General features: G+C 69.2%; 58 protein-coding genes, 1 tRNA gene and 2 pseudogenes (1 of these 61 only partly in view). 25 read left to right on the top strand and 36 right to left on the bottom strand.

Annotated elements, in window-relative coordinates; translation table 11 throughout:
* The 3 genes from BMZ83_RS10720 to BMZ83_RS10715 all read left to right on the top strand — a co-directional run.
* Positions 1-363, top strand: the end of a protein-coding gene (locus BMZ83_RS10720) for a segregation and condensation protein A (protein ID WP_079990161.1). It extends 699 nt beyond the left edge of the window; only the last 363 of its 1,062 coding nucleotides appear in the window; the start codon falls outside the window, past its left edge; its stop codon occupies positions 361-363.
* 44 nt (positions 364-407) lie between these two features.
* On the top strand, positions 408-578 hold the full coding sequence (locus BMZ83_RS16900; protein WP_166623262.1) for a DUF7859 family protein: 171 nt from the start codon (positions 408-410) through the stop codon (positions 576-578).
* 67 nt (positions 579-645) lie between these two features.
* Positions 646-1,770 carry an inorganic phosphate transporter gene (locus BMZ83_RS10715; protein WP_174955823.1) on the top strand — a complete coding sequence of 375 codons (1,125 nt, stop codon included), beginning with the start codon at positions 646-648 and terminating at the stop codon, positions 1,768-1,770.
* Here the strand turns inward: BMZ83_RS10715 and tgtA are convergent.
* From tgtA to BMZ83_RS10680, 7 genes are all read right to left on the bottom strand, one after another.
* Positions 1,767-3,251 carry a tRNA guanosine(15) transglycosylase TgtA gene (tgtA, locus tag BMZ83_RS10710; protein ID WP_074878497.1) on the bottom strand — a complete coding sequence of 495 codons (1,485 nt, stop codon included), beginning with the start codon at positions 3,249-3,251 and terminating at the stop codon, positions 1,767-1,769. The genes BMZ83_RS10715 and tgtA overlap by 4 nt on opposite strands.
* A gap of 40 nt (positions 3,252-3,291) precedes the next feature.
* The gene (locus BMZ83_RS10705; RefSeq protein ID WP_074878495.1) at positions 3,292-4,059 is read right to left on the bottom strand and encodes a CPBP family intramembrane glutamic endopeptidase; all 768 of its coding nucleotides are present in this window, start codon (positions 4,057-4,059) and stop codon (positions 3,292-3,294) included.
* Between the two features lie 40 nt (positions 4,060-4,099).
* Entirely contained in the window at positions 4,100-4,642 is a 543-nt protein-coding gene (locus BMZ83_RS10700; RefSeq protein WP_074878493.1) for an NUDIX hydrolase, read from the bottom strand.
* A 60-nt stretch (positions 4,643-4,702) separates the two neighbouring features.
* On the bottom strand, positions 4,703-6,010 hold the full coding sequence (locus tag BMZ83_RS10695; protein WP_074878490.1) for an aryl-sulfate sulfotransferase: 1,308 nt from the start codon (positions 6,008-6,010) through the stop codon (positions 4,703-4,705).
* Between the two features lie 79 nt (positions 6,011-6,089).
* The gene (locus tag BMZ83_RS10690) at positions 6,090-6,605 is read right to left on the bottom strand and encodes an AAA family ATPase (RefSeq protein WP_074878488.1); all 516 of its coding nucleotides are present in this window, start codon (positions 6,603-6,605) and stop codon (positions 6,090-6,092) included.
* Between the two features lie 307 nt (positions 6,606-6,912).
* Positions 6,913-6,985, bottom strand: a tRNA-Pro gene (locus BMZ83_RS10685).
* 74 nt (positions 6,986-7,059) lie between these two features.
* The gene (locus tag BMZ83_RS10680) at positions 7,060-7,842 is read right to left on the bottom strand and encodes a hypothetical protein (RefSeq protein ID WP_074878486.1); all 783 of its coding nucleotides are present in this window, start codon (positions 7,840-7,842) and stop codon (positions 7,060-7,062) included.
* Between the two features lie 140 nt (positions 7,843-7,982).
* Here BMZ83_RS10680 and BMZ83_RS10675 point away from each other — a divergent pair, with 140 nt between their 5' ends.
* From BMZ83_RS10675 to BMZ83_RS10660, 4 genes are read left to right on the top strand one after another with little or no spacing between them, the layout of a single operon-like run.
* The gene (locus tag BMZ83_RS10675) at positions 7,983-8,783 is read left to right on the top strand and encodes a hypothetical protein (RefSeq protein WP_074878485.1); all 801 of its coding nucleotides are present in this window, start codon (positions 7,983-7,985) and stop codon (positions 8,781-8,783) included.
* On the top strand, positions 8,776-9,360 hold the full coding sequence (locus BMZ83_RS16895; RefSeq protein WP_074878483.1) for a hypothetical protein: 585 nt from the start codon (positions 8,776-8,778) through the stop codon (positions 9,358-9,360). Before BMZ83_RS10675 ends, BMZ83_RS16895 begins: the two co-directional genes overlap by 8 nt.
* 34 nt (positions 9,361-9,394) lie before the next feature.
* Positions 9,395-9,718, top strand: a complete 324-nt coding sequence (locus tag BMZ83_RS10665) for a transcription factor S (protein WP_074878481.1) — start codon at positions 9,395-9,397, stop codon at positions 9,716-9,718.
* Between the two features lie 43 nt (positions 9,719-9,761).
* Complete coding sequence (locus tag BMZ83_RS10660) at positions 9,762-10,181, top strand: hypothetical protein (RefSeq protein ID WP_074878479.1); 420 nt, start codon at positions 9,762-9,764, stop codon at positions 10,179-10,181.
* Between the two features lies 1 nt (position 10,182).
* Here BMZ83_RS10660 and BMZ83_RS10655 read toward each other — a convergent pair whose 3' ends face one another.
* On the bottom strand, positions 10,183-10,842 hold the full coding sequence (locus tag BMZ83_RS10655; protein ID WP_074878478.1) for a dienelactone hydrolase family protein: 660 nt from the start codon (positions 10,840-10,842) through the stop codon (positions 10,183-10,185).
* A gap of 96 nt (positions 10,843-10,938) precedes the next feature.
* Between BMZ83_RS10655 and BMZ83_RS10650 the strand changes: the two genes are divergently transcribed.
* Positions 10,939-11,784, top strand: a complete 846-nt coding sequence (locus BMZ83_RS10650; protein WP_074878475.1) for a PspA/IM30 family protein — start codon at positions 10,939-10,941, stop codon at positions 11,782-11,784.
* A 31-nt stretch (positions 11,785-11,815) separates the two neighbouring features.
* Positions 11,816-12,850 carry a hypothetical protein gene (locus tag BMZ83_RS10645; protein WP_074878473.1) on the top strand — a complete coding sequence of 345 codons (1,035 nt, stop codon included), beginning with the start codon at positions 11,816-11,818 and terminating at the stop codon, positions 12,848-12,850.
* Between the two features lie 295 nt (positions 12,851-13,145).
* Here BMZ83_RS10645 and BMZ83_RS10640 read toward each other — a convergent pair whose 3' ends face one another.
* From BMZ83_RS10640 to BMZ83_RS10620, 6 genes are all read right to left on the bottom strand, one after another.
* Positions 13,146-14,186, bottom strand: a complete 1,041-nt coding sequence (locus BMZ83_RS10640; protein WP_074878471.1) for a dipeptide epimerase — start codon at positions 14,184-14,186, stop codon at positions 13,146-13,148.
* Positions 14,183-15,220: a DUF1611 domain-containing protein gene (locus BMZ83_RS10635; protein WP_074878469.1), complete on the bottom strand. Its 1,038-nt coding sequence runs from the start codon at positions 15,218-15,220 to the stop codon at positions 14,183-14,185. The genes BMZ83_RS10640 and BMZ83_RS10635 overlap by 4 nt, the downstream gene beginning before the upstream one ends.
* Positions 15,221-15,268: 48 nt before the next feature.
* Positions 15,269-16,171, bottom strand: a complete 903-nt coding sequence (locus BMZ83_RS10630; protein WP_074878466.1) for a Vms1/Ankzf1 family peptidyl-tRNA hydrolase — start codon at positions 16,169-16,171, stop codon at positions 15,269-15,271.
* A 68-nt stretch (positions 16,172-16,239) separates the two neighbouring features.
* Complete coding sequence (locus BMZ83_RS17365) at positions 16,240-16,371, bottom strand: hypothetical protein (RefSeq protein WP_255458112.1); 132 nt, start codon at positions 16,369-16,371, stop codon at positions 16,240-16,242.
* Between the two features lie 83 nt (positions 16,372-16,454).
* Positions 16,455-16,796: a DUF5802 family protein gene (locus BMZ83_RS10625; RefSeq protein WP_074878464.1), complete on the bottom strand. Its 342-nt coding sequence runs from the start codon at positions 16,794-16,796 to the stop codon at positions 16,455-16,457.
* 251 nt (positions 16,797-17,047) lie between these two features.
* Positions 17,048-17,626, bottom strand: coding sequence for a peptidylprolyl isomerase (locus BMZ83_RS10620; protein WP_074878462.1), 579 nt, complete (start codon positions 17,624-17,626; stop codon positions 17,048-17,050).
* Positions 17,627-17,734: 108 nt separating this feature from the next.
* Here BMZ83_RS10620 and BMZ83_RS10615 point away from each other — a divergent pair, with 108 nt between their 5' ends.
* From BMZ83_RS10615 to BMZ83_RS10570, 10 genes are all read left to right on the top strand, one after another.
* Entirely contained in the window at positions 17,735-17,929 is a 195-nt protein-coding gene (locus BMZ83_RS10615; RefSeq protein WP_074878460.1) for a XapX domain-containing protein, read from the top strand.
* A 111-nt stretch (positions 17,930-18,040) separates the two neighbouring features.
* Complete coding sequence (locus BMZ83_RS10610) at positions 18,041-19,345, top strand: 5'-deoxyadenosine deaminase (RefSeq protein WP_074878459.1); 1,305 nt, start codon at positions 18,041-18,043, stop codon at positions 19,343-19,345.
* A 143-nt stretch (positions 19,346-19,488) separates the two neighbouring features.
* A complete protein-coding gene (locus BMZ83_RS10605) occupies positions 19,489-21,144 on the top strand; it encodes a CTP synthase (RefSeq protein ID WP_074878457.1) in 1,656 nt (551 codons plus the stop codon).
* Positions 21,144-22,061, top strand: coding sequence for a glutamine-hydrolyzing GMP synthase (gene guaA, locus BMZ83_RS10600; RefSeq protein ID WP_074878455.1), 918 nt, complete (start codon positions 21,144-21,146; stop codon positions 22,059-22,061). Before BMZ83_RS10605 ends, guaA begins: the two co-directional genes overlap by 1 nt.
* Complete coding sequence (locus tag BMZ83_RS10595; RefSeq protein ID WP_074878454.1) at positions 22,061-22,390, top strand: DUF7126 family protein; 330 nt, start codon at positions 22,061-22,063, stop codon at positions 22,388-22,390. Before guaA ends, BMZ83_RS10595 begins: the two co-directional genes overlap by 1 nt.
* A 190-nt stretch (positions 22,391-22,580) precedes the next feature.
* Positions 22,581-23,897, top strand: coding sequence for a hypothetical protein (locus BMZ83_RS16890; protein ID WP_074878452.1), 1,317 nt, complete (start codon positions 22,581-22,583; stop codon positions 23,895-23,897).
* A 347-nt stretch (positions 23,898-24,244) separates the two neighbouring features.
* Positions 24,245-24,553 carry a cupin domain-containing protein gene (locus BMZ83_RS10585; RefSeq protein WP_074878451.1) on the top strand — a complete coding sequence of 103 codons (309 nt, stop codon included), beginning with the start codon at positions 24,245-24,247 and terminating at the stop codon, positions 24,551-24,553.
* Positions 24,553-25,329: a PHP domain-containing protein gene (locus BMZ83_RS10580; RefSeq protein WP_074878449.1), complete on the top strand. Its 777-nt coding sequence runs from the start codon at positions 24,553-24,555 to the stop codon at positions 25,327-25,329. The genes BMZ83_RS10585 and BMZ83_RS10580 overlap by 1 nt, the downstream gene beginning before the upstream one ends.
* 71 nt (positions 25,330-25,400) lie before the next feature.
* Positions 25,401-26,201 (top strand): aldo/keto reductase, encoded by an 801-nt coding sequence (locus tag BMZ83_RS10575; RefSeq protein ID WP_074878447.1) that lies wholly within the window; start codon positions 25,401-25,403, stop codon positions 26,199-26,201.
* Positions 26,202-26,322: 121 nt separating this feature from the next.
* Positions 26,323-26,754 carry a hypothetical protein gene (locus tag BMZ83_RS10570; RefSeq protein WP_079990160.1) on the top strand — a complete coding sequence of 144 codons (432 nt, stop codon included), beginning with the start codon at positions 26,323-26,325 and terminating at the stop codon, positions 26,752-26,754.
* Here BMZ83_RS10570 and BMZ83_RS10565 read toward each other — a convergent pair whose 3' ends face one another.
* Together BMZ83_RS10565 and BMZ83_RS10560 are read right to left on the bottom strand one after the other, a co-directional pair.
* Positions 26,755-28,587, bottom strand: a complete 1,833-nt coding sequence (locus BMZ83_RS10565) for a S9 family peptidase (RefSeq protein ID WP_074878444.1) — start codon at positions 28,585-28,587, stop codon at positions 26,755-26,757.
* 50 nt (positions 28,588-28,637) lie between these two features.
* Positions 28,638-29,036 (bottom strand): hypothetical protein, encoded by a 399-nt coding sequence (locus tag BMZ83_RS10560; protein ID WP_074878441.1) that lies wholly within the window; start codon positions 29,034-29,036, stop codon positions 28,638-28,640.
* Between the two features lie 77 nt (positions 29,037-29,113).
* Here BMZ83_RS10560 and BMZ83_RS10555 point away from each other — a divergent pair, with 77 nt between their 5' ends.
* Both BMZ83_RS10555 and BMZ83_RS10550 read left to right on the top strand, forming a co-directional pair.
* Positions 29,114-29,482: a VanZ family protein gene (locus BMZ83_RS10555; protein WP_074878438.1), complete on the top strand. Its 369-nt coding sequence runs from the start codon at positions 29,114-29,116 to the stop codon at positions 29,480-29,482.
* A 78-nt stretch (positions 29,483-29,560) separates the two neighbouring features.
* Positions 29,561-30,637: an archaeosine biosynthesis radical SAM protein RaSEA gene (locus BMZ83_RS10550; protein WP_074878434.1), complete on the top strand. Its 1,077-nt coding sequence runs from the start codon at positions 29,561-29,563 to the stop codon at positions 30,635-30,637.
* A 440-nt stretch (positions 30,638-31,077) separates the two neighbouring features.
* On the opposite strand, the gene BMZ83_RS10545 is transcribed toward BMZ83_RS10550, so the two are convergent.
* The 5 genes from BMZ83_RS10545 to purS form a co-directional block, all read right to left on the bottom strand.
* The gene (locus BMZ83_RS10545) at positions 31,078-31,788 is read right to left on the bottom strand and encodes a hypothetical protein (RefSeq protein WP_074878431.1); all 711 of its coding nucleotides are present in this window, start codon (positions 31,786-31,788) and stop codon (positions 31,078-31,080) included.
* The gene (locus BMZ83_RS10540) at positions 31,781-33,160 is read right to left on the bottom strand and encodes an APC family permease (RefSeq protein WP_074878429.1); all 1,380 of its coding nucleotides are present in this window, start codon (positions 33,158-33,160) and stop codon (positions 31,781-31,783) included. The genes BMZ83_RS10545 and BMZ83_RS10540 overlap by 8 nt, the downstream gene beginning before the upstream one ends.
* A gap of 132 nt (positions 33,161-33,292) precedes the next feature.
* A complete protein-coding gene (locus BMZ83_RS10535) occupies positions 33,293-34,195 on the bottom strand; it encodes an ABC transporter substrate-binding protein (RefSeq protein WP_074878427.1) in 903 nt (300 codons plus the stop codon).
* A gap of 111 nt (positions 34,196-34,306) precedes the next feature.
* Entirely contained in the window at positions 34,307-34,984 is a 678-nt protein-coding gene (gene purQ, locus BMZ83_RS10530) for a phosphoribosylformylglycinamidine synthase I (RefSeq protein ID WP_074878425.1), read from the bottom strand.
* On the bottom strand, positions 34,981-35,238 hold the full coding sequence (gene purS / locus BMZ83_RS10525) for a phosphoribosylformylglycinamidine synthase subunit PurS (RefSeq protein WP_074878423.1): 258 nt from the start codon (positions 35,236-35,238) through the stop codon (positions 34,981-34,983). Before purS ends, purQ begins: the two co-directional genes overlap by 4 nt.
* Positions 35,239-35,392: 154 nt before the next feature.
* On the opposite strand from purS, the gene BMZ83_RS10520 reads away from it, so the two are divergent.
* Positions 35,393-36,634: an MFS transporter gene (locus BMZ83_RS10520; RefSeq protein ID WP_074878421.1), complete on the top strand. Its 1,242-nt coding sequence runs from the start codon at positions 35,393-35,395 to the stop codon at positions 36,632-36,634.
* A gap of 10 nt (positions 36,635-36,644) precedes the next feature.
* Here the strand turns inward: BMZ83_RS10520 and BMZ83_RS10515 are convergent, their stop codons facing one another.
* The gene (locus BMZ83_RS10515; RefSeq protein ID WP_074878419.1) at positions 36,645-37,727 is read right to left on the bottom strand and encodes an aromatic ring-hydroxylating oxygenase subunit alpha; all 1,083 of its coding nucleotides are present in this window, start codon (positions 37,725-37,727) and stop codon (positions 36,645-36,647) included.
* A gap of 110 nt (positions 37,728-37,837) precedes the next feature.
* Here BMZ83_RS10515 and BMZ83_RS10510 point away from each other — a divergent pair, with 110 nt between their 5' ends.
* On the top strand, positions 37,838-38,092 hold the full coding sequence (locus tag BMZ83_RS10510) for a hypothetical protein (RefSeq protein ID WP_074878418.1): 255 nt from the start codon (positions 37,838-37,840) through the stop codon (positions 38,090-38,092).
* A gap of 75 nt (positions 38,093-38,167) precedes the next feature.
* On the opposite strand, the gene BMZ83_RS10505 is transcribed toward BMZ83_RS10510, so the two are convergent.
* From BMZ83_RS10505 to BMZ83_RS10490, 4 genes are all read right to left on the bottom strand, one after another.
* A complete protein-coding gene (locus BMZ83_RS10505) occupies positions 38,168-39,424 on the bottom strand; it encodes an RNA-guided endonuclease TnpB family protein (protein WP_074878415.1) in 1,257 nt (418 codons plus the stop codon).
* Between the two features lies 1 nt (position 39,425).
* Complete coding sequence (gene tnpA, locus BMZ83_RS10500; RefSeq protein WP_074878413.1) at positions 39,426-39,818, bottom strand: IS200/IS605-like element ISNph5 family transposase; 393 nt, start codon at positions 39,816-39,818, stop codon at positions 39,426-39,428.
* A gap of 101 nt (positions 39,819-39,919) precedes the next feature.
* Positions 39,920-40,687 carry an outer membrane protein assembly factor BamB family protein gene (locus tag BMZ83_RS10495; protein WP_074878411.1) on the bottom strand — a complete coding sequence of 256 codons (768 nt, stop codon included), beginning with the start codon at positions 40,685-40,687 and terminating at the stop codon, positions 39,920-39,922.
* 524 nt (positions 40,688-41,211) lie between these two features.
* A complete protein-coding gene (locus BMZ83_RS10490; RefSeq protein ID WP_074878409.1) occupies positions 41,212-42,252 on the bottom strand; it encodes a phosphoribosylaminoimidazolesuccinocarboxamide synthase in 1,041 nt (346 codons plus the stop codon).
* A 169-nt stretch (positions 42,253-42,421) separates the two neighbouring features.
* Here BMZ83_RS10490 and cofH point away from each other — a divergent pair, with 169 nt between their 5' ends.
* Positions 42,422-43,771: a 7,8-didemethyl-8-hydroxy-5-deazariboflavin synthase subunit CofH gene (gene cofH / locus BMZ83_RS10485; protein ID WP_074878407.1), complete on the top strand. Its 1,350-nt coding sequence runs from the start codon at positions 42,422-42,424 to the stop codon at positions 43,769-43,771.
* A gap of 75 nt (positions 43,772-43,846) precedes the next feature.
* Here cofH and BMZ83_RS10480 read toward each other — a convergent pair.
* Together BMZ83_RS10480 and BMZ83_RS16885 are read right to left on the bottom strand one after the other, a co-directional pair.
* Positions 43,847-44,329, bottom strand: a pseudogene (locus tag BMZ83_RS10480) (RNA-guided endonuclease InsQ/TnpB family protein); the annotation flags it as partial.
* Between the two features lie 74 nt (positions 44,330-44,403).
* A complete protein-coding gene (locus BMZ83_RS16885) occupies positions 44,404-44,541 on the bottom strand; it encodes a hypothetical protein (RefSeq protein WP_166623261.1) in 138 nt (45 codons plus the stop codon).
* 54 nt (positions 44,542-44,595) lie between these two features.
* Here BMZ83_RS16885 and BMZ83_RS10475 point away from each other — a divergent pair, with 54 nt between their 5' ends.
* A complete protein-coding gene (locus BMZ83_RS10475) occupies positions 44,596-45,831 on the top strand; it encodes an RNA-guided endonuclease TnpB family protein (protein ID WP_074878405.1) in 1,236 nt (411 codons plus the stop codon).
* A gap of 61 nt (positions 45,832-45,892) precedes the next feature.
* On the opposite strand, the pseudogene BMZ83_RS10470 reads toward BMZ83_RS10475, so the two are convergent.
* From BMZ83_RS10470 to BMZ83_RS10435, 8 genes and pseudogenes are all read right to left on the bottom strand, one after another.
* Positions 45,893-46,216, bottom strand: a pseudogene (locus BMZ83_RS10470) (RNA-guided endonuclease TnpB family protein); the annotation flags it as partial.
* Between the two features lie 157 nt (positions 46,217-46,373).
* Entirely contained in the window at positions 46,374-47,243 is an 870-nt protein-coding gene (locus BMZ83_RS10465; protein ID WP_074878403.1) for a mechanosensitive ion channel family protein, read from the bottom strand.
* A gap of 89 nt (positions 47,244-47,332) precedes the next feature.
* Positions 47,333-48,505 (bottom strand): 7,8-didemethyl-8-hydroxy-5-deazariboflavin synthase subunit CofG, encoded by a 1,173-nt coding sequence (cofG, locus tag BMZ83_RS10460; protein WP_074878401.1) that lies wholly within the window; start codon positions 48,503-48,505, stop codon positions 47,333-47,335.
* Between the two features lie 34 nt (positions 48,506-48,539).
* Complete coding sequence (locus BMZ83_RS10455; RefSeq protein ID WP_074878399.1) at positions 48,540-48,734, bottom strand: hypothetical protein; 195 nt, start codon at positions 48,732-48,734, stop codon at positions 48,540-48,542.
* Between the two features lie 70 nt (positions 48,735-48,804).
* On the bottom strand, positions 48,805-49,416 hold the full coding sequence (gene cofC, locus BMZ83_RS10450) for a 2-phospho-L-lactate guanylyltransferase (RefSeq protein ID WP_074878397.1): 612 nt from the start codon (positions 49,414-49,416) through the stop codon (positions 48,805-48,807).
* Between the two features lie 15 nt (positions 49,417-49,431).
* A complete protein-coding gene (locus BMZ83_RS10445) occupies positions 49,432-50,616 on the bottom strand; it encodes a tubulin/FtsZ family protein (RefSeq protein ID WP_174955793.1) in 1,185 nt (394 codons plus the stop codon).
* 142 nt (positions 50,617-50,758) lie between these two features.
* Positions 50,759-53,521 (bottom strand): AAA domain-containing protein, encoded by a 2,763-nt coding sequence (locus BMZ83_RS10440; protein WP_074878396.1) that lies wholly within the window; start codon positions 53,519-53,521, stop codon positions 50,759-50,761.
* 47 nt (positions 53,522-53,568) lie between these two features.
* Entirely contained in the window at positions 53,569-54,381 is an 813-nt protein-coding gene (locus BMZ83_RS10435) for an aminoglycoside N(3)-acetyltransferase (protein WP_074878395.1), read from the bottom strand.
* Between the last annotated feature and the right edge of the window lie 147 nt (positions 54,382-54,528).

Raw genomic sequence — 54,528 nt, 5'->3', positions numbered from 1 at the left:
GCCGCGCTCGACGAGCGGTACGGCCGCGGCCGCGACGAGGTGCTGTTCGCGGAGGTCCGCGGGGCGGGCGGGCGGCCGGTGATGACGTACCTCGCCCTCCTCTTCCTCTCGAACCGCGGCGACGTGCGGCTGAACCAGGACGACCTGTTCGGCGACCTCTGGGTGCAGGACCCCGACGCCGTCGACGCCGAGGAGCCGGGCGGGGCCGGCGTCGTCGAGTCCGAAGACGATGAGGCTGCTGCGGATCCCGATCCGGCGACTGACGGCGACGAGGCCGACGCGGACCCAGCGGAGTCCGCCGGCGAGGCCGTCGAGCCGGCGGAGTCCGTCGCGGGGAGCGACTCGGCGGCAGCGGAGGACTAGGCCCCCGCCGAAACGCCTAACCGACCGCCGGGAGAACCCCGCGTATGATCGCTCCAGCGAACGTCGTGGGCGAGGCGCTCGATTTCCTCGTCGCAAACCCACTGTTCACGGTGGTGCTCGTCGGGATGCTGGGGTTCGTCTTCTTCATGTACCTACTAGTACGCCGGACGCTGCTCGGACTGCGCGAAGGCTACGACAGCGGGAAAGGTCGATGACGGAGGGAACGTGGTAGATCCGCTCACGATCGGGACGGCGCTCGTCGCCGCGGTCGCCAGCCTGTTCATGGCGTGGGCCATCGGCGCCGGCTCGTCGGGGTCGACGCCCTTCGCGCCCGCCGTCGGCGCCAACGCCATCTCGGTGATGCGGGCCGGCCTGATCGTCGGCGTCCTCGGCTTCGCCGGCGCGGTGTTGCAGGGCCAGAGCGTCACCGAGGCGGTCGGCTCCGAACTCGTCGGCGGCGTCGCGCTGACCGCACTCGCCGCCACGGTCGCGCTGCTGATCGCGGCCGTGCTGGTCGCGCTGGGCGTGTTCAAGGGCTACCCCATTGCGACTGCCTTCACCGTGACCGGCGCCGTCGTCGGCGTCGGTCTCGCGATGGGCGGCGACCCGGCGTGGGCGAAGTACCGCGAGATCGTCGCGCTGTGGGTGCTCACCCCCTTCGTCGGCGGCGGGATCGCCTACGGGACCGCCCGCCTGCTGCGCTCGGAACACGTCCCCGAGCGGTTGCTGGTCCCCACGCTCGCGGGACTGGTCGGCGTCATCGTCGCCAACATCGGGTTCGCGCTGCTGGGGCCGGCCGACGGCACCGGCTCGATCGCCGGCGAGATCGCGGGCTCGCTGGGCGGCGACGGGGCGCTCGCCCGCGGCGCGGTCACGCTCGCGCTGGCGGTCGGGATCGGCCTCGCGCTCGCGGCCGACACGCGCCGCGACGCCGACGGCGCCCAGCGTCGCTTCCTGCTCGCGCTGGGCGGGCTGGTGGCGTTCTCCGCCGGCGGCTCGCAGGTCGGGCTGGCGATCGGCCCGCTGGTGCCGCTTCTGGACACGTTCCAGTCGATCCCCATCGTCGCCCTCCTCGTCGGCGGGGGGGTGGGGCTGCTCGCGGGCTCGTGGACCGGCGCGCCCCGGATGATCAAGGCGTTGGCACAGGACTACTCCAGTCTGGGCCCGCGGCGCTCGATCGCGGCGCTGATCCCGAGCTTCGCCATCGCCCAGACCGCCGTCGCCTTCGGCATCCCCGTCTCGTTCAACGAGATCATCGTCTCCGCCATCGTCGGCTCGGGCTACGCCGCCGGCGGCGCCGGGGTGAGCCGGAAGAAGATGCTGTTCACGGTGCTGGCGTGGATCGGCTCGCTGGCGCTGTCGCTGCTGCTGAGCTACGGCGTGATGAGCGCGGTCGAGTCGCTCTAACTCGCTCCCAGTTCCGAGAGGTCCTCCGTCACCACGCCCTCCGGCAGTTCCTCCAGCGCTTGTGCCGGCCAGTCGTCGTGGCCCAGCGTGAAGGTCGTCCCCGGGTTGGCCGCCGCGAGCGCGGCGACGCCGTCGGCGGCGGCGACGTACGCGGCGTCCTCCATCCTGTCGGGCGTTTCCGCGTGTAGTGGGTACGTCTCCGAGAGCGACGGCGGGAACGGCCCGAAGGGCGGTTCGACCCGCCAGACCGCGTCGTGGTCGTGGTCCGTGGGCTCGCCGAACTCCGTCAGCAGCACCCTCTCGGGCGTTTCGAGGCGCTGGAGGCGTTCGTGGTGGCGGAGCACTTCCGGCCGCCGAGCGCTCTCGGGAGAGGTGTAGAAGAACGTCCCCTTCGAGACGCGGTCGCTCCGTTCGAGTTGGTCGGCGTGATCGAGCAGCGCCTTGTAGCCGTCGGCGCTGGCGGGGTGGGCGCGGGCGCGCTCCTCGACCAGTTCCAGCAGGCTCCCCTCCCGGATCGCCTGCCGGACCCGGCGGATCTCCGCGAACGTGACGTGGAGGTTGTGCTCCGCGAGCGCGTTCTCCCGCTCGCGCTCGTCGAGGGCACGCAGCGAGTCGGGGTCGTGCTCGGTACAGACCGGGCACGGACAGGGGAGATAGGAGAGGTCCTCGAGCTGTTCGGTGCCCCGGACCGTCAGGTACCGGCCGTCGCGGGCGTACAGCGCGTACGCGGCGGAGTCGAACAGGTCACAGCCCATGGCCGCCGCGAGCGCGAACATCATGGGATGACCGGCGCCGAACAGGTGGACCGGGCAGTCCGCGCCCAGGCCGCGCTTGGCGGCGGCGGCCACGTCGATCATGTCGTCGTAGCGGTAGCTGTTGAGCAGGGGGACGACGGCGCCGACGGGGAACACGTCGAGGTCCGTGCCCGCGGCGTGGGCGCCCGCCTGCTCGCGCAGGTCGGTGTACGTCGAGCCCTGCACGGGCGCGTTGACCAGCATCTCGCCGGTGTCGACGGCCTCGGCGTCGGCGAGCGCCTCCTCGGTGGCGGCGAGTTCCTCCTCGGCCCGTTCGCGGGAGACGTCCGGCGGCGTCGGGACGTCGACGGGGGTCCCGACGTCGGAGCCGATCTCGTGCTGGAACCGCAGGATCTCGGTGGTGGTGGTGTCGATCTCGCCGTACTCCGCGAGCTGGAAGGAGCCGGAGTCGGTGACGATGGCGCCCGGGAAGTCGAGCATCTCGTGGAGGCCCTGCTCCTCGGCGCGCTCCCGGAGGTCGTCGGTGTTGCGGATGATGTAGGAGTTGGTGATCAGGATCTCGGCGCCGAACTCGTCGTGGAGTCGGCGCGGCGAGATCGTCTGGAGGTTGGGGTTGACCACCGGCATCAGCGCCGGCGTCTCGACGGTGACGCCCGCGCGGGGCACCGTCAGTCGGCCGACGCGGGCCAGCCCGTCGCTGGCCCGGATCTCGAAGGCGTCGCGCATGGGCCGAGGTGCGGCGTCCCGGCGTAAGGGGGTTCCGTTGTCAGGGCAGCGCGGCGACGACCGCCGCGACGGCGGTGCCGCTCTCCTCGACGGTGCCGGTCGCGACGAGGTACAGCGAGAGGAAGATGATCGCGTTGTACGTGCCGTGGACCAGGATGGGGACGACGAGGTTCCGGGTGTACTCGTAGATCCCGCCGAGGATCAGGCTCGGGCCCATCAGGACGCCGACGGTCACCAGTATCGCCGACGGGTCGGCGGCGACCAGCGAGCCGACGTGGATCGCGGCGAAGATGGCGCTGGCGATGATCACGCCCGGCACCGGCGAGAACGCCTCGCGGATGCGGTTCTGGACGACGCCCCGGAAGAGCAGTTCCTCGCCCGGGCCGATCAGGAGGTACGCGCCCGGCAGGAGGTACAGCACGATCTCGGGGTTCTGCATCGCCATGTCGGCGACCTGGTTCTCGGCGGCCTCGGTCCCGGTCGCGGAGAGCAGTTGGCTCACGGCGATCAGGTAGACGAACGAGAGCACGAGCGCGCCGATCACGATCCCGAACTCCGTGATCGAGGGGAGCCGGAGGCCGATCGACCGGACGGGGATCCCGCGGTTGCGGAGGTAGAGGTAGCCGACGCCGAGGAAGGCGACGCCCTGCGTGAGCAGCAGCGAGAGCACGATGCTGAGGACGGGCGTGATCGTCACGCCGAGGGCGCCGAGGAGGAAGGCACTCAGCAGCACGAGCACCAGCGCCGCGGCGATGCCGGCGATGCCGACGCCGACGCCGACGCCGACCGCACGGAGACGGGAGTTCATACGGCAACACCGACGCCCTCGCCCAAAGTCGTTGCCCTCGTCAGTCGAGTTCGTGGCGAGCAACCGCCAGCGCCGCCCGGCCGTCGCGGATCTCGCCGTCGCGAACTGCCGCCACGAGGTCGTCGTAGCCGACCGTCAGGGTGCGGATGCTCTCGTCGTCGTCGAGGTCCTGTTCGGCCGCCGGCTCACACCCGTGGGCGACGAACGTGTGGTGCGTCGAGTTCGCGATGCCGTTGACCGGTTCGGTCGTACAGAGGTGGGCCATCGAGTCGGCGACGTAGCCCGTCTCCTCCCGGAGTTCCCGACGGGCGGCGGCTTCGAGGTCGTCCTCGTCGGGTTCGACGCCGCCGGCGGGGAGGCCACGGTTGACCCGGCCGACCGCCTGCCGCCACTCCTCGATCAGTACCACCTCGTCGTCGCCCGGGAGGAACGGGAGGACGACCACGGTCTCGACCTCCTCGACGGAGTGGTAGTCGGTCACGCTGCCGTCGGGGAGCGCAACGTCGTCGCGGCGGACGGCGAAGCCGGGACAGCGGTAGTCGATCTCGGAGTCGAGCGTCTCCCACGCGAGGTCGTCGGTCATGGGCGGGAGGGCGTCCCGGCCGCGCAAAAACGGGTCGGTCCGATCGCGGCGTCGTCGACGCTACCGCGACCGCCAGAGGTCCCGGGCGCCGACGCCGGCGACGCCGACCGAGACGAGCGTCAGTCCGAGTTGGGCGCCGTTGAACCAGAACGGCAGCCACGGGAACACGCCGGGCAGCAGCGCCGCGGCGTCCGAGAGCAGCGGGATGCCGCCGCCTGCGCCTTGGTTCGGCGACTCGCCGACGTACCACTCGCCCTCGGGCGGTTCGCCGTAGGGCTCGCGGTCGGCCTCGTAGGGGATGCGCTCGGTCGAGATGGACCAGACGACCGTGCCGTTGGGCGTGATCTCGAAGACGCGCGTGTTGAGCGTGTCCGTCACCAGCGTGTTGCCGTTCGCGAGGCGGTCGGCGTCGCGGGGCCAGTCGAGTTCGATGCCGCCGGCGCGTTCGAGCGTCCACGCGACCTCCCACTCGCCGTCGTCGCGGTGGAGTTCGACGACGCGGTCGTTGTCGCTGTCGGCGACGAGGACGGCCGCCTCGCCGTCGCCGGTCGGATCGCCGCCCAGCCACTGCGGGTTGTGCTGGTGGTCGAGCACTTCGGGGTCGCCACAGCGCACGTCGCCGTCGCCGTCGGTGTCGGCGAGCTGGCCGTCGTGGGTGCAGGCGCCGTCGTCGCCGCCGCGGTCCGCGTTGATCGTCTCGACGACCCCGTCCTGGCGGTCGATCACGAGGATCTGGTTGGCGTTGCGGACCGAGACGAGGAACTGGTCGTCGCCGATCACGTCCACGTCGTTGATGTGGAGCCAGTCGATTCGGGTGGGATCCTCGGGGGCGTCGTAGTAGCTGCTGGCGTTCCACTCCCAGACCACGTCGTCGTTTTTCACCACCAACAGGCGCTCGCCGTCCATGTCGGTCATCAGGAACTCGCCGCCACCGAGTTGCTCGACGTCGTGGACCTCGCTGTTGCTGCTGCTCCGAACCGGGAAGGAGTACTCGTACTCGATCGACTCGGTCTCGGGATCGAGGATGCGGAAGCCGGTGTGGGTACAGGGCGACTCGTAGGGGCCACAGTCCTCGTAGCCGCCGTCCATGAACCCGGCCATCACGCTGCCGTTGTCGAGTTCGGTCACGTCGAAGTAGCTGTCCGTGTCGTCGAGGCGCCACGCCAGGTCGTTGCCCTCGTAGGCGGCGACGCTGCCGTACTGGTGCCAGCCCACGCCGCCGCCCTGGATCCCGACCAGGGTTCGGCGTTCGTCGTCGGTGCCGGCCACGGCGGTGTCGGGTGCGAGCGCCGCGCTCGCACCCATCGTCACGAGGAGGAGGGCGACGGCGCCGACCACGAGGACGGCGCCGCGTGTCTTCGTGTCCATTACCGTACTCTCGATAGGCGCCGGGGGATAACGTTTGCGAGGAAGCGGGACGTACGAGGGAGTCCCGCGTTCGCCGCGCTCAGGCGGTGGCGGCGGCGCGGAACGCCTCGTCGACGGCGTCCAGCGTCTCCGAGAGCGAGCCCGAGTTGTCGACGACGACGTGGTCGTCGCGTTCGATGGGTTCGAACTCCGCCTTGAGCTGGTTGTACACCGAGAAGTCGGCGTCGCTCTCGTCGTCCTCGTGGCGCTGGCGCTCGCGGATGCGCTCGCGGACGACCGACTCCGCACACGTGACGCGGACGAGTCGGTGTTCGGTGTCGGTCTCGGCGGCGACCGTGGCCGCGCGCTCGCGGCGCTCTCGTCGCCGGAACGTGGCGTCGAGGACGACGTGCTCGTCCTCGTCGAGTCGGTCACGCGCCCGCTCGAACAGTTCGTCGTACACCGCTTCGGACTCTGAGGCCGCGTACGTCGGCTCGGGGAACAGTTCCTTCCGCACCACGTCGGTCCGCAGCAGGCGCGCCGGGAGCAGCTCGGCGATGCGCTCGGCCACCGTCGATTTGCCGGTGCCGGGGAGCCCGCAGACCAGGACGAGCATTCGGTCCGAGAACCGTGGGGAGCGCACTAATAGTCAGCGCTTCGGGGGTGGTGGAGAACGCTGCGACGGTACTGCGAGCCGTGAGGTCGATGGAGACCACGCCGCCGACCGCTCGCTCACGCTGACGGGGTTACCGGAACGCCGGGGGCTCGTCGATGCAGAATGCGGGAAGTGGGCCGGCGCGAACGTCGAACGCCGCGGGACTCGCTACGCTCGTCCCGCGTGCCCGAATTCGCTTGGCGACACGACTTCCCGCACTCGGAACGCCTCGCTGTCGCTCGGCGTTCGGTGAGTGCGGGAAAGGTAGTGGGCCGGCGCGAATTCGAATCGCGGTTACGGCCACCCGAAGGCCGAAGGATACCAAGCTACCCCACCGGCCCGCAGGCGAAACGACGGACCCGTCGAGGTTAAGGGTTACCATTCAGTGCCCGGCGAGGGCGTCGACGCCGCCCGATCAGGCGTAATCGAAGCCCGAGTCGTCGTCGAGCCGCTCGACGCCGTCGTCCTCCGTCTCGGTCGTCGTCGCCGCCGACTCGCCCGAGAGCTGCTGGTAGGCCGCGACCAGCACCGCGATCGAGAAGATGCTCACGAACCCGGAGACGACGTAGTTCAGCACCGTCCCCACCATCGGACTCACGAACGCCACGACGGCGGTGGGGATGCTGGCCAGCAGGCTGATCACGAACAGCACCACGCCCAGGCCGAACAGCGGGAACCGGTTCCCCTTCGCCAGCGACCAACTCGAGGAGAGCGCCTCGAAGGGCCCCTCGCCCTCGACGGCGACGAACACCTGCGTGAAGATCAGGCTCACGAGGAGGAACAGGCCGGGGATGATCAGCAGGACGAAGCCGAGCCCGATCGCGATCCCCTGCACGATCAGCGCGATCACGAGGAACACCCACGTCTTCAGCATGTCGTCGGCGACCCCGGCGGGGATCGAGCCGAGCTCGGCGGCGTCGTGGGTGACCGCCCGCAGCACCACGACCGTCAGCGCGACGTTGAGGATCCCGCCCAGCGTCGCCAGCGCGGCGCCGCCGGCGACGCCGATCGGGAGCGCCAGCGTCGGCGTCGCCATCCCCGAGGTTCCCGCGGGGGTCTCGACGGTGGCGATCGCCGAGTTGGTCCCGAGTGCGGTCAGGAACTGGAGGGCGATGTAGACAACGGCCAACTGGATCCCGGCCGTCGTCGTCAACTTCTCCGCGCCGGTCGAGAGGGCGTCGCCGATGTTCAGGGACATGACAGTCTGTGGCGAGAGATAGTTAAAAACGGTTTTGATAGCGGTACGCTACCACCGCCGCCCCGGCTGGCGTCGACGCCCGGCCGCGCCGGTGACGCGAGCACGGAATTACTTATGTGACCGGCCAGTAGCCACTCCCGATGGAAGAGGAGCAGCCCCAATCACTCCCGACCGAACTGGATCGCTGGCTCGACGATCGGGCCGCTGAGACCGGCCGGGAACGGGGCGAGGTGCTCGCTCGCGCCGTCGCGACCCACCGAGTTCTCACCGACGCCGAGGACGCGACGGACGTGCCGCCGCTGGAGCAGCAGCTCGCGGAGCTCGCCGACCGGATCGACGAGCTGGAGGGGGAGACCGACGACCGGATCGAGGACGTGCGGGACCGGGTCGTTCAGGTGATGCAGGTCGCCCAGTCGCGGGCGAAAGCCGACCACGACCACCCCGACCTCGCCGACCGGATCGACGAGGTCGAGCGCGCCGAGGCCGACGAGATCGCCATCCTCCGCCGGGCGCTCGCGTCCCTCGACCGGCGGGTCGAGGGCGGGTTCGACAACTACGAGGCGGTGCTCGCCTCGCTGGCCGACCGCGCCGACGACGCCGAGGGGAAACTCGACCGGCTCGCGAGCGCGGTGGTCGACCTGCGAAAGCGGGTCACCGAACTCGAGGCCGCCGACGCCCGGCGCGAGGCCGTCGAGGAGTTACAGGCCGACGCCAACCGCCGAAACGTCGGGACGGCCGACTGCGAGAACTGCGGCAAGCGGGTCCACGTGGGCCTGCTGTCGGAGCCACGCTGCCCCCACTGCGGGGAGTCGTTCGTCGACGTGGAGCCCGGCAGCCGGTTCCTCGGCTCGGCGACGCTCGTGACCGGCGACCAGCCGGCGCTGACGGGCGAGTCGTTCGACCCCGCGCCAGCCGAGGAGGTGTTCTCCGACGATGGGTGAGGACCGCGAAGCGAACGGCGAGGGGGTCCCCGAGGAGTACGCCGGAGCCGACCGGGAGGCGCACGACACCGCCGAGGACAACGACACTAGCGAGTACGAGGGAGCCGACGACGCCGAGGGGGACGTCCCGCTCTCGGCGCTTCGCGAGCGCATCGAGGCCGAGCGCGAGGCGGCCGCCGACACGGACGCCGACCCGTTCGCGGGGGTCGACGAGGGCGAGCCCGTCAGCGAAGCCGAGGCCACGGAGCTGTTCGAGGAGGTCGAGGTCGGCGACATCGACGCCGAGGCGGTCTGGGACGCCGTCGTCGAGGGCGACGCCGAGGTTACGGACCTGCTGGGCGAGGAGCCGGGCGTCGAACCGACGGTCGAGCCGACCGGGACGCCCGACGAGCACGTCGTCGACAAGCGGGAGTACTGCCAGCGGTGTGAGTTCTTCGCTGAGCCGCCGGCCGCGACCTGCACCAACGAGGGCACCGAGATCGTCGAACTCGTCGACGACGGCCACTTCCGGGTGCGGGGCTGTCCGAAGGTCGCCGCCGACGACGAGGCGCTGCCGGGGTTCGTCAGCGAGGAGTGAACAGGCTTTCCCGCGCGGCCCCCCGTGCTCCGGTATGCAGTTCTGCGACGACTGCGGCTCGATGATGGTCGCGGAGGGCGACCGGATGGTCTGCACCGAGTGCGACGCCAGCCAGCCCCGCGACGAGGCGGCCGAGGAAGCGTTCGTCTCCACCGACGAACAGACCCACGGCGACCTGATCGAGGCCGACGACGAGGCCGAGTACGAGGGCAAACCAACGGCCTCGGACGTGACCTGCGAGGAGTGTGGCCACGGCGAGGCGTGGTACGAGATCCGCCAGACCGCCTCCGCCGACGAGCCCCCGACCCGGTTCCTGCGCTGCAAGGAGTGCGACAACACCTGGCGCGAGTACAACTGAACCGGCGGCACGCTTTTCTCCCGGCCGGTCGACTTTCGGCGTAATGCCCCTCCAGGATCGGTTCGAACGGTGGCACCTCCTCCTCTTCGCAGCGTTTCTGGTGGGGGCTGGCGGCTCGCTATCCGGTGCGACGGCGATCCACGTCCCGGCGCTGCTCGCCGCCGTCCTCAGCGGCCTGCTCTGGGCGTTCGCCGTCTACGTCTTCGTCGCCACGTTCCGGAACTACGTCGCGAGCTACGCCGAGACCGGCGGCTCGCTGTGGAGTCCCCGCTTTCTCGCGCCGTTCGCCGTCGGCGCCGTCGCCGCGGTCGGGATCTACGTCTGGGAACCGATCGAGCGGGCGTCGACCGGCGCGCTGGTCGCCGACGCGCTCACGGTCGGCTTCTGGGCGTTCGTGCTCACGATGGTCCTGAGCCTCACCGGGAGCTACGTCGTCGCGGGCTACCGCGAAGGGGCGCAGTAGCTCAGAGCGAGTCCAGCAGGAACTCGCCGAGAGCGTCGCCTGCCTCTTCGATCCGTCCGACGAAGAGGTGGCCCGCCGACAGCCCCGTCGTCGGCCAGCCGAGCTCCTCGGCGCGCTCCACGACCGGCTCCCAGTCCGCGATGTCGTCGCGCTCGCCGTAGACGACCGTCGCGGGGGCGTCGATGCGCGCCATCGCGGGGAGCGCGTGCAGGTCGTCGTTCAGCCGACTCGGCGGCGCGAGCGCGGCGACGGCGGCGAGATCCGGCGTCGCGGCCGCGGTGCCGTCGACGGCGGTCCCCGCCGCCGCGAGCAGGGTGAGACAGCCCCCGAAGCTGAACCCCGTCAGCCCGACCGTCTCGTAGCGTTCGCTCGCCCACTCGATCGCGGCGTAGGTGTCGCCGAGTTCGCCGTACCCCTCGTCCCAGTCGCCGTAGTCGAAGCGCAGGCAGTCGACGCCGGCCTCGGTCAGGCGGTCGCTGATGGCGACGAGTCGCCCGTCGCCGCGGTGGCCGCGATGCTGTGGGTGGGGCGGGCAGGCGACGACACAGGCGTCGGCTGGGGTGCCTTCGTCGGCGCCCGCCCGACCGTCGCCGGGCGCCGTGTCGAGGCTCGCCCGCACGTCCCGCGCGCTCGGGACGACGACCGGTTCGCTGTCGCTCATGGCTCCGGGTGGGAGAGCCACTCCAAAGCACCTTCCGCTCGCGGCTACTGGTCACTCGCGGGAGGTTTTAAGGCGCTGACGGCCCCATACACCGGTATGGGAATCCTCTCGCGTGCCTCCTACATCGTGCGGTCGAAGCTGAACTCGGTGCTCAACCGGGCCGAGGACCCGAACGAGACCCTCGACTACTCCTACGAGCAGATGCGCGACCAGCTCCAGGAGGTCAAGCAGGGCATCGCCGACCTCACGACCCAGAAGAAACGGCTGGAGATCCAGAAGCGCCGGCTGGAGGAGAACGTCGAGAAGCACAACGAGCAGGCCCGCGAGGCGGTCCGGCAGGACCGCGACGACCTCGCCCGCGAGGCCTTGGAGAAGAAGAAGTCGAAGATGAACGAGATCGAGGACCTGGAGGCCCAGATCGCCGACCTCCAGCAGTCCCAGGACCGACTCGTCGAGAAGAAGGACGAACTCCAGAGCCAGATCGAGGAGTTCCGCACCCGCAAGGAGACGCTGAAGGCGCGCCACGACGCCGCCGAGGCCGAGACCCGCGTCTCCGAGGCGATGACGGGCGCCGGCGACGAGATGAGCGACGTGACTCGGGCGATCGAACGCTCCGAGGAGCGCACCGAGGAGATGGAGGCCCGCGCGGAGGCGATGGACGAACTCGAGGAGACGGGCGCCTTCGAGAACGCCCTCTCCGACGAGGACCGCATCGACCGCGAACTCGAACAGGGCCGGACCGACGCCGAGGTCGAGTCCGAACTCGCGACGCTGAAGGGCGAACTCGGCGAGGAGGTGGCGGCCAACGGTGCCGACGAACCGAGCGAGGCCGAAACCGAACCCGCCGACGCCGAGACCGGCGCGGATGCCGAGGCCGGCGCGGATGCCGAGGCCGACCCCGAAATCGAGAGCGAACTCGAGGAGCTCCGGGACGAGGAGTGACCCTCCGACAGTTTTCCGGCGGTGAGCGGCCGTGAGCACGCCCGAATCGCCTGGCGAGACCCAGGACACGATCCGGGAGCGTGCGGAGGTAAGCACCGCCAAGCTCTGGTTGTACATGGGCGCGGACCGCCGACTGGTCGCGCTGGGCGTCGTCAGCGCGCTCTTTCTCGGCGTCGTCGCTGGCGGGATCGCCCGCCCGGACTCCGTCTATCCGCTACTCACCGACGGCGACCCGATGGAGACGCTGGCGCAGGCGCTCATCGGGTCGACGGTGACCGGCGTGACACTGGTGCTGACGCTCTCGCAGTTGGTGCTCTCCCAGGAGCAGGGCGCCGTCGGTGACCAGCGCGGCCGGATGGAGGAGGCGACGAGGTTCCGATCGGACGTGGGCGACCTGCTGGAGGACCCCATCAGCCCGACCGAGCCGTCGGCGTTTCTCCGGTCGCTCGTGGGCGCGACCGAGCAGCGCGCCGAGGACGTGGCGTCGGCCGTCGAGGACCTCGAGGACGACGAACTCCGCGGCCGGATCATCGAGTTCGTCGACGCCATCCGGGAGAACAGCGAGGGGGTGCGTTCGGACCTCGAGGGCGCCCGATTCGGCGAGTTCGAGGTCATCTCGGCGGCGCTGAACTTCAACTACTCCTGGAAGCTCTACACCGCGAACCGGCTCCAGGTCGAGTACGCAGATAGCTTGAGCGACCAGGCGAGCGACCGGCTGGCGGCGCTGGCGAGCGTGCTCGAACTGTTCGGCCCCGCCCGCGAGCACTTCAAGACGCTCTACTTCCAGTGGGAGTTGATCGACCTCTCGCGCAGCATCCTCTGGACGTCGCTGCCGTCGTTGTTGGTGTCGACGTGGGCGCTACTGTTCTTCGACCCGGCCCCGGGCGGCGTCGCCGGCGTCCCGTTCGCGCTGCTGCAGGCCGCGGCCGTCGTCGCCGTCGCGCTGCTGCCGTTCGCGGTGCTGCTCTCGTACATCCTCCGGATCGTCACCGTCACCAAGCGCACGCTCTCCATCGGCCCGTTCATCCTCCGGGAGACGGACCGGGACGTGGCGCTCGAGGAGTGATCGCGGCTCACTCCCCCGAGAGCGTCCGGACGCCGACGGACCGCGGGAGGCGAGCCCGAGGATACAGCCGTCGAAGACGGCGACGAGCCCCCAGTGGCGCACGGGTTTGGGGCGGTCCGTCCCGGCGGCCACAGCCGGATATCCGTCGCGAGCGTCGCCAGCAGGCTCGCGATGGTCACCGCTGCTGCCGTCGCGCCAACCCCGAACGGGACCGCCGGTGGCGCCGCCATCTCGGTACTGGTCGCGTTCGACACCGGAAATAGCTACAGGTCGGCGGGATGACCGCGCGAACCGACTACTCCGTTCGCGCGCCGGTGCCGGGCAGCCCCAGTTCCGCCAGCCGCATCTCTCCCGCGACGAGGTCGACGCCAGCGTAGGGATCGGAGTCGAGCAGCAGCGAGCCGTCGAGGTCGGCGTAGTCCAGCAGCGGGCCGAGGTGGACCCCCGCGGCGATGCTGGCGTTGCTCTCGATCATGCAGCCGAGCATCACTTCCAGCCCCTCGGCGCGGGCGGCGTGGACCATCCGTTTCGCCTCCAGCAGGCCGCCACACTTCATCAGCTTCAGGTTCGCGATATCGCACTTGTCAGCGATCTCGGGGACGTCCTCGAGCGTGATGCAGGACTCGTCGGCGGCGATGGGGAGCTCGCTCCGCTCGTAGGCGAACTTGAGCCCCTCGGGGTCCTCGGCGGGCACGGGCTGTTCGATGAACTCCACGTCGTGCTCGGCGAGCCAGCGGGAGTTCTGGACGGTCTCGCGGGGCGTCCACGCCTCGTTGGCGTCGACGCGCAGCGTCGCCTCGGGCGCCTCCTCGCGGATCGCCTCGATGATCTCCCGGTCGCGGTCGGTGCCGAGTTTGACCTTCAGCGTCGAGTAGCCGGCGTCGACGGCGTCGGCGGTCTTCTCGCGGATGCGCCCGGTCGTGTCGAGGCCGATCGTGAACGAACTCGTCGGCGTCTCGCTGGGGTCGAGCCCCCACATCCGGTAGAGCGGCAGCCCGGTGCGCTTGGCCGCGAGGTCGTGCAGCGCGATCGAGACCGCACACCGCGCCGCGGGGTTGCGTTCGACGGTGTGGCGCATGCGCTCCTCGATGGTCGTCAGCGCGTGGGGGTCGCCCACCTCCTCGACCACGTCGAGCAGGTCCGGCAGGACCGCCTCGACCGTATCCGCCGTCTCGCCGTAGTGCGACGAGGGCGCGGCGCCGCCGACGCCCGTCATCCCGCCCTCGTCGGTGATCTTGACGATCACGTTCTCGGCGGTCTCCTGGGTGCCCCGCGAGATGGTGAACGCGTTCGCCAGCGGGAGCGAGACGCGCTCGAACTCGGTGTCGAGGCTCATCGCTCCCCCACGATCTCGTCGACGATCTCCGCGGGATCGAACCGGACGGGGTCGGTGGCGGCGCCGCCGAGCTCGTCGCCGAACGCCTCGACGGCCTCCCGGGCCGCGTCGTCGTCGTCGATCTCCTTCGTGTTGAGCGCGCCGGCGACGACCTCGGCCTCGTGGACCGGCGCCGCGAGCGACTCGTAGAGGTCGACGTACTCCGGGATCGGCGGCAGCTCGGTGTCCTCGTAGCCGTGGACGACCTCGCGGCCGGCCTCGTGACAGAGCACCAGTTTGTCGGCCATCGAGCCGTGCAGGATGCCGCAGGTGACCGCGGAGTAGGCGGGGTGGACGATGCTCCCCTGCCCCTCGACGAACAGCACGTCGTGCTCGTCGCCCTTCTCGAGCAGCATCTCCTCGACGGCGCCGGCGGTGAAGTCCGAGACCACACGGTCCACGGGGTTTCCCCAGCCGGCGATCATGATCCCGGTCTGCCCGGTGGGGACGAAACCGGCGTCGATGCCGGCCTCCCGGGCGGCGTCGACCAGTTCGCAGGTGGCGGTCATCTTCCCGACCGAGCAGTCGGTCCCGACCGTGAGGACGACTTCGGCGTCGATCTCGTCTGACTTCCCCTCCGCGACGCCGATCCCGGGGTGGGGTTCGCGCACGTCGTGGATCTCCGCGCCGTGTTCGGCCGCGAGCGTCGCGAACTCCTCGTCCTCGTTGAGGAAGTAGTGCAGGCCGGCGACCACGTCGACGCCGGCTTCCAGCGCCGCGGTCACGTCCGGGCGCCAGGACTCGTCGAAGCCGCCGCCGATCGGGGCGATGCCGATCAGGAGCGCGTCGACCTCGTCGTCGATCTCCGAAAAGGAGCCGACGATGGGGGCGTCCGGCACGGTGTCGGTGTGGTCGTGGACCCGGCTCCCCGCGGCGTCGCGGTCGATGACGGCGACGGTCTCGTCGTCGCTGTAGCGCATCACGCCGAGTGCGGTCTTCGCGCGGTCGGGGAACTTCTCGTGGGCGAGGATCGCGAGTCGTCGCTGGTCGGGCATGGTGTGGGGATGGAGGAGGGAGGGTATAAATCGGTGGCTCGCGGAAACTCAGAGCCCGCGGACGCCGACGCTCCAGAAGTCCGAGAACGCGTGTTCGAGCGCCGCCTCCGGGTCGCCGGTGGCGTCGACGCGGGCGGTCGCGTCCGCGAGCTCGCGCAGCTCCCCGAGCACGCTGCGCTCGCCGACGACCACCACGCGGTCCGCGTCGGTCGCGCGGTTCTCGATCGACTCGGCGGCCTTCTCGAGGTGGTCGTCGATCTGGTTGTCCCGGCGGCGCTCGAAGCGGTCCTGGGAGAACCCGCCCTTGGAGTGCTCGTCCATCACGTCGCTCTCGAACCCCTCGAACTCGACGCGGTCGCCGTCCTCGTACACCCCGAGGGCGAACGTGTCCGAGCGCACGAGCGCGAAGCAGAGTCGGCCGGTCGGCCGCACCCACGCGGGATCGACGCGGAACCCGTCGTCCCACTCGACGAACGGGTCCGGTTCGATCGGGAGCGAGAGCGCGGCGGCGACGAGGCCGGCGTCGTCGGCACAGACCAGACAGGGCGCGGCCCGCGAGACCAGCGGCGCTCGGTCGCCGAGGGTCTCCCGGACCGGTTCGGGGACCGCATCGTCGTCGTCGACGAACGCGGTCAGTGCGCCCTCGCGCCCGGCGTCGACGCTGCGCAGGCGGTCGGCGACGGCGCCGACGCGGTCGCCGCGGCAGGTCTCCTCGTACCGGAAGGCCAGGTCGAGTTCGGCGTCGCCCTCGGCGCGTTCGAGACGATCCTCGAGTTCGGTGATCCGGTCCTCCAGCCGGTTGACCTCGCGTTCGGCCTCCTGGCGCGCGCTGACGGCGTCGGCGCGGCTCTCCTTGGCTGATTCGGCCCGAGCCTGGAGGCTCTCACACTCCGCTTCGAGTTCGGCGATGCGCTCTTTCAGGTGGCGCCGGCCCAGCAGGCGGTCGAGCATACCGAACCCGCGGGCGGGGAGGGGTTTGTAGCTTCGGGGCTCGGCTTCGCCGCGTCGCCGGGGAGGGCTCAGCCGTCGTCGAGGTGGAGGTGCTGCAGCGTCTCGCGGATGTGGTACCGTACCTCCCGGTTCTCGGCGGCGTCGAGCGCTTCCAGCAGCTGTTCCTCGACCCTGTCGTTCGAGCGTTGACCCGTGGCCATAGCTGGAGAGTTGGAGTACACGGATAAAGTAACGCGGTGCTTGTTGGTCCGTTAGGCGGTGCCTTCGCCCCGACGAGCGGTGCTTACGCGGCGTCCGGCGGCTGCCAGCCGCCGTACTTGAGCAGTTGGCCGGCGCGCTCCGGGCGAGCGAGCAGCACCTCCCGACGCGCGGGCAGGTCGTCGTCGGCCAGCGACTCGGGCACCGTCAGCGTGCCCGTCGGGACCCCCTCCTCGCCCCGGACCGGGAAGTGTGTGCCGTCGAGCTTCATCACGAGCGGGGAGTCGAGCCGCTCGATCCCCTCGCTGTCGCCGTAGAGCTGGCGGTTGACCGCCTCGTGATCCTCGACGTTGAGGGCGGCCTCCGCCGCCCCCGGTTGGACGTACAACACCCCCAGGTAGTAGCCGCTGGAGAACTGCTCGAACATGCTGTGCGTGTCAACCTCTGGCACGGATAGGGATAAGCTTTGCCGGCAACGCTTATGTGGAGCGCAATCAGCGTACTCGCGTCGCTGAGGAGGGTGGAAGATCGCAGAACGGCGGCGGCGCAGTTCGCGGCGGTACACAGTCACGGCGTCGAGGCCCTCAGCCGCGACACGGCGGTCGCGGCGGGTCACGAGCCGCGACTGCCTTCCTCGTCGACGTCGCCGGACTTCGGCCGGCGGGCAGACGAGAGCGCTTATTCGGCGCTCTCGTCGATGTCGACGGACTCGAGCTTCGCCTCGACCTGGGGCTGGTCGTTCCGGTCGGTCGGGACCGAGCCGAGGTCCTCAACCACGTCCATCCCGTCGATGACGCGGCCGAAGACGGCGTGCTTGCCGTCGAGGTGGGGCTGGGCGTCGAGTGTGATGAAGAACTGCGAGCCGTTGGTGTCCGGGCCGGAGTTGGCCATCGAGAGGATCCCGGCGCCGTCGTGGGTCAGGTCCTCGTGGAACTCGTCGTCGAACTGGTAGCCGGGGCCGCCGCGACCGGTCTCGGACGGGTCGCCGCCCTGGATCATGAAGTCGGAGATGATGCGGTGGAAGGCGACGTCGTCGTAGAGGGGGTCGACGCGCTTCTCGCCGTCGTCCTCCCAGGCCTCGCCCTCGGGGCCGATCTCGGCGTCCTCGTAGTCCTCGGCGTGGGTCGCCAGCGTGACGAAGTTCCGCACCGTCGTCGGCGCGCGCTGCTCGAACAGTTCCACGACGATGTCGCCGTGGGTGGTGTGGATCGTCGCGACGGGGTTCTCGGGGTTCTCCATCTCGTCCTCGTAGCTCATGGCGAAGAATCGGGCCGGGCGACGGTTAACCTTGCTGACTCCGGCCGCATCGCGGCGTCGGCGCCGATAGCCGCCTTTACTTACGCCGACCGCGTGGCTCCGGGAACCATGAACGTCGCTGCCGTCGTCGCGGCGCTGGCGGTCGGAATCATCACCGGTGCGCTGTTCACGTTCCTCCGGCTCCCCATCCCGGCGCCGCCGGCGCTGCCGGGTGTCGTCGCCATCGTCGGGATCTACGTGGGCTACTACGTGATGGCGCACCTCGGCTGGGGGTTCGATCTGCTGGACGCGCTGGGGGTCTGAGCGCCCGCGGAAGCGGTGCGGCGTGACATCCTCCGCGCCGTGAACGGCGGGATTCTCTCGCTGAATCAAGATAGCCACCCTCTTAATCCTGCACGCCCTCCCAGGGAGGGGATGCTGCTCACCGGAACCGTCGTCGTCGACGCCGGGACGGTCCTCGAGGACGGCGCCGTCGTCACCTCGGGCGACCGCATCGAGGCCGTCGGGGCCGCCGCGGACCTCCGCGACCGGTTCCCGGGCCACGAGCGCCGCGAGTTCGACATCGTCGCCCCCGGGCTCGTCGGCGCGCACGTCCATTCCGTCCAGTCGCTGGGGCGCGGCGTCGCCGACGACGCGGAACTGCTCGACTGGCTGTTCGACTACGTCCTCCCGATGGAGGCCGACCTCGACGCCGAGGGGATGCGCCTCGCGGCCGACCTCGGCTACCTCGAGTGTCTGGCCTCCGGCACGACCACCGTCGTCGACCATCTCTCGGTCCACCACGCCGGCGAGGCGTTCGCGGCCGCCCGGGAGCGCGGGATCCGGGCCCGGATGGGGAAGGTGCTGATGGACAAGGACTGCCCCGACGGGTTGGAGGAACCCACCGAGCGCGCGCTGCGGGACAGCGAGGCGCTGATCCGGCAGTACCACGACACCGCGAACGGCCGGATCCAGTACGCCGTCACGCCCCGATTTGCGGTCTCCTGTACCGAGGCGTGCCTGCGCGGCGCCCGCGACCTCGCGGACCGCTACGACGGCGTCGTCATCCACACCCACGCCAGCGAGAACGAGGACGAGATCGCGACCGTCGAGTCCGAGACCGGGATGCGCAACGTCCACTGGCTCGACGAGGTGGGCCTGACCGGGGAGGACGTGGTGCTGGCCCACTGCGTCCACACCGACGAGGCCGAGCGCGAGGTGCTCGCGGAGACTGGCACCCACGTCACCCACTGCCCGTCCTCGAACATGAAGCTCGCCTCCGGCGTCGCGCCCGTCGAGGACTACCGGCGCCGGGGGATCAACGTCGCGCTGGGCAACGACGGCCCGCCCTGCAACAACACCCTCGACGCGTTCACCGAGATGCGCCAGGCCAGCCTGCTGGGGAAGGTCAGCGAGACCGACCCCACCGCGATCAGCGCTGAGGCCGCCTTCGAGATGGCGACGGTCAACGGCGCCGACGCCGCGGGCTTCGAGTGCGTCGGCGCGCTCCGAGCGGGCTGGAAGGCCGACGTCGTCGGGCTCACCACCGACACCGAGCGCGCGACGCCGATCCACGATCCCGTCTCGCATCTCGTCTTCGCGGCGCACGGCGACGACGTGCGGTTCACGATGGTCGACGGCCGCGTGCGCTACGCGGGCGGCGAGCACGTCGGCGTCGACGCCGCCGCGATCCGGGAGCGCGCGCAGGCGTACGCCGAGGAACTGTTCGCGGAACAGTGAGGCCGTTCGCAGCGCAGTGATGCGTTCGTGAGTTGGTCGCTGGCAGTCCCCAGCCGCCGCCAACTCCGTCCGCGGTCGATGCCCGGTGCCCCCCGCCAGCGCCCCTCCGAAATCGTTATCCCGAGTCGACGGGGATGGTCGGTATGCCGACGGACCCGCAGCGCTACGACCCCGACCTCGGACGGAAGTTCGTGTTCGTCACCGGCGGGGTGATGTCCGGCCTCGGCAAGGGCATCACCGCCGCGAGCACCGGGCGCCTCCTCTCGAACGCCGGCTTCGACGTGACCGCAGTCAAGATCGACCCCTACCTCAACGTCGACGCCGGGACGATGAACCCCTACCAGCACGGCGAGGTGTACGTGCTGAAGGACGGCGGCGAGGTCGACTTGGACCTCGGGAACTACGAGCGGTTCCTCGGGGTCGACATGACCTCCGACCACAACGTCACCACGGGGAAAGTGTACCAGAACGTCATCGAGAGCGAGCGTGCCGGCGACTACCTGGGCGAGACGGTCCAGGTCATCCCCCACATCACCAACGACATCAAGCGGCGCATCCGCGAGGCCGCGGAGGGAAGCGACGTGTGTCTGGTCGAGATCGGCGGCACCGTCGGGGACATCGAGGGGATGCCCTACCTCGAAGCCCTGCGGCAGTTCGCCCACGAGCAGGACGACGAGGACATCCTCTTCACCCACGTCACGCTGGTCCCCTACTCGAAGAACGGCGAGCAGAAGACCAAGCCGACCCAGCACTCCGTGAAGGAACTCCGCTCGATCGGGCTCCAGCCCGACATCCTCGTCGGGCGCTCGGAGGACGAACTCGACGCCAAGACGAAGGAGAAAATCGCGCTGTTCTGTGACGTGCCCACCGACGCCGTCTTCTCGAACCCCGACGTGGAGGACGTGTATCACGTCCCGCTGATGGTCGAGGAGGAGGGGCTCGACGAGTACGTGATGCAGGAACTCGACTTGCAGGACGAGGCGCTCCCGCCCGAGGAGCGGTCGACGGAGTGGCGCGACCTCGTGACCCGCGAGCGCACCGAGACCGTCGACGTGGCGCTGGTCGGGAAGTACGACCTCGAGGACGCCTACATGTCGGTTCACGAGGCGCTGAAACACGCCGGCATCCAGCGCGGCGTCGAAGTGAACGTCTCGTGGGTCGACGCCGACGACATGGACGACCACCACGCCGACCGGCTGGAGAACGCCGACGGCGTCGTCGTTCCCGGCGGGTTCGGCTCCCGCGGCACCGAGGGGAAGGTCGAGGCGGTGCGGTACGCCCGCGAGAACGACGTCCCCTTCCTGGGGCTCTGTCTGGGCTTCCAGATGGCGGTCATCGAGCACGCCCGCAACGTCGTCGGCCTCGAGGGCGCGGACAGCACCGAGATCGACCCCGACACGCCCCACCCCGTCATCGACCTGCTGCCCGAGCAGTACGAGACCGAGGAGATGGGCGGCACGATGCGGCTGGGGACCCACGAGACCCGGATCGACGAGGGGACGCTCGCGGCGGCGGTGTACGGCGACACGTCCTGCACCGAGCGCCACCGCCACCGCTACGAGGTGAACCCTGAGTACATCCCCCAGCTCGAAGCCGACGGGCTGACGTTCTCGGGGCACGCCGACAACCGTATGGAGATCGTCGAACGCGCCGACCACCCGTACTTCATCGGCACGCAGTTCCATCCGGAGTTCCGCTCCCGCCCCGACCGGGCGAGTCCCCCCTTCGTCGGCCTGCTCGACGCGATCCTGGACGAGACGGGCGACGAAACGGTCGACGAGACGGAGGTGAGCGCCTGATGGTCGACGCCCAGTCGTTCATCGACGAGAAGGTCGAGGAGATCCGCGACGAAGTCGGTGACGGGAAGGCGATCATCGCCCTCTCGGGCGGCGTCGACTCCTCAGTCGCGGCCGCGCTGGCCTACGAGGCCATCGGGGACCGCCTCGTCCCGGTCTACGTCGACACGGGGCTGATGCGGAAAGGCGAGACCGAGAGCATCCGCGAGACGTTCGACTTCATGGACTCGCTGACGGTCGTCGAGGCCGAGGAGCGGTTCCTCGTGGAGCTCGCCGGCGTCACCGACCCCGAGGAGAAGCGCCACGTCATCGGCGAGCAGTTCATCCGCGAGTTCGAACGCGAGGCGCGTGAGGCCGACGCCGACTACCTCGTGCAGGGGACCATCTACCCCGACCGCATCGAGAGCGAGGGGAACATCAAGTCCCACCACAACGTCGGCGGCCTGCCCGAGGCGGTCGACTTCGAGGGGATCGTCGAACCCGTCCGCGACCTCTACAAGGACGAGGTCCGCGAGGTGGCCCGCGAACTCGGTCTGGAGGAGGTTATCTCCGAGCGCATGCCGTTCCCCGGGCCGGGGCTGGCGGTCCGCATCGTCGGCGAAGTGACGAAGGAGAAAGTCGAGGTGGCCCGCGACGCCTGCCACGTCGTCGAGGAGGAGACCGCGGAACACGAGCCCTGGCAGGCCTTCGGGGCCGTGCTCGGGAAGGCGACGGGCGTCAAGGGCGACAACCGCGTCCACGGCTGGGTCGTCGCCGTCCGCTCCGTCGAGAGCCGGGACGGGATGACCGCCCGGGCACAGGAACTCGACTGGGACACGCTCCAGCGCATCCAGAGCCGGATCACCGGGATGAACGAGAACGTCGCGCGGGTGGTGTACGACGTGACGCACAAACCGCCCGCGACCATCGAGTACGAGTGATGCGGGCCATCGTCGCCGGCCCCGACCCGGAGGCCATCGGCGCGGAACTCGAGGCGCTCGGCGTCACGGTCGAGCGCGTGGAGAGCCCCGTCTTCGCTGACGCGCTGGGTGAGGCCGGCATCGAGACGGCGGACCTGTTCGTGCTCACCGACCTCACGGAGGGGATCTCGATCACGCTCGCCAAGGAGGCGAACCCGGACGTGCGGGCGGTCTGTTACGGCGACGGCGAGCTCCCGGAGTCCGTCGGCGGCACCGTCGACCTCGTGGTCGACCCGTCGCTGCTCGACGCCGAGGCGGTCGCCGAGGAACTGGTCGCGGAACGGCAGTAGTCGTCGGCGCGCGAACAGGACGAACCGGTCGTGCCGGGCGGCCGCGCCACCTGTTCTGCCGTGGCGGATCGACGGCACGCTCCCCCGACGCTTAAACCGACTTAATCCGGCTTATTACGGCCTCAAACGGCAAAATCCCCGTTTGTCGCTATCCCCCTTCAAGTGTTCGTAGCTCCTGGCTACGGACGCAATGAACGCAACGAAACTGCTCACGGTGCTGGTGGCGGCGCTGGTCGTCTCCGCAGGTGCGGGGGCGGTCACCGCCCAGACCGACACGAGCGCCGACACGAGCATCGAGGCGAACTACGACGACGGGACAGTGGCGCTCACCGTCACGCAGAACGGGACGGGCGTCGAGAACGTCTCGGTCGAGGCCAACGACGAGGACGTCGGCACGACCGACGCGAACGGTACGCTCACGTTCGACACGAACGCGAGTGACGGTGACGAGCTCGAACTCGAACTCGAGGGCGAGGGGATCGACCACGAGGTCGAGTACGAGATCGAGGACGGCGAACTCGTCCGTGAGTCCGACGAGGACGACGATGACGACGAGCCCGAGCTCGCGGCCGACGTGAGCTACGACAACGGCACCGTCGAGATGACGGTGACTCAGAACGGGACGGGCGTCGAGAACGCGACGGTCGAAGCCAACGACGAGACGGTCGGCACGACCGACGCCAACGGCTCGATCACGTTCGAGACGAACGCGACCGAGGAGCTCGAGATCGAGGTCGAGTCGGGCGAGCAGGAGCTCGAACTCGAGTACGAGATCGAGGACGGTGAGCTCGTCCGCGAGGACGAGGAGGACGATGACGAGTCCGCGCTCGCGGCCGACGTGAGCTACGACAACGGCACCGTCGACCTGACCGTCACGAGGAACGACAGCGCCGTCGAGAACGCGACGGTCGCGGCCAACGGCGAGACGGTCGGCACGACCGACGCCAACGGCTCGCTGACCTTCGAGACGAACGCGACAGAGGAACTCACACTCGAGATCACGTCCGGTGAGGACGAACTCGTACTCGAGTACACGATCGAGGACGGCGAACTCGTCCGCGACGAGGACGACGAGGCCGGTCCCGACGAGAACGCCTCCGACCGCGCGAAGAACGTGTTCGCGGTCATCCAGAACTGGCTCAGCGGTAACCAGGAGGGGAACCTCGGCCAGATGATCCAGGAGCAGCTCGGTAACGGCAACGACGACGCGCCGGGCAACTCCGGCGACGCCCCGGGTAACTCCGACGACGCCCCGGGTAACTCCGACGACGCCCCGGGCAACAGCGACGATGACGAGGGCGACGAGTCGCCGGGTAACTCCGACAAGGCGCCGAACAACGGTGACGACGCTGACGGCGACGACGCCGAGAGCGAGAACGAGGCGTCCGAGAGCGACGACGAAGAGGATGAGGAAGACGAGGAGGACGAGGAAGACGAGGAGGACGACGATGACGACGACGATGAGGACGAGAACCCCGGCGTGGGGAACGGTAACGGCAACAACTAATCGGTAATCTCCCCGCCGACGCTTGCCGCAGTGGGTTTCCAGCCGCCCATCCTCTCGGTGTGGGCTGGAGGAGGCGGCTTTCGGCGTGACGGCGGCGACGCGGACGACTGGGGGTGCCCTCTTGTCAGAGGCGGGGCACCGGGGTGATCTGTCCCAGTCGCGCGCCGTGGCGCACCGGTTCCGTGCGACGCCTTCCACCGGCGTCGCCACTTCTCCGACCGTTCGGTCCCGTAGCCACAGCTACAGCAGCCGTTCGAACGGGAACCGGGGCGGAGACGCCCGTCGGTTTTGTGGCGACTGCCCGCCGGCGTAGCCGGATTTTTCTCCCCCGCGTGCTGAAGGGGTGTATGGACCGACTCCCCGACGTGACGCCCGAACCCGGGACGATCGAGACCCGCGAGCTCGTCGTCGACGACGACGCCCTCGTGAAGGCGTTCTTCCTCGGCCCGGGCGCCGAACTCGACAGCCACGACCACCCCGAGAGCCTGAACGTGTTCCACGTGCTCGCCGGGACGGTCACCGTGATCCAGGAGGACGAGGCGGAACCGATCGTCGCCCCCGGCGTCGTCGCCCACGAGCGCGGCGTCGCCCACGGCGCGCGCAACGACACCGACGACGTGGCCGTCTTCACGGCGACGCTGGCGCCGCTGCCCTGATGGTCCGGTTCGACTACCACACCCATACGAACTACTCGGACGGCCACTTCATCCCGGGGATGGTCCGGGCCGCCGAGGCCGCCGGCCTCGACGGGATCGGCTTCGCCGACCACTGCAACGTGACCGCCGAGGGCGACGCGCGACGGCGCCTCGACGGCCTCGGCTTCGCGCTCGACGAGACGTACCAGCGACGCCGCGAGGGGATCGAGTGGGCCCGGACTGAGACCGACATCGCGGTGTTCGACGCCGTCGAGATGGACTACGTCCCCGGCCGCGAGGCCGACATCGCGTCGTTCCTCGACGAGGCGGGGTTCGACTACGCCGTCGGCAGCGTCCACTCCGTCGACGGCGCGGACGTGCAGTGGGCCGAGAACTTCGTCGGCCTCGACGACGCCGCGCGCCGCGCAGTCGTCGACGGCTACTACGACAACCTGGCCGATCTGGCCGACAGCGAACTGTTCGACATCGCGGCCCACGCCGACCTCGTCGAGCGGACGCCCGAACTCCGGGGGTACTCGACGACCGAGCACTACGAACAGGCCGCCGCCGCGTTCGCGGACTCGGCGACCGTCCCGGAGATCAACGCCGGGCGCGTCCTCGACGACTACGGCGAGTTCCACCCCGCACCCGACCTGCTCGACACCTTCCTCGACCACGGCGTCGAGTTCGTCGTCGGCAGCGACGCCCACCACCCCGAGGAGGTGGGCGGCCGGATCGACGCGCTCGAGCGGCACCTCGACGACTACGGTATCGAGCCGACGACGCTCGACGTGTGAGGCGCCCGGCGGCGTCGGGACGGCCCGCCGCCACCGCAGGGTTGACACGCCCCCGGCCCTGCGGTCGGGGCATGCAGGAGATTCCCCGACTCGGCCTCGGCACGTACGAGAACGACGACCCCGACCAGTGCGCCGACAGCGTCAGCACCGCGCTCGACGCCGGCTACCGCCACGTCGACACCGCCCAGAGCTACGGCAACGAGGCGGCCGTCGGCGACGGGCTCGCCGACAGCGACGTCCCGCGGGAGGACGTGTTCGTCGCGACGAAGCTCGCCACCGGGAACCTCGCGTACGACGATGCCGTCGAGACCGCCCGCGAGAGCGCCGAGCGGCTGGGCGTCGACACGATCGACCTGCTGTACGTCCACTGGCCGATCGACAGCTACGACCCCGAGGGAACGATCGACGCGCTGAACGACCTCCACGCCGACGGCGTCGTCGACGCGGTGGGGCTGTCGAACTTCCGCGTCGACCAGCTCGACGCTGCTCTCGAGCGCCTCGACCCGCTGCTCGCGGCCCACCAGGTCGAGTGCCACCCGATGCTCCCGCAGGACGAGCTTCGCGCCCACGCCGTCGAACACGACTACGCGCTGGTCGCGTACTGCCCGATCGCCCGGAACCAGGTCGCCGACGTCGAGACGATCCAGGAGATCGCCACCAAGCACGACGCCTCGCCCGCGCAGGTGAGCCTCGCGTGGCTGCTCTCGAAGGAGAACGTCGTCGCGATCCCGAAGGCGACCAGCGAGGCACACATCCGGGACAACTGGGCGGCCCGGGAGCTCGACCTCGAGGGCGAGGACCTCGCCGCCATCGACGGGATCGACGAGCGCCACCGCATCGTCGACTTCGACGCGGCGCCGTGGAACCAGTAGCGGCCCGAACCGACACCTCCGCGTTCCTTATCCCCGAGAGCGCACAAGTGGGGCGTATGTGCCTCTCGATGGATCTCCGTTCTCGCGTTCAGGACCGCACGCGACCATCGGTGATGGGCCGATGATGCCCTCGGACACGCCGGGCCGCTGGGACGACGCCCCGGACCCCGCCGAGGCGACGCCGGTCCCGGACGCCGACGCGGTGCCGTTCGACGCCACGGTGCTCCAGCAGGTGGCCCACGGTGACGGGATCCCCCCGCGCGAACTCCCGGAGCTGCTGGGGCGGGTCGACGCCCACCTGATCGACCGCCGTGAGTCGCTCCAGCGGCGGTTCGAGTCGCCCTACAGCGACGAGCGCCGGGAGCTGTTCTTCGTCCCGCCGGACTACTGGGAGGGCGTGGCGTCGGTGCTCTCGCTCTCGCCTGAGGGGAAAAGCACTGTTCAGCGGGCTCACGAGCGCCAGCTGCTCCGCATCGGCGCCGAGACCCGTCGCGGCAGCGAGTTCGACGCCGCGCTGGACATCCGGACCGCGGTCGTCGTCGGTCGGGAGTAGCTACAAGCGTCGTTCGAGGAACTCGCCGATCAGCCCGAACGCGCGCACTTTCTGCTCCACGTCGGAGCTGCCGTGGCCCTCAGCCTCGAGCTCCTCGTACTCGAAGTCGCCGTCCGGGCCCTCCTCCCAGCCGCGATTCCGCAGCGCGTCGCGGAACGTCCGCGCCTGCGAGATCGGGCACCGCGGGTCGTTGACGCCGTGGACGACGAACACCGGCGCCTGCATGTTCCCGACGTGGGTGATCGGCGAGCGATCCCGCCAGAGGTCGGCGTTCTCCTCGGGGTCGCCCAACTGCTGTTCCAGCGTCGCCTTGAAGTGCGGCATCGACTCCTCGTACAGCAGTTCGAGGTCGGTGATGCCGATCCACGCGACGCCGGTCGTCCAGATCTCGGGGTGCATCGTGAGCTGGCAGTACGCCGAGTAGCCGCCGTAGGAGCCGCCGAAGACGGCGAGGCGGTCGGCGTCGACGAACTCGCGGTCGCCCAGCCAGCGCCCGCCGGCGGCGACGTCCTCCTGCTCGGCGCCGCCCCAGTCGCCGAGGATCGCCTGCTGGAACTCCCGGCCGCGACCAACGGAGCCGCGGTAGTTGGGTAACAGCACCGAGTAGCCCTGACTCACGAGGAACTGCGCGTAGAGGTCGAACGACTGCATCGACTGGCCGTGCGGGCCGCCGTGGACCTTCACGACGCCCGGGGTGACCTCGTCCTCGCTCCCGGCCGGCCGGTCCCGCGCGTCGTACAGCAGCGCGCCGATCTCCATGCCGTCCGCGGACTCGTAGGTGACGTACTCGGCGTCGACGAACGCGTCGGGGTCGATGTCGCCGTAATCGGGTTCGATCAGCGTCTCGGTCGCGCCGCCATCGTACGCCAGCAGCGACGCCCGGCTCTCGGGCGTCGTCTGGGTGAACACCGGCCGCCCGTCCGCGAGGAAGTGCTCGCCGCCGGCCAGCGAGGCGACGCCCTCTGCGAGGTCGAGGTCGCGCAGGCCGCCGCCGTCGAGGTCGTAGACGATCGGCTCCCGGCCGGCGCTCTCGCTGCGCAGGACGTACGCCGTCTCGCCGTCCGGGCCGAACGCCTCCGACGACTCCTCGGCGCTGCCGTCGCCCAGCCAGCGCACCGAGTCGGCGTCGAGGTCGTAGACGCCGGCCTGGGTGAAGTCCTCCGCGTCGTCGCGGACCAGCAGGCGCTCGCCGTCGGGGTGCCAGTCGACCGGGTAGCTCTGGGAGCCGGTCTCCCCGAGGTCGAGCCGGCGCGAGTCGCCGGTCTCGAGGTCCAGCACGTACGCGTCCTCGTTCTCCATCGCCTCGGTCTCGTTGGTGGCGTAGGCGATCCGGTCGCCGTCGGGCGAGAAGCTGCCCGCCCGGACCGGCTCGTCGTTCTCGGTGAGCTGCTCGGACGCGCCGGTGTCGGGGTCGAACAGGTAGAGGTTCAGCTGCTCGCCCTCGTCGCTGCCGTACAGCAGCCGGCCGTCGTCGGCCACGTCCTGCAGCGTCGCTTGGCCGGGCGTCTCGACGACCGGTTCGGCGTCGCCGTCGAGGGTGAGCGCCCAGATGTCGTTCTGCTCGTCGCCGGCGTCGTCGAGGTGGAAGAACACGCGGTCGCCGTCGGCGCCCCACGCGATCGGCCAGCGGGCGGCCCGGGGGACCTCGCCGTCGCTGAGCTGCCGGCGCTCGCCGGTTTCGACGTCTTGGACGTACAGTTCGTTGCGACCGGTGCCGTCGTAGTAGAACGCGACCCGTTCGCCGTCCGGCCCCACGCGGGGGTGGTGAAACTCGGGGAGTCGGGCCAGTTCCTCGGGGGTGAACCGTCTCTTGCCTGCGGTGTCGCTGCTCATCGTTTGCGAGTACGCGGGCCGGGAGATAGTTCCTGTGACTTCGGTGAAACCTACGCGTCGTCGCCGTCGGCGTGGTCGTCGCTGGCGTCGCTGTCACCGTTGTCGCTCCCGGTTCCTTCGTTGGCTCCGGTCTCCGAGTCGCTTCCGTCGGTGACGTCCACCGTGTCCGTCGCCGCCGAGCCGCCGGGCGGGTTCTGCGCCGCGGCGATGCGCTGCTGGGCGTGGGCGATCCGCTCGACGGCGACGACGAGGCGGTAGAACAGCCACAGCACGAACGCGGCCACCGCCAGCCAGAGGACGGTGTAGGCGGCGAACCCGACGAACCCGACGGCGCCGCCGAAGCCGAGCAGGCCCAGCAAGATCAGGAAGATCACCGCCCCCGCGGCGACGGCGACGAGCAGTTCGCGGTTCTCCGAGAGGAAGCCGGTGGAGGAGTCGGCTCGGGACATACCCGGGCGTTCCTCCGGCGGCGACATAAAGGCACCCGGCACGCAACCGATTTGGGGTCGCCGACCCACGCTGGCGTATGCGCACGCGTGGCTGGCTCCCCGTCGCCGTGGCGCTCGTCATTCTCGCCGCCTCGCTCGTCCCGGGCGGCGGGGGCGGGGGAACGGTCGGCCCCGTCGGCGTCGACAAACTCCTCCACGTCGCGGGGTACGCGGTGCTCGCGGCCGGGACGCTGGTCGCGCTGCGTGAGCGAACGCTCCGGGCGACGCTGGCCGTCATCGTCCTCGTGACTCTCTTCGGCGGCGTCGTCGAACTCCTCCAGGGGCCGGTTCCGGGGCGGGCGGTTTCGCTGCTCGACCTGGTCGCCGACGCCGTCGGCGCCGGTCTGGGCGCCGGTGGTTGGTGGGTCTTCGGTCCGTCGGACCCCGCAGCCGCGACTGTCGAGTGAGTCACGGGCCGTTCCGGTGAGGTCGGCCGTCGCCCGGCCTGTCGAAGCCGTTTTCCCCGTGCCCGGCCCAATTCGGCCATGAGCAAGCCGACGCCCGAAGTGTACGAGCGCGGGCGGGGGATGGACGCGCACAACCAGGTGATGCGCGACATCCGTGCCGAGAACGACGACAGCTACGACCCCCACGAGCCCACCCGGGTGTGGATCGACGAGGACAACACCCCCGACGGGGTGTACCAGAGCCTGACGATCATCCTCAACACCGGTGGCTGTCGCTGGGCCCGCGCCGGCGGCTGCACGATGTGTGGCTACGTCGCCGAGTCCGTCGAGGGCGGCAGCGTGAGCCACGAGGCACTGATGGACCAGATCCAGGTCGCCCTCGACCACGAGGCCGAGGAGGCCGACGAGCAGTCCGGGCTGATCAAGATCTACACCTCCGGCTCGTTCCTCGACGAGCGCGAGGTGCCCGCGGAGACCCGCCGAGCGATCGCCGAGACGTTCGCCGACCGCGACCGCATCGTCGTCGAGTCGCTGCCCGACTTCGTCGACCGCGAGAAGGTCCGCGACTTCACCGAGCAGGGGCTCGAAACGGACGTGGCCGTCGGCCTCGAAACCGCGACCGACCGCGTGCGTCACGACTGCGTGAACAAGTACTTCGACTTCGCGGACTTCGAGGACGCCTGCGCCGAGGCTCGCGAGGCCGGCGGCGGCGTGAAGGCGTACCTGCTCATGAAGCCGCCGTTCCTCTCGGAGCAGGAAGCCTTGGAGGACATGCAGTCGAGCGTGCGGCGCTGTGGCGCCGTCGACGGCTGTCACACCGTCTCGATGAACCCCTGCAACGTCCAGCGCTACACGATGGTCGACGAGCTGTTCTACGAGGGCGGCTACCGGCCGCCGTGGCTCTGGTCGGTCGCGGAGGTGCTCCGGACGACGACGGACGTCGACGCCATCGTGGTGTCGGATCCGGTGGGCCACGGGTCGGATCGGGGTGCGCACAACTGCGGCGAGTGCGACGACCGCGTCCAGCGCGCGATCAAGGACTTCGACCTCCGGCAGGATCCCTCGGTGTTCGAGCAGGTCGAGTGCGAGTGTGAGTTCACGTGGGAACTGGTGCTGGAGGAGGAGCAGTCGTTCAATACGCCGCTGGCCCGCTGATCGGTCCCGAGGCTCCGGTAGTGCGAGCCGGGGCGATCCCCCGGAAGTGACCTCCTCCTCGCCGTAAACGGCGAGGCTTCCCACGGCACCGCACCGCTGGGTTGGGATATTTACTGGTTTACGGCCTGTCGGCATGACAGGCCGATGGCGGGGCCACACCGCCGTTACTCCTATCCCGGCAGGGGACTCGGAGTTATCTGAGCCGAGACACCACAGCGGTTCGAGAGTGTGTCTCGAACGTTCTGGGCCTCGGAGTCCCGATATTGTACATTTGAGTGGGCGGCGTGACCGCCTCGGTGTACGTCATGCTACGATACGTTCCCAGTTAAATATCCGTATTGATGGTGAATGTGGGTTGTGGAGGCGTTGTCAGATTCACACCCGCCGTGACCGGCGGGATTCTCTCCTCGAAGAAAGATAGCCGGTGCCGGACCGGCCCCTCACTCGTTCTCGAAGGGGCGCTGGACGACCAGCACGGGCGCGAGCGTCCGTTCGGCGACGCGTTCCGACGTCGGCTCCCACACGACGTTCAGGATGCTCGGGTCGTCCTCGCCGAGGATGACGAGGTCTTGCTCCTCCGAGATCGTCTCGACCGCGTCGTCGATCGAGACTGCCTCCCGGGAGTCGACCGTGATCCGGTCGTCGGCGATCCCCGCCTCTTCGAGGGCGGTCTCCATGCCGGCCAGTAACTGACCGTCGCCCGCGCCGCCCTGGAGCCGGCGGAGGGACAACTCGGCGTCGGTCGGCCCGATCAGCGTCGCCACGGTCGCGGTGATCGCCGGGACGAGGGTGCTGTTGCGGACGCCGACGAACACCGTGTCGACGTGCTGGACGGGGTTCGGACGCAGGACGACGCCGCGGTCGACCTCCTCCACGACCCGCTGGATGGTCTGGGCCACGTCGTGGGTGAAGGCCAACCGGGATTCGGCGGTCGCGGCGCCGGCCTCGAACGCCTCGGTGAGGGTCTCGAGTTCCCGGTTCGCGCGCTCCCCGAACTCCTCGCGTGCCTGCTCGGGCGTGGTCTGTTCCGGGATCCGGTGGTACCCGAGGACGACGACCGGCGCCGAGGAGAGGAACTCGACGAGCGGATCCGGGACGACCTCGCCCTCCAGGACGGCGACGGGGACGATCACGTGTGGCGTCTCAGGCATCGTTCACCTCCGGGGTCACCGTCACGCCGTCGGCGTACGCCCGGTACCAGAGGCCGCTGAAGACGATGATCACGATCCCGACGGCCTGGGAGAGCGACTGCATGAACGCGATCAAGCCGACGCTGGCGAGCACGCCCGCCATCGGGACGTACGGGGTCCCGGGACACTGAAAGCTCGGGTCGTACCACACCGGGGTCGCACGGCTGAGCCGGAGCTGCGCCACGCACATGAGCCCGTACATGACCAGATGGAGGAAGGAGGCGACCTCGGCGAGCGTATCGAGCCGGCCGACGACGACGAGACAGATCGCGAGCCCCCCGACGAACGAGAGCGCGAAGTGGGGGGTCCCGTAGCGCTGGCTGATCCGCCCGGCGTGTGGCGGGACGACGTCGTCACGGCTGAGCGCGTGCAGGACGCGGGACCCCCCGAGGAGCGTCGCGTTGGCGCTCGAGAGCGTCGCGAGGAACCCCGCGAGGAGGATCGCGACCGCGCCCCCGACGCCGAGGTAGACGCGGGCCACCTCGACGATCGCCGTCTCTCCCAGTTGCTGGAGCCGCGGCGGCGAGAACGTGCCCGCGGTGACGAAGACGGTGGCCACGTACAGTACGCCGACGACGAGGATCGACCCCACGAGCGCACGGGGGAGGGTGCGGCTCGGCTCGACGACCTCGCCGGCCACGGCCGCGATCTGTGCGAACCCGAGGAACGACGTGAACACGAGTGCGGCCGTCGTCAACACCGGTAGCGAGCCGTTCGGGAGCAGTTGCGCCGGCACGCGCGGCCGGCCGAGCAGTCCGAGCACGTCGAGCCCGCTCCGGAGCAGGAAGACGACGAGGATCGCGATCAGCAGCCCGACCAGCGCGTTCTGGAGCGACTCGACGTGTTCCGTGCCGAGGATGCTGACGACCGTCAGCGCCGTCCCGCCGACGATCGCGAGCACGTAGCCGATCCCGACGCCGCCGACCGCGCTCGGGATGGCCGCCCGGAGGCCCGCTTCGGCGACCACCGCGAGCGTGTACTCGCCGAACCCGACGAGGTAGAACGCGGCCGCGAAGACCAGCCCCACCGTCACGCTGAGCCCGACGACGCTCCCCAGAAACCCGCCCAGCCCGCGCGAGACGAAGTAGTACCCCCCGCCGCTCTCGGGCATCGCCGTCGCGAGTTCGGCCGTCGGGAGCGCGATCACGACCGCGACGACCGTTCCGATCGCGAACGAGACCGCCGCGCCCAAACCCGCGCGGCCGACCGCGAGTCCCGGAAAGACGAAGATCCCGGCACCGATCATCGTCCCCATGCCGATCGTGATCGCCCCGACCAGCCCGATCGTTCGTTCGAGCCCCGTCTCGTCGGCGGGGGCGTTCGGTTCGGCCATCCTCTCGGTCGGGAACGAGGTTGTAGCCGGTAATAACGCTGCTTCGCGTTCCCACTCCCTGGGACGCGGTCCGAACCCCTAGCTTCCGGCCGAGCGGTCGCCGAACCCCGCTACGCCGGGGCCCCGCCCCGACTACGCGAACTCCTCGGCGAGTACGTCGTCCACGTCGACGGGGTCCTGGGAGAGTTCCAGTTCGGCACAGAACTCGATGAGCTCCTCGTACATCGTCCGGTCCTGTGTCAGGTCCGGCGTGAAACAGTCGAGTGTGGCGTCGGTGATCAGCTCCATCAGCTCGGGATCCTCCTCCCGGACCTCCGGGTGGCGTTCGAAGAGCGCCTCGGCCGCCTCCCGACCCTCCTCGACCGTGTCGGCGACGCCCCGCCGGGTCGCACGCACGAACCGTTGGACCTGCCCGGGCTCCGCCTCGATCTTCTCGTCCGAGGCGGTCAGGACGAGTCGGTTGAAGTCCGGGACGCCGTAGTCAGGGAGCTCCCACAACCCGGCGTCGAACCCCCGGTGGCGGCTCTCGACGATCTCGAAGTTGTGGAACGCCAGGAAGGCGGCGTCGGCCGCACCGTCGAGCAGCGCGTCGGTGTGGTAGAACCCCCGATCCACCGGCTCGATGTCGTCGGCCGTCAGGTCGCCGCCGGCCTGCCGGGCCATGTACGCGACCATCTTCCGGCCGCCTTCACCGGGCGCGCCGGGGTAGTTCAGCCGGACCCCCGGCGGCATGTCGGCGGGTGATTCCCAGCCCCGATCGGTCGCGTACTGGATCCCGCCCTGGGTGTGCAGGAACGTGGCGACCCCCCGTACCGGCACCCCAGCCGCGCGGTCGGGGACGAGGTGGATCGGCTCCGTGATCGCAAAATCCAGCTCGCCGTCTGCCAGCGCCTCCAGCGTGTCGTAGTGCTCCTCGGGCTCCCAGAACTCGATCTCCAGCCCTTCTTCCGCGTAGTACCCCCGCTCGTCGGCGACGAAGAAGGGGATGTGGTCGGGGTTGAGGAACCACTCCAGTCCGAGTGTGATGGTCTCCATGCCCGTCCACTGGTGCTCCCCAGTGGTATAACTTAGTGATATCACTAAAGAATAAGCACTTCCGATGGCGTCGCTGGGGCGCGATCCACCAGGAGAAGCAGCGGGGAGCGACTAGGCGAAGCCTTCCAGCACGCCCTGCCCGTCCGTACTGCCGCCCAGTTCCGCGAGCGCCGCTCGCTCGGGGTGGGGCATCAGCACGGCCACGTTCTCGCGCTCACCCAGGATGCCCGCGACGTTCCCCTTCGAGCCGTTGGGGTTCGCGGCGTCGGTCACGTTCCCGTCGGCGTCGCAGTAGCGGAAGAGGACGCGGTCGTCGTCGACCAGCTGCTCGTACGCCGCGTCGTCGATCTCGAAGCGGCCCTCGCCGTGGGCGATCGGGAGTTCGATCACGTCGCCCTCGTCGTACGCGTCCGTCCACGGCGTCTCGGCGTTCTCGACGCGCAGGTAGACGTCCTCACACTGGAAGCGCGCGCTGCGGTTGGTCGTGAACGCGCCCGGGGTGAGCCGGCTCTCGCTGCCGATCTGGGCGCCGTTGCAGACGCCGAGCACCGGCGTCCCGTCCTCGGCGGCTGCGCGGACCTCGTCCATGACCGGCGAGTGGGCGGCCATCGCGCCGGCCCGGAGGTAGTCGCCGTAGGAGAAGCCGCCGGGGAGGACGATCCCCTCGCTGTCCGCGGGGAGGCCGTCCTCGTGCCAGACACGCTCGGCGTCGACGCCGACGCGGTCGAGCGCGCGCACGGCGTCGCGGTCGCAGTTCGAGCCGCCGAACTGCACCACCGAGACCGTCATACGCCCTGCTCCTCCACCACCACGTCGTAGTCGTGGAGCGTCGGGTTCGCCAGCAGCCGCTGGGCCATCTCGTCGGCGCGCTCGGCGGCGGCGTCGGCGCTCTCGGCGTCCAGGTCCACCTCGAACTGGTCGGCCGAGCGCAGATCCGAGAGCTCGAACCCCAGCCGCTCAAGCGTCTTCTGGGTCGTGTCGGCCTCGGGGTCGAGCACGCCGCGCTTCAGCCGCACCGTCACCGTCGCGGTGTAGGCGGTCATCGATTGAGTATGTTCGTCCGTGCGTAAAAGGGGTTGTGGTCGGCTACGGATATACACGTACGTGGTTACCGGTCGCTTCTGTTCGGGAACTGAGAAACCCCCGTCGGTTGCCGGCAGCCGTAGGGTTGGAAGCGGGGCGGTCCTTCCCCGCCTGATGGCGACCCGCGTCCGTGACGCGTCGAAGGAGACGGCGACGGTGGTCGGCCTCGTCAGCGGCTCGCAGTACGTCAACCACGCGTATCTCGTGCTCTTCCCGCCGATACTCGGGACGCTCTCGACGGAGTTCGACGTCTCGCTGGCGATGCTCGGCGTCGCCATCGGGGTCCAGGGGGCGGTCAACACCGTGTTCCAGCTTCCGTTCGGCTGGCTCGCCGACGCCAGGGACCGGACCATCGCCTTCGCGCTCTCCTCGGTCGCGGGCGCGCTCGGGGTGCTCGCCGTCGCGGTCGCGCCGAACTTCCCGATGCTCGTCCTCGGTCAGGCGCTCGTCGGCGTCGGCGTCGGCGGCCACCACCCCGCCCACTATCCGTTGCTCTCGGACGCGACCCCGGACGGCCTCCGCGGCCGCGCCTTCTCGGTGTACGGCGTCGGCGGCGCCCTCGGCTTCGCCACCCCGCCGGTCACGTTCAACCTGTTCACCGGCGCCGGGCTGACGTGGCGCCACGCCGTCGGCGCCATCGGTGCGCTCGGCCTCGTCTACGCGATCGTTGCCACGGTCCTGCTCCGGTTCATCGTCGCCGACGACGTGACGGGGCCGAACGTCGGCGCCGAGGCGGCCGACGCTGACGCCGACGAACCCCTGCGGGACCGCGCCGTCGCCGCCCTCCGCGCGCTGGCGAACTCGCCGGGGATCCTGGGGCTCACGCTGCTCGCACTCCTGACCTCGACGGCGTCGTGGGGCGTCAACACCTACGCCGTCGTGTTCCTCGACCGGGTGTACGACGTCGCGCCGGACACGGCGAACCTGGCGCTCACGGGGCTGTTCGTCGTCGGCGCCGTCGCCATCGTCCTCGGCGGCGACCTGACCGACAGGATCGCCCCCGGGCCCGTGATGGTGGCGAGTTTCGCCGCGGTCACGGGGTTCGTCGCGCTGCTGGCCTCCGGCTTCGTCCCGGCGATCGTGGCCGTGGGTGCCCTGCTCGGCGTCGGCGCCGCGCGGAGCCTCGCCGGGCCAGCCAGGGACGGCCTGACCGACCGCCTCTCGGCGGAGGACACGGTCGGGACGAACTTCGCCGTGGTCAGCGTCGGCGTGATGCTCGGCAGCGCGATCGCCCCGCCGGCCTTCGGTTACATCGTCGACGTGACTGGGCCGAGCGCGGCTTTCGGCGCGATCGGCGTCGTCGCCCTCGCGGGGACCCTCGTGACGGGCTGGCTGGCGACGGTCGTCGCCGAGTGAGCGTCCGGGCTCAGCCGTCGAGCGCGGCCGCCACCATCCGGTGGAAGTGGTGGACGGCGTGCTCGTTCGGGCCGAGCCGGCCCTGCGCGAACGCGCCGGAGGCGACACCCTGCTGCTGGCGCTCGACCAGTTCGAAATCCTCCGCCTGGAGTCGCTGGCTGGTCGCGAACATCTCCTCGTACGCCTCGGTTCGCTCCCCGTCCTCGGCGTAGTAGTCGGCGACGACGACGGTCGTCTCCCGGTCGACGGGGTGGACGCGGTAGGCCGAACAGCCGGCGCCGTCGCCGTAGATGTTGAGCATGAAGTTCGGCCAGAGGTAGTAAAAGCGCGACTCGCCGTCGCCGTCGACGAGCGGGCCGTGCTGGACGGAGTGACGGTCGTGAACCTCGATCTGGTACTCGTCCATGTCGACGTTCTGGACGAACGTCGGGTGGTTCGCGTGGCAGTGGTCGCACTCGAGGTAGTTGCTCACCATTACCTTCCAGTTGCAGTCGAGCTCCGGTTCGATCCGTTCGACCCGTTCGAGGTCAGCGAGACCGTGGCCGGCGACCTGGTCGGCGACGCCCTCGTACACCTCGTCGAACGGCGTCGGGTCGGCCGCGAGGTTACCGAAGACGAACGGCCCGACCGTCTCCACCGCGACGGACTTCAGCGCGTTCTCCTCGGGGTCGTACTCGCAGGGCTCGTCGACGTCCTGGTTCCGGACGCCGTGGGTGAACGCTTTGGGCGTGCTCGCGAGCGACCCGTCGGGCGTGTACGTCCAGTGGTGGTAGGGACATCGGATGCGGCGTGCGTTCCCGTCGCCCTCGAGCATCTTCGACCCGCGGTGGGCGCAGACGTTGTAAAACGCCCGCAGGTCGCCGTCCTCGTGGCGCATCACGAACAGCGGCCGCCCCGCGATCTCGTGGGTGGTGTAGTCACCCGGCTCGCGGAGGCCGGACGCGTCGCCGAGATACTGCCAGGAGTCGGCGAAGATCCGCGCCTGTTCGGTCTCGAAGGTCGCCTGGTCGGTGTACGCGGACGCGGGGAGCGTCCGGGCCTCCTCGATGCCGGTCCCGACCGGCTCGGTCGGGTCGTCGGTCCAGCGGGCCATAGTCGTGATACGGAGTAGCACGGTAAAAAGTCACGCTCGGTGACGGGTTCGTTCTCGCTCGGGGGACCGGTTCGACTGCTTTTCAGTCTGGACCGCGTAGGTTCTCCGTAATGGAACTACGCTTCCCCAGCTACTACGACAAGATCCTACTCGCGATCGCGGTCTCGCTGGGCGGCGGTTCGGTCATCGGCGTGGTGACCGACGTGGAGTTCCGGCTGGGGCTACTGGCCGGGGCGCTGCTCGCGACGGTGTTCGTCTACGACGCGATCTTCCGGAACCCGCCCCAGTCGACGCCCCGGGCTCGCCACGCGGCGATCGTCTGGCATCTCTTCCTCCTGATGCTAGTGCTCCCCTCCCTGCTGTAGTCAGTGCCGTCTCAGCCCACTCGGTGACATCCTCCGCGCCGTGAACGGCGCGGCTTCCCTGCATGGGAATACCGGCTAACTACCGGCAGAGGGTTCCGACCTGACTTCGCCGAGCGTCATCTGCCGTGGTTGGCTCTGCTCGGTGGGGGTCGCGGCGCTGTCACAGGCGCTCCCATCCCGTGGAATGTCATCGCCCGCCGGTTTCAGCGGCAGGCTCTCACCCCACGGGTCGTGACGGTCAGCAATGTTGACCGCCGCGTTGATGTCTGCGTGATACTCCGACACCCAACACTCGTCGTTCGTACACCGGAACTCGTCGCCGTTCCGGTACCCGACGTGGCCGCACTCGTGGCACGTCTGGCTCGTATACTCTGGGCGGATGTATTCGACCGGAAGCCCGGCCTCTCGTGCTTTGTCTTCGATACGTTGTTGGAGGCGAGCGAACGCCCATGCGTGGAGGCGTCGGTTCATCCACTCGCCGTAATCGAGGTCTTCGCGGATGTACGAGAGGTCTTCCAGCACGACCACAGGCTTCTCGAACCGGCAGGCGTACTCGACGGCCTGCCGAGACGCCTTCTCGATGATGTCCGTGAGTGCGTTCTGGTAGTGGTCGAACCGTTCGTCAATCCGCCACTGGGAGGCGTCACGCTCTTGAAGTCGTTTGAGCGTCGTGTACATCTCTTTGCGGAGGTGCCGAGCGCGGCCACCGGTGATGAGAAGTGGATCGGTCGGAGTGTCCTGCTCGCAGGCACAGCCCGCGAGCAGGTGTGCTTCGCCAATGTCGAAGCCGACTGGTGTTACATCGCCGTCTGTCGGTTCGTAGTCCGGTTCTTCGACCGGAAACTCGACGGTGACGTGAAGCGTCCACGACGTGCGGTGGCGTTGCAGGGGGAGTTGGCCTGCCGACGCCTCACCGTCCACGAGGTCGTGCCACAGTTCTTCTTGAGCGGGATTGATACGGAGTGGTATCCAGAAGTTCGTCCCGCGACCGGGCTGTGGCACCCACCACGTAAACTCGTAGTCGCGGTCCGGCGAGTAGTCGAACTCGGCGGCTTGGTTGGTGAGCCGAACCGGGTGGTCGTCGTCTAACTCTTCGGCGTCGTAGGTGCCGTGCAGTTGCGGGACGTAGTTGCACAGGGCCGCCTTCGCCTGGTACGGCAGGTCGTAGGGCGTCACCACGTCGCTGGTGGCGGTCATCGTGTTACACCCATCCTCGAACGCCTCGTGGAGTCCTGCCCGGTAAGTGTCGAGCAGGTCGCACAGTTTGCGCTCTTTGTGGGTAGTCGGTGGGGCGAGCGTGGCCTCCAGCGTTTTCGTGGTTGTCGCGGTCATGCTACTGGTTTTCCACGTAGTCCATCAGCACGTCGATGCTCACTTGACCGGTCGTGGCGAGGAAATATCCCGGTTGCCAGAACGCATCTTCGAGCGTCTGTTTCACCTCAGGGTACTCCTGCCGAATCCGGCGGGATGTGACGCCCTTGAGCGAGTTGATGAACTTGGTGAGGTCGGTGGTGGGTCTGGTCGTGAACAGGATGTGAACGTGGTCGGTGCCGCCGTCCACGTTCTTGATGTCGGCCTCGAAGTCTTCTGCAATCTCGTGAGCGACTTCAGCCACGCGCTCCAGCCGCTCATCAGTGAGGATGTCGGCGCGGTACTTCGTGACGGTCACGAAGTGGTATTGGAGCGCGTAGACCGTGTGCGACCCGGATTGCAGGTGATACTCCATTTGGCCCCACCAAATATAAGATACCCAATCTCAATAATCCTTGTGCCGTTGGGTATTCGGCCGGCAGAACTACGTGGACTGTCGCACCGAGCTTCCGCGATTCACGCCCGCCGTGAACGGCGGGATTCTCTCGCTGAATCAAGACAGACGCCGCTCTCCCCGTCGCGCTGGGCAACCAGGAACACGGCGTCGTCGGCCAGCGCGACGCCGTGCTGGGAGAACGTGTCGAGGTCCAGCGGGATCCGCCGTCGGATCTCGCCGGTCGCCCGGTCGAGACAGTCGAGCGTGTCCTGGTTCGCGACGTACACCGTCTCCGGATCCACGGCGGGCCGGTCCTCGCTCCCGACGCCGAGATCCGTGTCCCACAGCGCCTCGCCACTACCGGCGTCGTAGGCCCGGCAGGCGTAGGGGTCCTCGTCGACGGCGTAGACGACGTCGTCGGCGATCGCGGGCGGGGCCTGTGCGGCGCGATCGAACTGGACGGTCCAGCGTTCGCCCCCGTCGGCACGCGCGCGGACCTGCAGCAGCCCGTCGCTGCCCATCAGCGCGACCACGTCCTCGCCGACGACCGGGCTGACGTAGGAGCCTTGATCGAGGTCGGCCTGCCAGCGAACCGAGCCGTCGGCGGCGTCGATCGCGAACAGCGTGCCGTCGCTGGCGGCGACGACGGTGTCTTCGGTCGCCGCGAGTTCGCCGGCGTGGGCCGGGACCGCGTCAGCAGTCCACAGCCGTTCGCCGGTCGCCCCGTCGAGGGCCAGCAGCGATTTCCCGCCGAGGTAGAGGCGGTCGCCGACGGCCGTCGGCGTGCTCGGGACGGTTCCGGCGGCGGACGTCCACCGGATCTCGCCGGTCCGGCGATCGACGGCCATCGTCCCCCCCAGCCCGGGTCAGGAACGCCGTCCCGCCGTGGAGCGTCGGCGCGGCGGCGCCGCTGCTCTCTGACCAGTCGTGGCGCCAGCGAGCCTCGCCGTCGCGGCCCGTCGCGACGAACGCTCGGACGTACTCCGGCTCGGCCTGTTTCCAGACCGGCGCGTAGACGGCCTGGCTATCGACCATCGGCGCCCGCTCGTAGAAGTCGCCGCCGCCGGGGCCGACACGCTCGATGGCGGGGTCCTCCGACACCGTCGTCTCGGTGTCGCGGGAGCCGGTCCGGAGCGCGTCGTGACCCGGCGTGGGCCACGGCTCCGGCGGGTCGCCGAGTTCGGCGTCGCTGTCGTACGTCCGGGGATTGATCGCGTCGCGGATGTCGTCGACGCCGGCACAGCCGGCGAGCGCGGCGGCCGCGGCGACGCCGGTGGCGAGCGCAGCACGGCGACTGACCGGGGTGCCGCTGGCGTCGGTGGAGGGCGACATGCCGACAGGTCGTCGTCGATCCGTGAAAAAGACCGCCGTCCTACAGGTCCCGCACGGCGTCGACGGCGTCCTCGATGGCGGGCGCGTCGAACCAGTCGGTCCCGGTGTAGGCGTTCGTCCCGGCGGCGTACATCTCGCCGGCAGTCCGGCGTACGTCCGCGGGCAGGGGGTCGGGCGACTCGTCGCAGGAGGACTTCCAGTCGGCGACGCCCTCGGCCTGGGCGACGGCTTTGGCGTCCTTCACCGCCGCCACCCAGTCGGGATCGTAGGCCTTGTAGAACTGCCGCAGCACCTCCTTCGAGAGCTCCTGACCGTCGTAGGCGAAGCGGTTCTCGTCGAACGTGCCCGCCACGTCGGCGACCCGGATCTCGCCGTCGACCCAGAGGCACTCGATCTTGCCGTCCTCGTGGACGAACCCCGTTTCGGCAGCGCGGTCGGTGATCGCGTCGTTCACCGCCAGCGCGGTCTCCCGGAGGGCGTCGAGGTCGGCGCGGCCGGCGATCTCGGCGGCCTCGTCGGCGTCGAGGTAGCGGTCCTGCTCCTCGAACTTGGTGGAGAACTCGACGATCGGTTCGGGCAGCGAGACGGCCTCGTCGGGCCAGCGGTGGCGGTCGAGCCCCACGTCCTCCGGCTCCTTCCGGCTCCGGAGGCTGGAGCCGACGGGTACCTCGTTCCGGAAGACGATCTCGAGGGGGACGAGGTAGTGGCTCCCGGTGGCCGCGTGGAAGGCGTCGTAGTCGTAGCCGTCGTCGCCGTGGGGGAGCTCGGCGACGACCGTGAGGTCGATCGCCATCTCCCGGGGCGGCCCCTCGACGGCGTCGAGGTCGGCTACCGGCGGGTCGTCGACGGCGGCCTCGGCCGGGTCGACGACGCCGCGGTAGTGGGTCGGGACCCCCGCCGCGCCGAGGCGCTCGAAGTTGTCCGCCCCCATCGTACAGAGGCTCCGGCCCTTCTCGGGGATCGTGTCGGGCATCGGCCCCCAGTCGAACACGGAGTAGTCGTCGGTGAAGACGAAGCGCCCGCGGCCCAGCGCGTCGTCGGTCGGCTCCCGGTCGACGCGGAACTCCTTGACGCTGGTCACGCCTGGAGACGGGGCGCGACCCACCTTCAATCTTCACATCAGTGGCCACTACCCCTCGGTTTCACGTGGAGATATGCACAGTCGTGTGTTTCCACCGGCGACGACGCTGCGAATCGACGACCGCTCGCACCACCGGACGGTTTTTGGCGCTCGACTGCCGCCTCCCTGTATGACCACGGCGGCCGACCTCGACGAGGGGGCGCTCCAGTTCGAGCACGTCCCCGAGACCGACCAGTCCTTCGAGAACGCGCTCGCGAAGGCCGCCGACGGGAACCGGCTCGCCGTCGACGACGCCGTCGAACTGCTGACGACCGGCACCGACTCGCCGGGCATCGACGCCGCCCGGAAGGAGCGCGTCCTGGAACTCGCGGACCGCCGGCGCGCCGAGGAAGTCGGCGACGTTGTGACGTTCGTCGCCAACGTCAACAACAACGTCACCACGGCGTGCAACACCGGCTGTCTGTTCTGTAACTTCAAAAACCCCGACAGCGCGTTCGAGAAAGACGCCGACGTGGAGCACACGGGGTTCACCAAGACGCCCGCGGAGAGCCGCGAAGCCGTCCGCGACGCCGTCGAGCGCGGGGTGTACGAGGTCACCTCCGTCTCCGGGCTCCACCCGGCGTTCGTGCTCGACGACGAGCACCGCGAGATCCTGGAGACGTACGACGACGCGGCCCGGACGGTAAACTACAAACCGCCCGAGCGCTACGCGACCGATCCCGGAACGTACGTCGAGCAGCTGGAGGCGATGTCCGTCGGCGGCGTCCACGTCCACTCGATGACGCCAGAGGAGGCGTACCACGCGCGCCGCGGGACCGACCGCTCCTACGAGTCGATTTACGGGCGACTGCGCCAGGCCGGGCTCGATTCGGCGCCCGGCACGGCCGCGGAGATCCTCGTCGACGAGGTGCGGGACGTGATCTGCCCGGGGAAGATGGACACCGGCGAGTGGGTCGACGCGATGGAGGGCGCCGCCGCCGCGGGCCTGCCGCTGACCTCGACGATGATGTACGGCCACGTCGAGAACGAGATGCACCGCGCGAAACACCTGCAGGTGATCCGCGACCTCCAGGACCGCACGGGCGCGATCACGGAGTTCGTCCCGCTCTCGTTCATCCACCAGAACACGCCGCTGTACGAGGCCGGCGTCGTCGACTCCGGCGCCAGCCGGGACGAGGACGAACTGCTCGTCGCCGTCGCGCGGCTCTTCCTCGACAACGTCGAGCACATCCAGTCCTCGTGGGTGAAGTCCGGCGACGAACACGGGCTGAAGCTGCTCAACTGCGGCGCCGACGACTTCATGGGGACGATCCTCTCCGAGGAGATCACCAAGCGCGCCGGCGGCCAGTACGGCGAGTTCCGCAGCGTCGAGGACTACGTCGAGATGGTGAGCGCGATCGGTCGCCCGCTGGCCGAGCGCTCGACGGGTTACGAACGGACGCGGCGAGTGCCGATGGACGGCGGCCCGTACGGCCCGGAACTCGGGCCGAAAGCCGACGGGACGCCGCTACTGGAGTAAACTACCCCACCCTACTCCCTCGGCGCATACGCGCCTCGGTCCTTGAGGGGGGGCTTTGATGTGGACTCCCGGCAATCAGTCGCCAGCAATCGGCTGGTGACTCTTGCCGTTCAACGTCCCACCATTCACACGCACGTTTACTGGTGCGTCTCCGCTCCCCGACTTGGGCGAGGAACGGAGTCTGTGTGTTCGCTTTCGAGCGTACCGTAGCCCGATGTTCTTCGCGGCGTTGTAGTCCGCGTTCACTTCGTAGCCGCACTTCTGGCACTCGAAGTGTTCTCCGTGGCGGTTCGCTTCGTGTGTGAACCCACAGTTCGTCCGAGAACAGCGTTGGGACGTGTGGTTCGGCTCGACTTGCTCCACGGAGACGCCCTGCTCGGGCGCTTTGAAGGAGACGTACTCGTAGAGGCGTCGGAACGCCCAGATGTGGTGCCACTTCGCCTGCGGAAGTCGATCGCGTATGTCGGTTAAGTCCTCAAACACGATTACGTCGCAGTCGTGTTCGACGGCCTCCATGACAAGTTCGTTGGCGACGGTGTGGATGTACTGTTTCCGCCATCTTTAATCAGCGAGGGAACCCCGGCCTTGAGGCCGGGTGGGGAATCGCGTCACTTGACTACGCTTTCCACCGCTCAATCGGCACTGTCGGAATCCAAATCCCTCTGCGCGTGGAGTAGCATTCCTTTCCACGTCAGACCGTGGCGCTTCTTCGTCTCTTTCAGGATCTCGTACTGTGATTCGTCCTCGAACTCTATCTTGACGTACTTCATGCATGATGTTACACCAACGTTACGTTTATGTGTGTCGGTCGCCTGTTGGGTAGTGTGTCCGAGACGGTGACGAAGACGCTACAGGCCACGCTCGCAACGCCCACCACGGGCAAAGAGCAACGCCTACAGCGCCTCTTGGACACCTACCGCGACGCACTCCACGACGCATTCGACGCGGGGGCGAACACGATGTCTGCCGTCAACGACATCGTGACGCCCTACCACCTGCCGTATCAGGCCAAGGACGCGCTCAAGTCCTACGTCCCGAAGCTTCGGGATACGTACAACGCCGAGGAGTTGGACGACGAGCATCCAGCTCGGCTCGTCAATCGAGCGGCCACATTCGACCACTCGCCGGAGCGCGACCACGGCTTCGTCTGGCAGGTTCCGCAACCCGGTCGCGGGACGAACTTCTGGATTCCGCTTCAGATCAATCCCGAACAGGAATCACTCTGGTTCGACCTGCTTGACGGCGACGCGACGGCGGGCGAACTACGCCTTCAGCGACACCGCACGTCGTGGGAGTTGCACGTCACCGTCGAATACTCGGTCGAAGAACCGACCGAGCCGGACGACCCGACGTACATCGGCTTCGACGTCGGCGAGAGCGCGTTGATCACGGGCTGTGCCCTCAAACGCGACGTGCCACGGAAGCCGATGCTCGTCAGCGGCAGTCGAGCGCGACACCTTCGCAAAGAGATGCATACCACGCTCAAGCGACTGCAAGAGCGTGACGCCGCCCAGTGGCGGATTGACGAACGATTCGAGCACTACCAGAACGCCCTGACAGATATTGTCGAGAAGGCGTCTCGGGAGGCCGTCGAATATGCCCGACAGTTCGAGGACGCGGTTATCGTCCTCGAAGACTTGTCGTACATCCGCGAGTATCTCGACTACGGGAAGTGGATGAATCGCCGCCTCCACAACTGGGCATTCGCCCGCTTGCAGGGTCGCATCGAAGACAAAGCGACCGAGGCAGGGATTCGCGTCGAGTACGTCAACGCGGCGTACACCTCGCAGACGTGCCACGCTTGCGGCCGTCTCGGTCGGCGGGATGAGCAAGCGGAGTTCGTGTGTCCGCACGACGACTGCCACGTCTCGGAGTTCCAAGCAGACATCAACGCGGCGGCGAATATCGCCCGCCGCGCTAACCCGTGGGGAGAGAGCGTCCGTTGGGAACCCGGACGCGATGACTCGCCTCGGGACGGGAGCGCCTGTGACAGCGCCACAGTCCCCCGCGAGACGAGCGAGAAATCCTCGCAGATGAGGCTCGCGGCCGACTCGGACTGAAACCTGCCAAGCTGGATTCCCCTCGTAGGGGAAGCCTCGCCGTTCACGGCGAGGAGGATGTCACCGTTTCGGCAGTGAACGTGGGACAAGAGACTCGCTGTTCCTTCTTCCAGCGTTCGATAACGCCTTTGACGGCTTCGACTGCGCGACGTATCGCGGCTTGGACGAGTTGTGCCTGTAGGTCCGTCTCCTTGCGGAGTTCGGAGTAAAGCGCGTCACGAACCTCCCGCTTGTTGGTCTGACACTCGGTGTAGGAGGTGTCCGACCAACAGTAGTCGGCGGTTCGGTTCGCGCAGTACAGGTATTGCTCGGCGGTTCGGTGAAGTACGTCGCGTTGCTCGTCGGAAACGGCGAGTTTCACGACGGCAGTTCGACGCACACCCATACTTCAGAGAGATTCCGACGGTACTTTTATGTTCGAGAGTCAGCGGGTCGGAGTGCGCCGTTTGTGTCGTACCATGTCGGTTTCCTCTCCGGCCTACTCGCTCTCTTCGGTCGCTCCTTGAGGCCGGAGGCTCCACCTTGTGTTATGCTGGACTGAGCTAGGACTCGGCGCGCTCGGTCACGTCGACCTCGCCGACCAGCTGACGGTGGACGTAGGGCATGTCGATCCCCTCGTCGTCGAAGCGCTCTTTCACCTGTTGGACCGCGTCGCTGCGGACCGCGACGTAGTCGCCGCGGTCGGGGTTGTCGATCCAGAACCGCGCCTGGATGCCCACCGCGGAGTCGCCGAGTTCGGTGACGCGGGTGGTCGGCTCGGGCTCGTCGAGCACGCCGTCGACGGCGCCGATCTCCTCGACGATCGCCTCGCGGGCCAGGTCGATGTCGTCGTCGTAGCCGATGCCGAAGACGAACTTCTGTCGCAGGCGCTCGTAGGCCACGGGGTTGGTGATCGCGTTGTTCGCGAGGTCGCTGTTGGGGACGGTGATGCGCTCGTTGTCGAACGTCCGGACCGTCGAGACCCGGAGGTCGATCTGCTCGACGCGGCCGGAGTTGCCGCTCCACTCGATCCAGTCGCCCACCTCGAACGGTTTGTCCTTTATGATGAACACGCCGGCGACGAAGTTGCCGACGAGGTCCTGGGCGGCGAAGCCGACCGCCAGCGCGAGCGCGCCAGAGAGCGTCGCGGCCGCGGTGAGGAAGCTCGGGAACCCCGCGGCCATGAACGCGACGGCGACGGCCGCGAACAGCACCAGCGCGTTGGCGATGCTTTTGGTCAGGCTGCGGAGCGCCTCGGTGAACCCGCGCGCCTGCAGCAGGCGAACCAACAGCGGGACCAGGACGAGCCGCCCGAGCGCCCACGTCGCGAGGAAGCCGAGGACGAACGCGATCGCCTGCCCGGCCAGCGCCGACAGCGAGACGCCGAACAGTTCGCCGCCGAGCCCGAACTGGAGCGTCGTGAGTGGATCCATGCGGGTGACTCAACATCGCCCCCCGCAAAGAGCTACTGGCTCCGGAGCGGCGGCGTTCGGGCCCGTTCCTTCCCGCGCCCCGGAACCGGCTACTCCGGCACCGAGAGCGGGCCGTCGCGGCGAGCCACCGACCGGAACCGCGCGCCGTGGGCGTCGTCGGCGTCGACGCGCTCGCAAACGGCGGGCGGGAGCCAGCCGTCGCCCCTGTCCGCATCCGGAGCGTCGGCGACCCGACCGTCGAACCCCTCGCGGCGCAGGCCGCTCGACAGGTAGCGGTCGTACGTCGGCAGGCGCTCGTACAGCGGCACGCCCGCCTCGTCGGCGATGTCGCCCAGTTCCCGCAGCGCGGGCCACTCGTAGTCGGGGTTGATGTAGTCGTCCGTGACCGGCGAGACGCCGCCGAGGTCGTCGACGCCGCAGTCGAGCAGCTCGCGGGCGGGCGAGAGGTTCGGCGGCACCTGCACCGAGACCTCCTCGGGGAGCGCGGCGCGGGCCATCGCCACCGCGCGGCGCATCGTCGCCACGTCGGGCTGCTCGAAGTTCGAGCGCTCGTTGGGCACGACGTTCTGGACGATCACCTCCTGGACGTGGTCGTAGCGCTCGTGGAGCGCGCGGATCGCCAGCAGGCTCTCGGCGCGGTCGCGCCAGTCCTCGCCGATGCCGACGAGGATCCCCGTGGTGAACGGCACCCCCAGTTCGCCGGCGTTCCGGATCGTGTTGAGCCGCTGGCCGGGGTTCTTCCGGCGTCCGCCCGAGTGGGCGCGCACGTCCGCGGTCGTCTCCAGCATCACGCCCATCGAGGCGTTCACGTCGGCGACCTCGGCCATCTGCTCGCGGGTCTGGTCGCCGGGGTTGGAGTGGGGGAGCAGACCTTCCTCGAGGGCGATCTCGCAGGCCTCGCGCAGGTACTCGTGGATCGAGTCGTGGCCCCACTCGGCCAACTGGTCGTGGATCTCGGTGTAGCGGTCGTCGGGGTCGTCGCCGAAGGTGAACAGCGCCTCCGTACAGCCGGCGTCGGCGCCGATGCGACACTCCTCGCGGATCTCCGCGGGCGACATCAGCGTCGCCTCGCCCGGAACGTCGTAGTAGGTGCAGTAGGTGCAGGTGTAGCGACAGGCCGTGGTGAGCGGGATGAACACGTTCCGGGAGAAGGTGAGCGCGTCGGCGGCGTCCACATCGTTGGGCGTCACGTCGAGCAGGCGGTCGATCGCCTCCTCGGGGATCGAGAGGTCGATGTCGTACTCGTCGGCGCCCGGGATCACGCCCGGAGGTGGCAGGGGGACGAGTATGAAGGTTTCACTCGGGATTTGATTCGGCCAACTCGGCTGCGACTTCCTCGACGCACTCTTCGCTCAACTGCTGGTCGAGGATTCGGATGTTCTCGGCTTCTTCCCGACCGAGCTGGTCCCGTACCTCCTCGAAACTGATCTTTCCGTCGTAGTATAGTCCGGCAATCGCCTGTTTGCGATCGTCGCTAGCGGTTCGGTCCATAGATCGTTCGCTTCGAGAGGCGTCTGTCCCGATACACCGACTGCTGCTGCAAAACGCTTTCCTCCCGAAGTCACTCCCGAACGACTTCGACCCGCCCACCACCCACATCCAGTTCGAACCCCGCGTCCACGAGCCAGTCCAGCGCGGCGCCGTCGCCGTGGAGCAGCACCTCCGCGAGGTCCTCGGGCTCGTCGATGTCGACCGCGAGCAGGCGGGAGTCGACCTCCCGGACCGAGAGCTCGGCCTCGTCGGCGATCTCGAGGTGGTCGCGGTAGGAGGCGCCGTGGTAGTCGACGTGGAACGTCGAGTTGCGGGCGAGGAAGGCGTTCGTGCCGCCGCCGAGGCCGGCCGCGATCGCGAGGTCGGCCGCCGAGTCGAGGAGGTCGGACAGCGCGTCGGGAGTCGCGATCGCGAGGTCGGCCATCACCACCGCGGTCGGCACCGAATCGAGGCAGTCGTTCACGGCGGTAGTCAGCGGGCGGTCGTCGACGACGACCGGCGCGTCCACGTCGACTGAATCGGTCGCGAGCACCGTCACGTCGAGATCGCGGTCGACGGCGTCGAGCGCGTCAAGCACGTCGGCGAGCATCGCCTCGGCGAACTCGCGTCGCTCGTCGGGCGTGAGCACCTCTGCCAGCCGCGTCTTCGGTCGGTCGGTAGAAAACGGAACGACGACGCGCACGAGGGGAGGGCGTGGTCAGAACAGCGACTCGAGCTCGTCGTCGTCGTCGTTGACGAGCTCCTCGAGGTTCTCGTCGCTCTCGTCGCGGATGTCCTCGATGTTGTCCTGGGCCTCGATCGCGACCTGCTGGAGCTCCTTGATCCGCGGGACGTTGTTCACGCCCGACAGCAGGATCACGCCGGCGACGAAGTTCGCCCCGCGGACGGGGTAGTCGCCGCCGCGGACCTCCATCGACCCGGTCTGCTCCTCGAGCCACTTCCGCCCGCGCTCGATGCCTTTCCGGTTGAGGTACTTCGGCGGGCCGGCCATCACGAGCAGCGCGCGTTCGGTGCCCTCGATCTCACAGGGGAGCGTGAGCCGCCCCAGCGCGGCCTTCCGCACGAGGCTGGTGATGCGGTTGGTCGTGTGGGCGGTGTCGAGTTCGTCCTCCTCCTCGCCGCCGGTGAGCCGCGAGAGCAGGCCGCCGTTGCCGCCGCCGGTGTTCTCGACCTCCTCGCGGGCGTAGCCGACGGTGGAGACGCCGCCGCCCGCGAGCGTGTTGATGATCTCCGAGGAGTCGACCACGCTTTCGGCGACCTCGCCGCCCTGTTCGACCTCGCCGGCGCCGAACAGGATGCCGAATCGCTTGACGATCTCGTCGTTGATCTGGTCGTAGCCGCCCTGGACGGACTCGCCGGTCTTCCGCCACGCGTCGTTGTCGAACACGAGGAGGTTGTCCACCTCGCGGACGAACGTCTGGAAGGAGCGCGCCGCGTTGAGGGTGTAGATCCCCCCCTCGTCCGAGCCCGGCAGGATCCCCATGCCGTAGACGGGTTCGGTGTAGATGCGCTTGAGGTGCTTCGAGATGACGGGCGCGCCGCCCGAGCCGGTGCCACCGCCCAGCCCGGCGATCACGAGGAAGGCGTCGACCTCGTGGACCGGGATGGAGTCGATGGCGCCCTGCACTTCGTCCATGTCCTCCTCGGCGATCTCCGCGCCGAGTTCGTTGTCGGCGCCGACGCCGTGGCCCTTCACCCGGGACTGCCCGATGAGCACCCGTTGGCTCTCCGGGATGTTCTCGAGGCCCATCAGGTCCGCTTTCGCGGTGTTGACGGCCACGGCCGCGCGGACGATGTTCGAGCCCTGCTCGGCGTCGTAGCCGACGAACTTGTCGACGATCTTGCCCCCAGCCTGGCCGAACCCGATCATTGCCAGTTTCATACGTGCGCTCCCCTCATCGTTGGTCGAGAGTCACGGGGATGCCGAACAAAAGGCTTGTGGGCCGACCCCGGGGCTTGCCGGGATACGGCGGGGAACCCGCCCCGGGTTCCTCCGTTTATTTCCAGAAACTGACGCGTTTGGTCTATCTCCGCGCCCAGTCGAGCATGCCCGAGTAGAACGGCTCCGAAGCGAGCGCCCCCGGATCGCCGACGAGGACGAGCGACTTCTTCGCCCGCGTGAGCGCGACGTTCATCCGCCGCGGGTCGTCGTAGATCGGGCCGTCGAGGTCGCCCGTGGCGACGAAGGAGACGACGATCACCTCCTCGCTCGACCCCTGGAACCGGTCGACCGTGTCGACGGTGGCGTCGACGCGCCGGGAGATCTCCGCGACCTGCGCGCGGAACGGCGCGATCACGCCGATGTCGTCCGGATCGACGCCCGCGGCGACGAACCGGTCGACGATCTCGGCGACGCGGTCGGCCTCCGCGGGGTTGGTGTTGCCCACACGTTCGCCGTCGGGATCGACGAAGGCGACGGGATCACGCAGTTCGGGAGGGAGCGCGTCGGCGTCGACGCCGTCGAGGTCCGACAGTCGCTGGGCCGCCACGGCCCCGTTCGCCGGCCGGAGCGCGCCGTCGTAGAACTCCCGCGAGGGGAACGCCTGGATCCGCTGGGCCATCCGATACTGGCGGTCCAACAGCACTGACGCCCCAGGGGCGAGATCGTGCAGGCGCTCGAACAGCGAGGTCGAGAGGTCGAGGCGGGCGGGCTGGTCGTCGACGGCGGCGTCGGCGCCTCCGCCGGTCGCGGTGCCGCCGTCGGCTTCCGCCAGCCCGTACTCGCTGCTCCAGGCCTCGCCGCCCTCGGCCTGCACGACCGGGGGGAGCTGTTCGTGGTCGCCGACGAGCACGAACCGGTCGGCGAGGTTGATCGCCGCCAGCGTCGCCGGCTCGGTCAGCTGTGAGGCCTCGTCGACCAGCGCCACGTCGAACGCCTCCTCGCGCATCACCCGCGAGCCACAGGAGGCGGTCGTCGCCGCCACGAGCGAGGCATCCCGGAGCTCCGCAATCCGGTCGCCGGGGTCGCCGGCCTGCTCCAAGTGGAGGTCCTGCATGTCCTCGCGGATCCCGGACTCGGTGCCGACCCGGACGATCTCGCTCTCGTCGACGCCCTGCTCCAGCACCGCTTCGAGCGCGTTGTCGACCGCGCGGTTGGTGAACGCCGAGAGCAGCACGCGCTCGCCCTGCTCGATCATGGCCTGCACCGTCCGGGCGATGGTGTAGGTCTTCCCGGTCCCGGGCGGGCCGTGGACCAGCGCGAAGTCCTCCGCGCGGGTCGCGAGGTTGACCGCCTCGTTCTGGGCGTCGTTGTTGTCGATGTACTCCCGCTCGGGCCCCGTGAACTCGGGCTCCCGGCGGCCGAACAGCACGTCCTTCCGGTCCGGGTCGCCCGTCAGCACGCCGTCGTGGAGCGCGGTCAGCATCCGGTCGACCGAGAGTTCGGAGGGGTACACGTCGAGCCGACGCACGTCGACGGGTTCGTCGGCCTCGACGACGATCTCGGCGCCGGATTTCCCGGTTCCGAGCGACTGGATCCGGCAGAGTTCCGCGTGCCCGGAGACGGGGTCGCCGTCGCTCGCGAGCGCCACGTCGCCCTCGCGGAGCTTCGAGACGGCGTCGTCCGGTTTCCGGGCTCGGAGGCGCCAGCGCCCGCCCGGGATCTCCTCGCGGTCGATCGGTTCGAGGTCGATGAGGGCTCGGTCGTCGTCGGCGCGTTCCTGCGCGCCCTGTTCCCAGAGTTTGCGGTACTCGGCGTGGACCTCGCGGCGCTCGGCCTCGATGGACTGGTAGAACCCCTCGAAGTACGCGCGCTCCTCGGGCGGGAGAGCCTGGCCGATCTGGCCGGCTTTCGACTCCTGATCGAGGCGCCCGGAGACGACCATGCAGGTGTCCTGCTCGAAGCAGTACTGGCAGTTGGCGTCGGCCTCGAACCCCGTGGGGACCGAGGCGTCGAACTCCATCGCCGCCAGTTCGTTCCGGGTTCGGACGACGAACTTCAGCAGGCCGGGGCCGACCGAGAACTCCTTGGCGGGCGAGAGGTCGCCGGTCTCCTCGGCGCGTTCGAGCGCGGTGTTCTTGGTGTAGAGCAGCGTCCCGGTGTCGGCGTCGACGCCCTGCTCCTCCAGCATCAGCGCGTAGCAGGCCGCCTGCATCTTGTCCTGGAAGCGCGGCTCGCGTTTGGTGTTCTTCCCGGTCTTGAGTTCGACGGGCATCCCCCGGCGCAGCGCGTCGGCGCGGCCCTTGAGGCCGAAGGTGGGGGAGATGAGCGTGTACTCGGAGCGCCAGGTGTCCTCCTCGGTGAGCGTGCCCTGCTGGAGCCACCCCTCGACGGCGGCGGCGTTCCTGCGCACCTCGTTCTCGACCTCATCGCGGTCGTAGCCGAGCGCGCCGAGTTCGAGGCCGGCCTCGCCGACGCGGTGCTCGATGGCGTCGTCGAGGTCGCGGCCGCGCAGGAGGTCGCCGAACACCTCGTGGACGACGGTCCCCTTCACGACGGGGTACTTCAGCGGCACCCCGGAGAGCTTGTTCAGGTAGTACATCCGGGGGCACTGCACCCACGAGCGGACGGCGGTCACGTCGACGAGGAACTCGGGTTCGAGGACGACCCACGAGTCGGGGGTGGTCTCGTAGGTCGTCTCGCCGCGGAACTCGTCCTCGTCGGCGTCGGTGACGAGCAGCTCCATCCCCTCCTCGGCGTACTCGGCGGTCTCCGACCACTTGTTCCACAGCGTCACCGTGGTGGGGTCGGCGGCGCCGCGCTCGGGCCGGATCGTGAGCTCGACGAGGTCGGCGCCGCCCGCGGTCCGCGGTTCGGCCACGTCGACGATAGGGCCCCGAATTCGCATTGTGGGAGGCAGTGGTCGGTCGGGGTAAACGGTGTCGGTGCAAGCGCTCAGCGGGTAGCGGCGAGCCACTCGACGGCGAAGTCGACGAGTGCCGGCTGATCGACTAGTTTGGCCGTCGCCGCACCCACCTCGCCCTCGGTCACCGCATCGGGACGTTCACGCTCGAACGCCGCACCGATCTCCGGGAAGTCGCTGCTGTCGTGCTCGATGTCCTCCCACTCGACCCACTCGCGTTCACCGTCGCGGAGGACTGGCGCACCCGCGGTGGTCTCCTCGGCGTCGACCTCGGCGCGGTACTCCGCGAGATGGAGCGAGGTGTTCGTCCCGTGGCCCGTGCCGAGCAGGAGCACCGAGCCGTCGCGCTCGTACACTCGGGCGAGCGGGGAGTGCTCGCCCATCCCGTTCTCGAGGCGGTGGTCGTCGGCGACCGCCTCGGCGTCGGCGCCCCACGCGGCGAAGGAGTAGAGCGGGTGCCGGCTTCGTCGAGTACCCGGGTAGTCCCGGAAACACTCCGCCACTGCACCCATCGAGCGCGTCGGCGTCACCGCCGGCCGGTACGGCGGCATCGACTCGCGGATCTGTGGGATCCAGTCGTCCGGCACCGGGGGGCTCGTCCAGACCGACGGGTCGCTGTACTGCGTCGAGTGGGTCGGCACGACGACGGTCCCGGACTCGGTGACCACGCGCTGGAGCGCGTCGACGACGGCCTGGGGGCCGCCCGCCACCCAGCCGAGTTCCGAGAGCGCGCTGTGGACGAGGAGGGTGTCGCCCGCGTCGACGCCCAGTTCGCGGAGATCGGCGGCGATGCGGTCGACCGTGACGGGGTCGTCGACGGCGTCGACCGCGGCGTGTTCGTCCATCTTTGGGGTCGGGTGTCCCGGGCGGTGTGACCTCCTCCTCGCCGTAAACGGAGAGGCTTCCCACGGCACCGCACCGCTGGGTTGGGATATTTACTGGTTTACGGCCTGTCGGCATGACAGGCCGATGGCGGGGCCACACCGCCGTTA

The organism is Halolamina pelagica (assembly GCF_900115675.1).
GTDB lineage: Archaea > Halobacteriota > Halobacteria > Halobacteriales > Haloferacaceae > Halolamina > Halolamina pelagica.
Note: the sequence above shows the minus strand (reverse complement) of the source record. Positions and strands in the feature narration are given on the sequence as shown.

Coding starts and splice junctions, on each gene's coding strand:
- BMZ83_RS16900 (WP_166623262.1), top strand. CDS start 408: ATGATCGCTCCAGCGAACGTCGTGGGCGAGGCGCTCGATTTCCTCGTC.
- BMZ83_RS10715 (WP_174955823.1), top strand. CDS start 646: ATGGCGTGGGCCATCGGCGCCGGCTCGTCGGGGTCGACGCCCTTCGCG.
- tgtA (WP_074878497.1), bottom strand. CDS start 3,251: ATGCGCGACGCCTTCGAGATCCGGGCCAGCGACGGGCTGGCCCGCGTC.
- BMZ83_RS10705 (WP_074878495.1), bottom strand. CDS start 4,059: ATGAACTCCCGTCTCCGTGCGGTCGGCGTCGGCGTCGGCGTCGGCATC.
- BMZ83_RS10700 (WP_074878493.1), bottom strand. CDS start 4,642: ATGACCGACGACCTCGCGTGGGAGACGCTCGACTCCGAGATCGACTAC.
- BMZ83_RS10695 (WP_074878490.1), bottom strand. CDS start 6,010: ATGGACACGAAGACACGCGGCGCCGTCCTCGTGGTCGGCGCCGTCGCC.
- BMZ83_RS10690 (WP_074878488.1), bottom strand. CDS start 6,605: ATGCTCGTCCTGGTCTGCGGGCTCCCCGGCACCGGCAAATCGACGGTG.
- BMZ83_RS10680 (WP_074878486.1), bottom strand. CDS start 7,842: ATGTCCCTGAACATCGGCGACGCCCTCTCGACCGGCGCGGAGAAGTTG.
- BMZ83_RS10675 (WP_074878485.1), top strand. CDS start 7,983: ATGGAAGAGGAGCAGCCCCAATCACTCCCGACCGAACTGGATCGCTGG.
- BMZ83_RS16895 (WP_074878483.1), top strand. CDS start 8,776: ATGGGTGAGGACCGCGAAGCGAACGGCGAGGGGGTCCCCGAGGAGTAC.
- BMZ83_RS10665 (WP_074878481.1), top strand. CDS start 9,395: ATGCAGTTCTGCGACGACTGCGGCTCGATGATGGTCGCGGAGGGCGAC.
- BMZ83_RS10660 (WP_074878479.1), top strand. CDS start 9,762: ATGCCCCTCCAGGATCGGTTCGAACGGTGGCACCTCCTCCTCTTCGCA.
- BMZ83_RS10655 (WP_074878478.1), bottom strand. CDS start 10,842: ATGAGCGACAGCGAACCGGTCGTCGTCCCGAGCGCGCGGGACGTGCGG.
- BMZ83_RS10650 (WP_074878475.1), top strand. CDS start 10,939: ATGGGAATCCTCTCGCGTGCCTCCTACATCGTGCGGTCGAAGCTGAAC.
- BMZ83_RS10640 (WP_074878471.1), bottom strand. CDS start 14,186: ATGAGCCTCGACACCGAGTTCGAGCGCGTCTCGCTCCCGCTGGCGAAC.
- BMZ83_RS10635 (WP_074878469.1), bottom strand. CDS start 15,220: ATGCCCGACCAGCGACGACTCGCGATCCTCGCCCACGAGAAGTTCCCC.
- BMZ83_RS10630 (WP_074878466.1), bottom strand. CDS start 16,171: ATGCTCGACCGCCTGCTGGGCCGGCGCCACCTGAAAGAGCGCATCGCC.
- BMZ83_RS17365 (WP_255458112.1), bottom strand. CDS start 16,371: ATGGCCACGGGTCAACGCTCGAACGACAGGGTCGAGGAACAGCTGCTG.
- BMZ83_RS10625 (WP_074878464.1), bottom strand. CDS start 16,796: ATGTTCGAGCAGTTCTCCAGCGGCTACTACCTGGGGGTGTTGTACGTC.
- BMZ83_RS10620 (WP_074878462.1), bottom strand. CDS start 17,626: ATGAGCTACGAGGACGAGATGGAGAACCCCGAGAACCCCGTCGCGACG.
- BMZ83_RS10615 (WP_074878460.1), top strand. CDS start 17,735: ATGAACGTCGCTGCCGTCGTCGCGGCGCTGGCGGTCGGAATCATCACC.
- BMZ83_RS10610 (WP_074878459.1), top strand. CDS start 18,041: ATGCTGCTCACCGGAACCGTCGTCGTCGACGCCGGGACGGTCCTCGAG.
- BMZ83_RS10605 (WP_074878457.1), top strand. CDS start 19,489: ATGCCGACGGACCCGCAGCGCTACGACCCCGACCTCGGACGGAAGTTC.
- guaA (WP_074878455.1), top strand. CDS start 21,144: ATGGTCGACGCCCAGTCGTTCATCGACGAGAAGGTCGAGGAGATCCGC.
- BMZ83_RS10595 (WP_074878454.1), top strand. CDS start 22,061: ATGCGGGCCATCGTCGCCGGCCCCGACCCGGAGGCCATCGGCGCGGAA.
- BMZ83_RS16890 (WP_074878452.1), top strand. CDS start 22,581: ATGAACGCAACGAAACTGCTCACGGTGCTGGTGGCGGCGCTGGTCGTC.
- BMZ83_RS10585 (WP_074878451.1), top strand. CDS start 24,245: ATGGACCGACTCCCCGACGTGACGCCCGAACCCGGGACGATCGAGACC.
- BMZ83_RS10580 (WP_074878449.1), top strand. CDS start 24,553: ATGGTCCGGTTCGACTACCACACCCATACGAACTACTCGGACGGCCAC.
- BMZ83_RS10575 (WP_074878447.1), top strand. CDS start 25,401: ATGCAGGAGATTCCCCGACTCGGCCTCGGCACGTACGAGAACGACGAC.
- BMZ83_RS10570 (WP_079990160.1), top strand. CDS start 26,323: ATGATGCCCTCGGACACGCCGGGCCGCTGGGACGACGCCCCGGACCCC.
- BMZ83_RS10565 (WP_074878444.1), bottom strand. CDS start 28,587: ATGAGCAGCGACACCGCAGGCAAGAGACGGTTCACCCCCGAGGAACTG.
- BMZ83_RS10560 (WP_074878441.1), bottom strand. CDS start 29,036: ATGTCCCGAGCCGACTCCTCCACCGGCTTCCTCTCGGAGAACCGCGAA.
- BMZ83_RS10555 (WP_074878438.1), top strand. CDS start 29,114: ATGCGCACGCGTGGCTGGCTCCCCGTCGCCGTGGCGCTCGTCATTCTC.
- BMZ83_RS10550 (WP_074878434.1), top strand. CDS start 29,561: ATGAGCAAGCCGACGCCCGAAGTGTACGAGCGCGGGCGGGGGATGGAC.
- BMZ83_RS10545 (WP_074878431.1), bottom strand. CDS start 31,788: ATGCCTGAGACGCCACACGTGATCGTCCCCGTCGCCGTCCTGGAGGGC.
- BMZ83_RS10540 (WP_074878429.1), bottom strand. CDS start 33,160: ATGGCCGAACCGAACGCCCCCGCCGACGAGACGGGGCTCGAACGAACG.
- BMZ83_RS10535 (WP_074878427.1), bottom strand. CDS start 34,195: ATGGAGACCATCACACTCGGACTGGAGTGGTTCCTCAACCCCGACCAC.
- purQ (WP_074878425.1), bottom strand. CDS start 34,984: ATGACGGTCTCGGTGGTGCAGTTCGGCGGCTCGAACTGCGACCGCGAC.
- purS (WP_074878423.1), bottom strand. CDS start 35,238: ATGACCGCCTACACCGCGACGGTGACGGTGCGGCTGAAGCGCGGCGTG.
- BMZ83_RS10520 (WP_074878421.1), top strand. CDS start 35,393: ATGGCGACCCGCGTCCGTGACGCGTCGAAGGAGACGGCGACGGTGGTC.
- BMZ83_RS10515 (WP_074878419.1), bottom strand. CDS start 37,727: ATGGCCCGCTGGACCGACGACCCGACCGAGCCGGTCGGGACCGGCATC.
- BMZ83_RS10510 (WP_074878418.1), top strand. CDS start 37,838: ATGGAACTACGCTTCCCCAGCTACTACGACAAGATCCTACTCGCGATC.
- BMZ83_RS10505 (WP_074878415.1), bottom strand. CDS start 39,424: ATGACCGCGACAACCACGAAAACGCTGGAGGCCACGCTCGCCCCACCG.
- tnpA (WP_074878413.1), bottom strand. CDS start 39,818: ATGGAGTATCACCTGCAATCCGGGTCGCACACGGTCTACGCGCTCCAA.
- BMZ83_RS10495 (WP_074878411.1), bottom strand. CDS start 40,687: ATGGCCGTCGATCGCCGGACCGGCGAGATCCGGTGGACGTCCGCCGCC.
- cofH (WP_074878407.1), top strand. CDS start 42,422: ATGACCACGGCGGCCGACCTCGACGAGGGGGCGCTCCAGTTCGAGCAC.
- BMZ83_RS16885 (WP_166623261.1), bottom strand. CDS start 44,541: ATGAAGTACGTCAAGATAGAGTTCGAGGACGAATCACAGTACGAGATC.
- BMZ83_RS10465 (WP_074878403.1), bottom strand. CDS start 47,243: ATGGATCCACTCACGACGCTCCAGTTCGGGCTCGGCGGCGAACTGTTC.
- BMZ83_RS10455 (WP_074878399.1), bottom strand. CDS start 48,734: ATGGACCGAACCGCTAGCGACGATCGCAAACAGGCGATTGCCGGACTA.
- BMZ83_RS10445 (WP_174955793.1), bottom strand. CDS start 50,616: ATGAAACTGGCAATGATCGGGTTCGGCCAGGCTGGGGGCAAGATCGTC.
- BMZ83_RS10440 (WP_074878396.1), bottom strand. CDS start 53,521: ATGCGAATTCGGGGCCCTATCGTCGACGTGGCCGAACCGCGGACCGCG.
- BMZ83_RS10435 (WP_074878395.1), bottom strand. CDS start 54,381: ATGGACGAACACGCCGCGGTCGACGCCGTCGACGACCCCGTCACGGTC.